General features: G+C 70.1%; 53 protein-coding genes and 1 pseudogene (1 of these 54 running past the window's edge). 14 read left to right on the top strand and 40 right to left on the bottom strand.

The genetic code is table 11. The annotated features are described in order from the left end of the window. Together G3I77_RS23390 and G3I77_RS23385 are read left to right on the top strand one after the other, a co-directional pair. On the top strand, positions 1 to 416 hold the final stretch of the coding sequence (locus G3I77_RS23390) for a M56 family metallopeptidase (RefSeq protein ID WP_248507010.1). The gene continues 523 nt to the left of window position 1, outside the view; only the last 416 of its 939 coding nucleotides appear in the window; its start codon lies off the left edge, out of view; its stop codon occupies positions 414 to 416. A 20-nt stretch (positions 417 to 436) separates the two neighbouring features. Beyond that, positions 437 to 622 (top strand): hypothetical protein, encoded by a 186-nt coding sequence (locus G3I77_RS23385; protein ID WP_248506810.1) that lies wholly within the window; start codon positions 437 to 439, stop codon positions 620 to 622. 44 nt (positions 623 to 666) lie between these two features. On the opposite strand, the gene recQ is transcribed toward G3I77_RS23385, so the two are convergent. From recQ to G3I77_RS23310, 15 genes are all read right to left on the bottom strand, one after another. Next, complete coding sequence (gene recQ, locus G3I77_RS23380; protein ID WP_248506808.1) at positions 667 to 2,739, bottom strand: DNA helicase RecQ; 2,073 nt, start codon at positions 2,737 to 2,739, stop codon at positions 667 to 669. A 269-nt stretch (positions 2,740 to 3,008) separates the two neighbouring features. Next, positions 3,009 to 4,658, bottom strand: coding sequence for an NADH-quinone oxidoreductase subunit NuoN (gene nuoN, locus G3I77_RS23375; RefSeq protein ID WP_248506806.1), 1,650 nt, complete (start codon positions 4,656 to 4,658; stop codon positions 3,009 to 3,011). Next, entirely contained in the window at positions 4,655 to 6,226 is a 1,572-nt protein-coding gene (locus tag G3I77_RS23370) for an NADH-quinone oxidoreductase subunit M (protein ID WP_248506804.1), read from the bottom strand. Before G3I77_RS23370 ends, nuoN begins: the two co-directional genes overlap by 4 nt. A gap of 5 nt (positions 6,227 to 6,231) precedes the next feature. Beyond that, on the bottom strand, positions 6,232 to 8,145 hold the full coding sequence (gene nuoL / locus G3I77_RS23365; RefSeq protein WP_248506802.1) for an NADH-quinone oxidoreductase subunit L: 1,914 nt from the start codon (positions 8,143 to 8,145) through the stop codon (positions 6,232 to 6,234). Positions 8,146 to 8,160: 15 nt separating this feature from the next. Continuing rightward, positions 8,161 to 8,460: an NADH-quinone oxidoreductase subunit NuoK gene (gene nuoK / locus G3I77_RS23360; protein ID WP_003992252.1), complete on the bottom strand. Its 300-nt coding sequence runs from the start codon at positions 8,458 to 8,460 to the stop codon at positions 8,161 to 8,163. Beyond that, the gene (locus G3I77_RS23355) at positions 8,457 to 9,299 is read right to left on the bottom strand and encodes an NADH-quinone oxidoreductase subunit J (RefSeq protein WP_248506800.1); all 843 of its coding nucleotides are present in this window, start codon (positions 9,297 to 9,299) and stop codon (positions 8,457 to 8,459) included. The genes nuoK and G3I77_RS23355 overlap by 4 nt, the downstream gene beginning before the upstream one ends. Further along, a complete protein-coding gene (gene nuoI, locus G3I77_RS23350) occupies positions 9,296 to 9,961 on the bottom strand; it encodes an NADH-quinone oxidoreductase subunit NuoI (RefSeq protein WP_248506798.1) in 666 nt (221 codons plus the stop codon). The genes G3I77_RS23355 and nuoI overlap by 4 nt, the downstream gene beginning before the upstream one ends. After that, positions 9,954 to 11,330 carry an NADH-quinone oxidoreductase subunit NuoH gene (gene nuoH, locus G3I77_RS23345; RefSeq protein ID WP_248506797.1) on the bottom strand — a complete coding sequence of 459 codons (1,377 nt, stop codon included), beginning with the start codon at positions 11,328 to 11,330 and terminating at the stop codon, positions 9,954 to 9,956. Before nuoH ends, nuoI begins: the two co-directional genes overlap by 8 nt. Continuing rightward, positions 11,327 to 13,831 carry an NADH-quinone oxidoreductase subunit G gene (locus G3I77_RS23340; RefSeq protein WP_248506796.1) on the bottom strand — a complete coding sequence of 835 codons (2,505 nt, stop codon included), beginning with the start codon at positions 13,829 to 13,831 and terminating at the stop codon, positions 11,327 to 11,329. Before G3I77_RS23340 ends, nuoH begins: the two co-directional genes overlap by 4 nt. After that, the gene (gene nuoF, locus G3I77_RS23335) at positions 13,828 to 15,174 is read right to left on the bottom strand and encodes an NADH-quinone oxidoreductase subunit NuoF (RefSeq protein ID WP_282573784.1); all 1,347 of its coding nucleotides are present in this window, start codon (positions 15,172 to 15,174) and stop codon (positions 13,828 to 13,830) included. Before nuoF ends, G3I77_RS23340 begins: the two co-directional genes overlap by 4 nt. Beyond that, the gene (gene nuoE / locus G3I77_RS23330) at positions 15,174 to 16,034 is read right to left on the bottom strand and encodes an NADH-quinone oxidoreductase subunit NuoE (RefSeq protein WP_248506794.1); all 861 of its coding nucleotides are present in this window, start codon (positions 16,032 to 16,034) and stop codon (positions 15,174 to 15,176) included. Before nuoE ends, nuoF begins: the two co-directional genes overlap by 1 nt. After that, a complete protein-coding gene (locus G3I77_RS23325) occupies positions 16,031 to 17,353 on the bottom strand; it encodes an NADH-quinone oxidoreductase subunit D (protein WP_248506793.1) in 1,323 nt (440 codons plus the stop codon). Before G3I77_RS23325 ends, nuoE begins: the two co-directional genes overlap by 4 nt. Beyond that, positions 17,350 to 18,093 carry an NADH-quinone oxidoreductase subunit C gene (locus tag G3I77_RS23320; RefSeq protein WP_248506791.1) on the bottom strand — a complete coding sequence of 248 codons (744 nt, stop codon included), beginning with the start codon at positions 18,091 to 18,093 and terminating at the stop codon, positions 17,350 to 17,352. Before G3I77_RS23320 ends, G3I77_RS23325 begins: the two co-directional genes overlap by 4 nt. Beyond that, complete coding sequence (locus tag G3I77_RS23315) at positions 18,090 to 18,644, bottom strand: NADH-quinone oxidoreductase subunit B family protein (RefSeq protein WP_031141109.1); 555 nt, start codon at positions 18,642 to 18,644, stop codon at positions 18,090 to 18,092. The genes G3I77_RS23320 and G3I77_RS23315 overlap by 4 nt, the downstream gene beginning before the upstream one ends. Positions 18,645 to 18,657: 13 nt before the next feature. Then, positions 18,658 to 19,017, bottom strand: coding sequence for an NADH-quinone oxidoreductase subunit A (locus G3I77_RS23310; protein ID WP_003974383.1), 360 nt, complete (start codon positions 19,015 to 19,017; stop codon positions 18,658 to 18,660). A 723-nt stretch (positions 19,018 to 19,740) separates the two neighbouring features. On the opposite strand from G3I77_RS23310, the gene G3I77_RS23305 reads away from it, so the two are divergent. Continuing rightward, entirely contained in the window at positions 19,741 to 20,586 is an 846-nt protein-coding gene (locus G3I77_RS23305) for a C40 family peptidase (RefSeq protein WP_248506789.1), read from the top strand. 345 nt (positions 20,587 to 20,931) lie between these two features. Then, positions 20,932 to 21,039, top strand: a pseudogene (locus G3I77_RS23300) (peptide deformylase); the annotation flags it as partial. A gap of 61 nt (positions 21,040 to 21,100) precedes the next feature. Here G3I77_RS23300 and G3I77_RS23295 read toward each other — a convergent pair. After that, positions 21,101 to 22,393: a geranylgeranyl reductase family protein gene (locus tag G3I77_RS23295; protein WP_142160740.1), complete on the bottom strand. Its 1,293-nt coding sequence runs from the start codon at positions 22,391 to 22,393 to the stop codon at positions 21,101 to 21,103. A 100-nt stretch (positions 22,394 to 22,493) separates the two neighbouring features. On the opposite strand from G3I77_RS23295, the gene G3I77_RS23290 reads away from it, so the two are divergent. Together G3I77_RS23290 and G3I77_RS23285 are read left to right on the top strand one after the other, a co-directional pair. After that, positions 22,494 to 23,018, top strand: a complete 525-nt coding sequence (locus tag G3I77_RS23290; protein WP_248506787.1) for a GNAT family N-acetyltransferase — start codon at positions 22,494 to 22,496, stop codon at positions 23,016 to 23,018. Between the two features lie 110 nt (positions 23,019 to 23,128). Next, a complete protein-coding gene (locus G3I77_RS23285) occupies positions 23,129 to 23,440 on the top strand; it encodes a PASTA domain-containing protein (RefSeq protein WP_248507008.1) in 312 nt (103 codons plus the stop codon). 2 nt (positions 23,441 to 23,442) lie between these two features. Here G3I77_RS23285 and G3I77_RS23280 read toward each other — a convergent pair whose 3' ends face one another. Then, entirely contained in the window at positions 23,443 to 24,138 is a 696-nt protein-coding gene (locus G3I77_RS23280; RefSeq protein WP_248506785.1) for a demethylmenaquinone methyltransferase, read from the bottom strand. Beyond that, on the bottom strand, positions 24,135 to 24,380 hold the full coding sequence (locus G3I77_RS23275) for a hypothetical protein (protein ID WP_374386330.1): 246 nt from the start codon (positions 24,378 to 24,380) through the stop codon (positions 24,135 to 24,137). Before G3I77_RS23275 ends, G3I77_RS23280 begins: the two co-directional genes overlap by 4 nt. Positions 24,381 to 24,450: 70 nt before the next feature. Here G3I77_RS23275 and G3I77_RS23270 point away from each other — a divergent pair, with 70 nt between their 5' ends. Continuing rightward, the gene (locus G3I77_RS23270; protein ID WP_248506782.1) at positions 24,451 to 25,470 is read left to right on the top strand and encodes a chitinase; all 1,020 of its coding nucleotides are present in this window, start codon (positions 24,451 to 24,453) and stop codon (positions 25,468 to 25,470) included. An 8-nt stretch (positions 25,471 to 25,478) separates the two neighbouring features. On the opposite strand, the gene G3I77_RS23265 is transcribed toward G3I77_RS23270, so the two are convergent. From G3I77_RS23265 to G3I77_RS23245, 5 genes are all read right to left on the bottom strand, one after another. Continuing rightward, a complete protein-coding gene (locus G3I77_RS23265; protein WP_248506781.1) occupies positions 25,479 to 26,141 on the bottom strand; it encodes a hypothetical protein in 663 nt (220 codons plus the stop codon). A 7-nt stretch (positions 26,142 to 26,148) separates the two neighbouring features. Continuing rightward, positions 26,149 to 27,348 (bottom strand): cyclic dehypoxanthinyl futalosine synthase, encoded by a 1,200-nt coding sequence (mqnC, locus tag G3I77_RS23260; protein ID WP_248506780.1) that lies wholly within the window; start codon positions 27,346 to 27,348, stop codon positions 26,149 to 26,151. A gap of 70 nt (positions 27,349 to 27,418) precedes the next feature. After that, positions 27,419 to 28,438 (bottom strand): CPBP family intramembrane glutamic endopeptidase, encoded by a 1,020-nt coding sequence (locus G3I77_RS23255; RefSeq protein WP_248506779.1) that lies wholly within the window; start codon positions 28,436 to 28,438, stop codon positions 27,419 to 27,421. Positions 28,439 to 28,504: 66 nt separating this feature from the next. Further along, positions 28,505 to 29,233, bottom strand: a complete 729-nt coding sequence (locus G3I77_RS23250) for an A24 family peptidase (protein WP_248506778.1) — start codon at positions 29,231 to 29,233, stop codon at positions 28,505 to 28,507. Beyond that, positions 29,230 to 32,136 (bottom strand): BTAD domain-containing putative transcriptional regulator, encoded by a 2,907-nt coding sequence (locus G3I77_RS23245; protein WP_374386325.1) that lies wholly within the window; start codon positions 32,134 to 32,136, stop codon positions 29,230 to 29,232. The genes G3I77_RS23250 and G3I77_RS23245 overlap by 4 nt, the downstream gene beginning before the upstream one ends. 431 nt (positions 32,137 to 32,567) lie before the next feature. On the opposite strand from G3I77_RS23245, the gene G3I77_RS23240 reads away from it, so the two are divergent. After that, a complete protein-coding gene (locus G3I77_RS23240; RefSeq protein WP_248506775.1) occupies positions 32,568 to 33,236 on the top strand; it encodes a hypothetical protein in 669 nt (222 codons plus the stop codon). Next, entirely contained in the window at positions 33,224 to 34,306 is a 1,083-nt protein-coding gene (locus G3I77_RS23235; protein ID WP_248506773.1) for a hypothetical protein, read from the top strand. The genes G3I77_RS23240 and G3I77_RS23235 overlap by 13 nt, the downstream gene beginning before the upstream one ends. Positions 34,307 to 34,663: 357 nt before the next feature. Here G3I77_RS23235 and G3I77_RS23230 read toward each other — a convergent pair whose 3' ends face one another. From G3I77_RS23230 to G3I77_RS23185, 10 genes are all read right to left on the bottom strand, one after another. After that, positions 34,664 to 34,894, bottom strand: a complete 231-nt coding sequence (locus G3I77_RS23230) for a hypothetical protein (protein WP_248506771.1) — start codon at positions 34,892 to 34,894, stop codon at positions 34,664 to 34,666. Positions 34,895 to 35,199: 305 nt separating this feature from the next. Further along, entirely contained in the window at positions 35,200 to 35,661 is a 462-nt protein-coding gene (locus tag G3I77_RS23225; protein ID WP_248507005.1) for a pilus assembly protein TadG-related protein, read from the bottom strand. 23 nt (positions 35,662 to 35,684) lie between these two features. After that, positions 35,685 to 36,113: a TadE/TadG family type IV pilus assembly protein gene (locus G3I77_RS23220; RefSeq protein WP_248506769.1), complete on the bottom strand. Its 429-nt coding sequence runs from the start codon at positions 36,111 to 36,113 to the stop codon at positions 35,685 to 35,687. Next, complete coding sequence (locus G3I77_RS23215) at positions 36,114 to 36,575, bottom strand: TadE family protein (RefSeq protein ID WP_248506767.1); 462 nt, start codon at positions 36,573 to 36,575, stop codon at positions 36,114 to 36,116. Between the two features lie 29 nt (positions 36,576 to 36,604). Further along, the gene (locus tag G3I77_RS23210) at positions 36,605 to 36,856 is read right to left on the bottom strand and encodes a hypothetical protein (protein ID WP_031107180.1); all 252 of its coding nucleotides are present in this window, start codon (positions 36,854 to 36,856) and stop codon (positions 36,605 to 36,607) included. Positions 36,857 to 36,930: 74 nt separating this feature from the next. Beyond that, the gene (locus G3I77_RS23205) at positions 36,931 to 37,854 is read right to left on the bottom strand and encodes a type II secretion system F family protein (protein WP_248506765.1); all 924 of its coding nucleotides are present in this window, start codon (positions 37,852 to 37,854) and stop codon (positions 36,931 to 36,933) included. Continuing rightward, a complete protein-coding gene (locus G3I77_RS23200; protein WP_248507003.1) occupies positions 37,854 to 38,804 on the bottom strand; it encodes a type II secretion system F family protein in 951 nt (316 codons plus the stop codon). The genes G3I77_RS23205 and G3I77_RS23200 overlap by 1 nt, the downstream gene beginning before the upstream one ends. A gap of 46 nt (positions 38,805 to 38,850) precedes the next feature. After that, entirely contained in the window at positions 38,851 to 40,158 is a 1,308-nt protein-coding gene (locus G3I77_RS23195; RefSeq protein ID WP_248506762.1) for a CpaF family protein, read from the bottom strand. Then, positions 40,155 to 41,027: a hypothetical protein gene (locus G3I77_RS23190; protein ID WP_248506760.1), complete on the bottom strand. Its 873-nt coding sequence runs from the start codon at positions 41,025 to 41,027 to the stop codon at positions 40,155 to 40,157. The genes G3I77_RS23195 and G3I77_RS23190 overlap by 4 nt, the downstream gene beginning before the upstream one ends. 17 nt (positions 41,028 to 41,044) lie before the next feature. After that, positions 41,045 to 41,782 (bottom strand): hypothetical protein, encoded by a 738-nt coding sequence (locus G3I77_RS23185; RefSeq protein ID WP_248506757.1) that lies wholly within the window; start codon positions 41,780 to 41,782, stop codon positions 41,045 to 41,047. 451 nt (positions 41,783 to 42,233) lie between these two features. Between G3I77_RS23185 and G3I77_RS23180 the strand changes: the two genes are divergently transcribed. From G3I77_RS23180 to G3I77_RS23170, 3 genes are all read left to right on the top strand, one after another. Next, the gene (locus tag G3I77_RS23180) at positions 42,234 to 42,950 is read left to right on the top strand and encodes a hypothetical protein (protein ID WP_248506755.1); all 717 of its coding nucleotides are present in this window, start codon (positions 42,234 to 42,236) and stop codon (positions 42,948 to 42,950) included. Between the two features lie 113 nt (positions 42,951 to 43,063). After that, positions 43,064 to 45,142, top strand: a complete 2,079-nt coding sequence (locus G3I77_RS23175; protein WP_248506753.1) for a hypothetical protein — start codon at positions 43,064 to 43,066, stop codon at positions 45,140 to 45,142. Next, a complete protein-coding gene (locus G3I77_RS23170) occupies positions 45,132 to 46,361 on the top strand; it encodes a hypothetical protein (protein WP_248506751.1) in 1,230 nt (409 codons plus the stop codon). Before G3I77_RS23175 ends, G3I77_RS23170 begins: the two co-directional genes overlap by 11 nt. Here the strand turns inward: G3I77_RS23170 and G3I77_RS23165 are convergent, their stop codons facing one another. Both G3I77_RS23165 and G3I77_RS23160 read right to left on the bottom strand, forming a co-directional pair. Continuing rightward, positions 46,362 to 47,525: an LCP family protein gene (locus G3I77_RS23165; RefSeq protein WP_248506749.1), complete on the bottom strand. Its 1,164-nt coding sequence runs from the start codon at positions 47,523 to 47,525 to the stop codon at positions 46,362 to 46,364. 34 nt (positions 47,526 to 47,559) lie between these two features. Further along, a complete protein-coding gene (locus G3I77_RS23160; RefSeq protein ID WP_248506747.1) occupies positions 47,560 to 49,416 on the bottom strand; it encodes a glycosyltransferase in 1,857 nt (618 codons plus the stop codon). Between the two features lie 882 nt (positions 49,417 to 50,298). Between G3I77_RS23160 and G3I77_RS23155 the strand changes: the two genes are divergently transcribed. Both G3I77_RS23155 and G3I77_RS23150 read left to right on the top strand, forming a co-directional pair. Then, a complete protein-coding gene (locus G3I77_RS23155; protein WP_248506745.1) occupies positions 50,299 to 50,967 on the top strand; it encodes a hypothetical protein in 669 nt (222 codons plus the stop codon). Next, positions 50,964 to 52,049: a hypothetical protein gene (locus G3I77_RS23150; RefSeq protein ID WP_248506744.1), complete on the top strand. Its 1,086-nt coding sequence runs from the start codon at positions 50,964 to 50,966 to the stop codon at positions 52,047 to 52,049. Before G3I77_RS23155 ends, G3I77_RS23150 begins: the two co-directional genes overlap by 4 nt. 119 nt (positions 52,050 to 52,168) lie before the next feature. On the opposite strand, the gene G3I77_RS23145 is transcribed toward G3I77_RS23150, so the two are convergent. Genes G3I77_RS23145 through G3I77_RS23125 form a run of 5 tightly spaced genes read right to left on the bottom strand, consistent with a single transcriptional unit; the run spans position 52,169 to position 56,442 of the window. Continuing rightward, positions 52,169 to 52,759, bottom strand: a complete 591-nt coding sequence (locus G3I77_RS23145; protein ID WP_248506743.1) for a hypothetical protein — start codon at positions 52,757 to 52,759, stop codon at positions 52,169 to 52,171. A gap of 8 nt (positions 52,760 to 52,767) precedes the next feature. Continuing rightward, positions 52,768 to 53,373 carry a hypothetical protein gene (locus tag G3I77_RS23140; protein ID WP_248506742.1) on the bottom strand — a complete coding sequence of 202 codons (606 nt, stop codon included), beginning with the start codon at positions 53,371 to 53,373 and terminating at the stop codon, positions 52,768 to 52,770. Further along, positions 53,370 to 54,704: a hypothetical protein gene (locus G3I77_RS23135; RefSeq protein ID WP_248506741.1), complete on the bottom strand. Its 1,335-nt coding sequence runs from the start codon at positions 54,702 to 54,704 to the stop codon at positions 53,370 to 53,372. Before G3I77_RS23135 ends, G3I77_RS23140 begins: the two co-directional genes overlap by 4 nt. Further along, entirely contained in the window at positions 54,701 to 56,128 is a 1,428-nt protein-coding gene (locus G3I77_RS23130) for a hypothetical protein (protein ID WP_248506740.1), read from the bottom strand. The genes G3I77_RS23135 and G3I77_RS23130 overlap by 4 nt, the downstream gene beginning before the upstream one ends. Beyond that, on the bottom strand, positions 56,125 to 56,442 hold the full coding sequence (locus tag G3I77_RS23125; protein ID WP_248506738.1) for a hypothetical protein: 318 nt from the start codon (positions 56,440 to 56,442) through the stop codon (positions 56,125 to 56,127). The genes G3I77_RS23130 and G3I77_RS23125 overlap by 4 nt, the downstream gene beginning before the upstream one ends. Between the last annotated feature and the right edge of the window lie 350 nt (positions 56,443 to 56,792).

The raw sequence follows: 56,792 nt of genomic DNA, 5'->3' as shown, positions 1-56,792 counted from the left end.
TCACCGGCCACCAGCTCGACGCCGTCCTCACCCACGAGCGGGGCCACGCCCGGGCCCGCCACGACTGGCTGCTGCACCTGTCCACCGCCCTGGCCACCGGCTTCCCCCGCATCCCGCTGTTCGCCCACTTCTGCGACCAGACCCACCGCCTGGTCGAACTGGCCGCCGACGACACCGCCTCCCGCCGCTGCGGCCACCTCACGACGGCCCTGGCCCTGATCGAGCTCAACCAGCACCGCGGCGTCCTGTCCTGCGCCTCCAGCCACCGCCTGCTGGGCGAGCGGGTCGACCGGCTCCTGGAGCCGCCGCCCCGGCTGGGCCGCCGGCACCGGGCCCTGACCACCACGACGGCCGCGCTCGTACCGCTGCTGCCCCTGCTGATCGCGTTCGCCCCGGGCCTGACGGCGCTGTCGTAGCCGAGCCGGGCGGACGGTCGGTGGCTGTCGTGGCCGAGGCGGGCGGACGGCCGGTGGCTGCCGTGGCCGAGGCGGGCGGACGGCCGGTGGCTGCCGTGGCCGAGGCGGGCGGACGGCCGGTGGCTGCCGTGGCCGAGGCGGCCCGGCGGGCGGTAACCGCCGTAGCCGGGGCGGCCCGGCGGGCGTACGCGGGACGGGCGTTGTGATCAGGCCGGCTCCCGGATCCGTTTGACCTCGCCGGAGCCCGGCGCTATATCCAGTCGTCGGGCTCCGGCTCCGCGTCCATCTCCGGCCAGTGGTCCGGCTCACCCGCGTCCTGACCGGGGGCGTGGGCCGGAGCCGGGCCGGACGCCTGGGCCGGGGCCGAGTCGCCCGCAGGAGCCGAGCCTGCCGGTCCGCCCAGCGAGGCGAGCACCTCCAGCACGCCCTCCCCGTACGTGGCGAGCTTCTTCTCGCCGACCCCGCTGATCCCGCCGAGCTCCCCCACCGACGACGGCCACGCCATGGCGATCTCCCGCAGTGTGGCGTCGTGGAAGATCACGTACGCCGGGACGCCCTGCTCACGGGCCTGCTCGGCACGCCAGGCGCGCAGCGCCTCGAAGGCCGGCAGCAGCTGCTCGGGCAGCTCGGCGGCAACGGCCTTGCCCTTGCGCTCGCCCCGTCCGGAGCCCGCGGACGAGGACCCCGACCGGGAGGTCACCGGCTTCTTGGGCTCCTTGCGCAGCGGCACGTCCCGCTCCCGCCGCAGCACCGCCCCGCTGGCCTCGGTCAGCACCAGCGTGCCGTACTCGCCCTCCACGGCGAGCAGCCCCTGGGCGAGCAACTGCCGGATGACGCCCCGCCATTCGCCCTCGGTGAGGTCCTCGCCGATGCCGAACACGGACAGCTGGTCGTGGTCGAACTGGATGACCTTGCCGGTCCGTTTCCCCAGCAGGATGTCGACGATCTGCACCGCGCCGAACTTCTGCCCGCGCTCCCGCTGCAGCCGGACCACCGTCGACAGCGCCTTCTGCGCCGCGATGGTGCCGTCCCAGGTCTCCGGCGGGGTGAGGCAGGTGTCGCAGTTGCCGCAGCCGGACGGGTCCGGGTCCTGGCCGAAGTAGGCGAGGAGCTGGCCCCGGCGGCACTGGGCCGTCTCGCACAGCGCCAGCATCGAGTCCAGGTGGGCCTGGGCCCGGCGCCGGAAGGCCTCGTCGCCCTCCCCGGACTGGATCAGCTTGCGCTGCTGTACGACGTCGTTCAGCCCGTAGGCCATCCAGGCCGTCGAGGGCAGCCCGTCACGGCCGGCCCGGCCCGTCTCCTGGTAGTAGCCCTCGACCGACTTGGGGAGGTCGAGGTGGGCGACGAAACGGACGTCCGGCTTGTCGATGCCCATACCGAAGGCGATGGTCGCCACCACGACCAGGCCGTCCTCCCGCAGGAAGCGGGACTGGTGGGCGGCGCGCGTGCCCGCGTCCAGGCCCGCGTGGTACGGCACGGCCTCGACGCCGTTGCGGCTGAGGAACTCGGCGGTCTTCTCCACCGAGTTGCGTGACAGGCAGTAGACGATGCCCGCGTCGCCCGCGTGCTCCTCGCGCAGGAAGCTCAGCAGCTGCTTCTTGGGGTCGGCCTTGGGCACGATCCGGTACTGGATGTTGGGCCGGTCGAAGCTCGCCACGAAGTGGCGGGCCGTCGGCATGTTCAGCCGCTCGGTGATCTCCTGGTGCGTCGCGTGCGTGGCCGTAGCCGTCAGCGCGATCCGCGGCACGTCCGGCCAGCGCTCGCCGAGCAGGGACAGTGCCAGGTAGTCGGGCCGGAAGTCGTGGCCCCACTGGGAGACGCAGTGCGCCTCGTCGATCGCGAAGACGGAGATCTTCCCGCGGGAGAGCAGATCGAGCGTGCTCTCCAGCCGCAGCCGCTCGGGCGCCAGGTACAGCAGGTCCAGCTCGCCGGCGAGGTACTCGGCCTCGACCATCCGCCGCTCGTCGAAGTCCTGCGTGGAGTTCATGAACCCGGCTCGCACGCCCAGCGCCCGCAGCGCGTCCACCTGGTCCTGCATCAGGGCGATGAGCGGGGAGACGACCACTCCCGTACCCGGCCTGACCAGGGAAGGGATCTGGTAGCACAGCGACTTGCCGCCGCCGGTCGGCATGAGCACGACGGCGTCGCCGCCCGCCACGACATGGTCGATGACCGCTTCCTGCTCGCCGCGGAAGGCCCCGTAGCCGAAGACGCGGTGCAGCGCGGCCAGCGCCTCGCTCGCGTCGGCGCCGAGGGGCCCGGCGGGGCCGCTGCCCGCGTCGATCCCGGCCCCGGTCCCGGTCACCGCGTCCAGTTCCGTCATCACACCCGTCCCGCCCGTAGCGCCCATCATTGCGTCCCCCGTGCGTCGCGCCTCGACCACTGCGTCCACCATAGGCGCCCGTACCGACAGCCCCGGAGTTATCCACAGGCCCGCCCGGTACAGCTCCGCCAAGGACACGAGCGTCGTTCACACGTTCGCGGGAGACCTGTCCGTTTCCGGCCGATGGCCTGAAGAAACCGCGACCCCCATGACAGCGGCCCGGCTCTCCGAGAGGGAAGCCGGGCCGCTGTCTCACAGCAGGAGCGGTGTCAACGGACGAACACGCCCGCCTGCCCCGCCAGATCCAGGAAGTACTGCGGCGCCACACCGAGTACCAGCGTGACCGCCACACCCACCCCGATCGCCGTCATCGTCAACGGCGACGGCACGGCCACCGTCGGGCCCTCCGGCCGCGGCTCGCTGAAGAACATCAGCACGATGACGCGGATGTAGAAGAACGCCGCGATCGCCGACGAGATCACACCGATCACGACGAGCGGAGCGGCCCCGCCCTCCGCCGCCGCCTTGAACACGGCGAACTTCCCGGCGAACCCGGACGTCAGCGGAATGCCCGCGAAGGCCAGCAGGAACACGGCGAACACCGCCGCCACCAGCGGGGACCTGCGCCCGAGCCCCGCCCACTTGGACAGGTGCGTCGCCTCGCCCCCCGCGTCGCGGACGAGTGTGACCACCGCGAAGGCGCCGATCGTCACGAACGAGTACGCCGCCAGGTAGAACAGCACCGACGAGACCCCGTCGGGCGTGGTCGCGATGACACCCGCGAGGATGAACCCGGCGTGGGCGATCGACGAGTACGCCAGCAGCCGCTTGATGTCGGTCTGCGTGATCGCGACGATCGCACCGCCCAGCATGGTGACGATGGCCACCGCCCACATGACCGGCCGCCAGTCCCAGCGCAGGCCCGGCAGGACGACGTACAGCAGCCGCAGCAGCGCGCCGAACGCCGCCACCTTCGTCGCCGCCGCCATGAACCCGGTCACCGGCGTCGGCGCACCCTGGTACACGTCCGGCGTCCACATGTGGAACGGCACCGCGCCCACCTTGAACAGCAGGCCCATCACCAGCAGCGCGGCGCCGATCAGCAGCAGCGCGTCGTTGCCCATGGTGTCGGCGAGCGCCGGGTTGACGTCCTGCACGGTGCCGTCGACGACCTGCGCGATCGTCGCGTACGACATCGAGCCCGCGTAGCCGTAGAGCAGGGCGATCCCGAACAGGGTGAACGCGGAGGCGAAGGCGCCGAGCAGGAAGTACTTGACCGCCGCCTCCTGCGACATGAGCCGCTTGCGGCGGGCCAGGGCGCACAGCAGGTACAGCGGGAGGGAGAGGACCTCCAGCGCCACGAACAGCGTCAGCAGGTCGTTGGCCGCCGGGAAGATCAGCATGCCGGCGACGGCGAACAGCAGCAGCGGGAACACCTCGGTGGTGGTGAACCCGGCCTTGACCGCGGCCTTCTCGCTCTCGCTGCCCGGCACCGACGCGGCCTGCGCGGCGAAGGAGTCGACGCGGTTGCCGTGCACCACCGGGTCGAGGCGCCGCTCGGCGAAGGTGAACAGGCCCACCAGGGCCGCCAGCAGGATCGTGCCCTGCAGGAACAGGGCCGGCCCGTCGACGGCGATCGCGCCCATCGCCGCGATGTGCGCCTTGGTCGTGCCGTACCCGTCGGCCGCGAGCGCCACGACCGCCGCGAAGGCGGCGGTGAGCGCGACGACGGACACGAACATCTGGACGTAGTAACGGGACTTGCGCGGTACGAACGCCTCGATCAGGATCCCGATGATCGCCGCACCGACGATGATCAGGGTGGGGGCGAGCTGCCCGTATTCGATCTTCGGCGCGTCGATCTTCGAGATCGGGTCGGCCGCCGTTGTCCACAGGCTGTGGACAGCTGATGCGCTCACTTGGCCGCCTCCACCTCGGGCTGGGGGTCCTTCTGCTGGACGTCGGACATGGTCTGCTTGACCGCCGGGTCGATGATCTGCGTGACGGGCTTCGGGTAGACGCCCAGGAAGATCAGCAGGACGACCAGCGGGGCGACGACCACGAGCTCTCGCACCCTGAGATCCGGCATCGCGGAGACCTCCGGTTTCACCGGGCCCGTCATCGTCCGCTGGTAGAGGACGAGGGTGTAGAGCGCGGCGAGGACGATGCCGAAGGTGGCGATGATGCCGACCACCGGGTAGCGCGTGAATGTGCCGACCAGGACCAGGAACTCACTGACGAACGGCGCCAGTCCCGGCAGGGAGAGGGTCGCGAGGCTGCCGATCAGGAACGTGCCGGCGAGCACCGGGGCGACCTTCTGCACTCCGCCGTAGTCGGCGATGAGCCGCGAGCCGCGCCGGGAGATCAGGAAGCCCGCCACCAGCATCAGCGCGGCCGTCGAGATGCCGTGGTTGATCATGTAGAGCGTCGCCCCGGACTGGCCCTGGCTGGTCATCGCGAAGATGCCCATGATGATGAAGCCGAAGTGGGAGATGGACGCGTAGGCGATCAGACGCTTGATGTCCCGCTGGCCGACCGCGAGCAGCGCTCCGTAGATGATGCTGATCAGGGCGAGGACGAGGATGGCGGGCGTGGCCCACTTGCTGGCCTCCGGGAACAGCTGGAGGCAGAAGCGGAGCATCGCGAAGGTGCCGACCTTGTCGACGACCGCCGTGATGAGCACGGCGACCGGGGCGGTGGACTCCTGCATGGCGTTGGGCAGCCAGGTGTGCAGCGGCCACAGCGGCGCCTTCACCGCGAACGCGAAGAAGAAGCCGAGGAACAGCCAGCGTTCGGTGCCGGTCGCCATGTCGAGCGTGCCGCCCGCGCGGGCCTCGGCGATCTCCTGGAGCGAGAAGTTCCCGGCGACCACGTACAGGCCGATCACCGCGGCCAGCATGATCAGTCCGCCGACCAGGTTGTAGAGGAGGAACTTCACCGCCGCGTACGACCGTTGCGTCGCCGCCGCCTTCTCGCCGTGCTCGTGGGCACGGTCCCCGAAGCCGCCGATGAGGAAGTACATCGGGATCAGCATGGCTTCGAAGAAGATGTAGAAGAGGAAGACGTCGGTGGCCTCGAAGGAGAGGATCACCATCGCCTCGACGGCGAGGATCAGCGCGAAGAAGCCCTGCGTCGGACGCCAGCGGCTGCTGCCGGTCTCCAGGGGGTCGGCGTCGTGCCAGCCCGCGAGGATGATGAACGGGATCAGTAGCGCGGTCAGCGCGACCAGCGCCACCCCGATGCCGTCCACGCCCAGTTCGTAGCGGACGCCGAAGTCCGCGATCCAGGCATGGGACTCGGTGAGCTGGTAGCGGTCGCCGTCCGGGTCGAAGCGGACCAGGACGGTGATCGCCAGGACGAGCGTGGCGAGCGAGAAGAACAGCGCCAGCCACTTGGCGGCGGTGCGCTTCGCGGCCGGTACGGCGGCCGTGGCGATCGCCCCGACGGCCGGGAGGACCGCTGTCGCTGTCAGCAGAGGAAAGGACATCGGTATCAGACCGCCCTCATCAGCAGGGTCGCGGCGACGATGACCGCCGCGCCCCCGAACATCGAGACCGCGTAGGAGCGGGCGAAGCCGTTCTGCAGCCTGCGCATCCGCCCGGAGAGGCCGCCGACCGAGGCCGCCGTGCCGTTGACGACGCCGTCGACCAGGGTGTGGTCGACGTAGACCAGGGACCGCGTGAGGTGCTCGCCGCCGCGGACCAGGACGACGTGGTTGAAGTCGTCCTGGAGCAGGTCGCGGCGGGCGGCCCGGGTGAGCAGCGAGCCGCGCGGGGCGACGGCCGGGACCGGGCGGCGGCCGTACTGGGCCCAGGCGATGGCGACGCCGATGACCATGCACGCGACGGTCGCGCCGGTGACCACACCCGCGCTGATCGGCGGGTTGCCGTGACTGTGCCCGGTGATGGGCTCCAGCCAGTGCACGAAGCGGTCGCCGATGCTGAAGAACGCACCGCCGGCCACCGACCCGACGGCCAGCACGATCATCGGGATCGTCATGACCTTGGGCGACTCGTGCGGGTGCGGTTCATTGCCCTTCTCGTCGGGCTGCCAGCGCTTCTCACCGAAGAACGTCATCAGCATCACGCGCGTCATGTAGAACGCCGTGATGGCCGCGCCGAGCAGGGCGCAGGCGCCGAGGATCCAGCCCTCGGTGCCGCCCTTGGCGAACGCCGCCTCGATGATCTTGTCCTTGGAGAAGAACCCGGACAGGCCCGGGAAGCCGATGATGGCCAGGTAACCGAGGCCGAAGGTGACGAAGGTGATCGGCATGTACTTCCGGAGACCGCCGTACCTCCTCATGTCCACCTCGTCGTTCATGCCGTGCATGACCGAACCGGCGCCGAGGAACAGCCCGGCCTTGAAGAAGCCGTGCGTCACCAGGTGCATGATCGCGAAGACGTAGCCGATGGGGCCGAGGCCGGCGGCGAGGATCATGTAGCCGATCTGCGACATGGTCGAGCCGGCCAGGGCCTTCTTGATGTCGTCCTTCGCACAACCGACGATCGCACCGAACAGGAGCGTCACCGCACCGACGATGGTGACGACCAGCTGTGCGTCGGGGGCGCCGTTGAAGACGGCCGCGGAGCGGACGATCAGGTAGACGCCCGCCGTCACCATGGTCGCCGCGTGGATGAGGGCCGAAACCGGGGTCGGGCCCTCCATCGCGTCCCCGAGCCAGGACTGCAGCGGCACCTGGGCGGACTTGCCGCAGGCGGCGAGGAGCAGCATCAGCGCGATCGCGGTCAGCTTGTCCTCACCGGCGGCACCGGCGAGTCCGGCCTCCCCGTGGCCGCCGAGCACCGGCCCGAAGGCGAAGGTGCCGAACCACAGGAACATCAGCATGATCGCGATGGACAGGCCCATGTCGCCGACGCGGTTGACCAGGAAGGCCTTCTTCGCGGCCGTGGCGGCGCTGGGCTTGTGCTGCCAGAAGCCGATCAGCAGGTAGGAGGCGAGACCGACGCCCTCCCAGCCGACGTACAGCAGCAGGTAGTTGTCGGCGAGGACGAGGATCAGCATCGCCGCGAGGAACAGGTTCAGATAGCCGAAGAAGCGGCGGCGCCGCTCGTCGTGCTCCATGTACCCGACGGAGTACAGGTGGATCAGGGATCCGACGCCCGTGATCAGCAGCACGAACGTCATCGACAACTGGTCGAGCTGGAAGGCGACGTCCGCCTGGAAGCCCTCGACCGGGATCCAGCTGAACAGGTGCTGGCTCATGACGCGGTTCTCGGCGTCCTGGCCCAGCATGTCGGTGAACAGCACCAGGCCGAGCACGAAGGAGACGGCCGCGAGCAGGGTGCCGATCCAGTGGCCGACGGCATCCAGCCGGCGTCCGCCGCACAGCAGGACCGCCGCTCCGAGCAGGGGCGCCGCCACCAGCAGCGCAATGAGGTTCTCCACGATTCTTCCGACCCCTTACAGCTTCATCAGGCTGGCGTCGTCGACCGAGGCCGAGTGGCGGGCACGGAACAGGGACACGATGATCGCGAGCCCGACCACGACCTCGGCGGCGGCGACGACCATCGTGAAGAAGGCGATGATCTGGCCGTCGAGGTTGCCGTGCATCCGAGAGAAGGCGACGAACGCGAGGTTGCAGGCGTTGAGCATGAGCTCGATGCACATGAACACGACGATCGCGTTGCGCCTGATCAGCACGCCGGTGGCGCCGATCGTGAACAACAGGGCCGCGAGGTAGAGGTAGTTGACGGGGTTCACTTCGACGCCTCCTCGGACCGCTGGACCTTCGCCGGCCCGACCGCCCTGCGCCCCAGCCGCTCCTCGGACCGCTGCTCCAGGGCCTTGAGGTCGTTGAGCGCCTCCTGCGACACGTCACGGATCTGGCCGCGCTCGCGCAGGGTCTTGCTGACGGTGAGGTCGGACGGGGTGCCGTCGGGCAGCAGGCCCGCGATGTCGACCGCGTTGTGCCGGGCGTACACCCCGGGCGCCGGCAGCGGCGGCAGCTGCTTGCCCTCGCGCACCCGCTCCTCGGCGAGCTCCCGCTGCGTCTTGGCCCGCTCGGTGCGCTCGCGGTGGGTGAGCACCATGGCGCCGACGGCGGCCGTGATGAGCAGGGCGCCGGTGATCTCGAACGCGAAGACGTACCTGGTGAAGAGGAGGGCGGCGAGGCCCTCCACGTTGCCCCCGGCGTTCGCCTGGCCGATGCCGTTGAACTCCGTCAGCGACGCGTTGCCGATCCCGGCGACCAGCAGGACGCCGAAGCCGAGTCCGCACAGCAGGGCCAGCCAGCGCTGGCCCTTGATGGTCTCCTTCAGGGAGTCCGCCGCGGTGACGCCGACGAGCATCACCACGAACAGGAAGAGCATCATGATCGCGCCGGTGTAGACGACGATCTGGACGACGCCCAGGAAGTAGGCGCCGTTGGCGAGGTAGAACACCGCCAGGATGATCATGGTCCCGGCGAGGCAGAGCGCGCTGTGCACGGCCCTCCTCATGAGGATGGTGCACAGGGCGCCGATCACCGCCACGGTGCCGAGGATCCAGAACTGGACGGCCTCTGGGGTGGAGGTGGAGTAGGCGGCGAGCTGGGTGGTCATCGGCCGGCCACCTTCCCCGACGCCGGTTCCGTCCCGCCGAAGGTCGAGTCGGCCTCCTGCACGACCTCGCCCTTGGAGTGGGCGGCCTGCTGCTCGGTGCCGGGCGCCGCCTCCGTCACCAGGCCCCGGTAGTAGTCCTGTTCGTCCGTCCCGGGGTAGATGGCGTGGGGCGAGTCGACCATGCCCTCCTCGAGACCGGCGAGCAGCTGCTCCTTGGTGTAGATGAGGTTGGCGCGGCTGGAGTCGGCCAGCTCGAACTCGTTGGTCATCGTGAGCGCCCGGGTGGGGCAGGCCTCGATGCACAGGCCGCACAGGATGCAGCGGGCGTAGTTGATCTGGTAGACGCGGCCGTACCGCTCGCCCGGCGAGTAGCGCTCCTCGTCGGTGTTGTCCGCGCCCTCCACGTAGATCGCGTCGGCGGGGCAGGCCCAGGCGCACAGTTCACAGCCGACGCACTTCTCCAGGCCGTCCGGATGGCGGTTGAGCTGGTGCCGTCCGTGGAAGCGCGGAGCCGTGGTCTTCTGCTGCTCCGGGTACTGCTCGGTCAGCCGCTTCTTGAACATGGCCTTGAAGGTCACGCCGAAGCCGGCCACGGGGTTCTGGAAACCGGGCTTGGTGTCCTTGGGTTCCTCAGCCTTCGAACGCTCGAGTTCCTCAGCCATCGGACGCCTCCTTTCCATCCGTAGTTCCGCCCAGAGATCCGTCACTCTGAGTATCGGTCCCACCACTGACAATCAGCTCCCGCTCACGGCGCGAGGGGCGTCGCGGGACGGGTGGGAGTTCCTGTCCCGGCAGGGGCGGCACGGGGAATCCGCCCGCCATCGGGTCGAAGGCAGCCGGGGCCTCGGCGGGTTCCTCGGCCTTCTTCGCCTTCTCGCGGAACATGTCGACTACGAAGGAGAGCAGCAGCAGGGCGAGTACGCCGCCGCCGACGTAGAGGGCGATGTCACCGAAGGCGTAACCCTCGTTCCGGAAGGCCCGGACGGTCGCGACGAGCATCAGCCACACCAGCGCTACCGGGATGAGGACCTTCCAGCCGAGCTTCATGAGCTGGTCGTAGCGGACCCGCGGGAGAGTGCCACGGAGCCAGATGAAGAAGAAGATCAGCACCTGGAGCTTGACGACGAACCAGAGCAGCGGCCACCAGCCGTGGTTCGCGCCCTCCCAGACGGTGCTGATCGGCCACGGAGCCCGCCAGCCGCCGAGGAACAGCGTCACCGCGATCATCGACACGGTGACCATGTGGATGTACTCGGAGAGCATGAACATCGCGAACTTGATGGAGCTGTACTCGGTGTTGAAACCACCGACCAGGTCCCCCTCGGACTCCGGCATGTCGAACGGGGCCCGGCTGGACTCACCGATCATCGTCACCATGTAGATCAGGAACGAGACCGGGAGCAGCAGGGCGAACCAGCGGTCCTCCTGAGCTCCGACGATCGCCGAGGTCGACATCGAGCCGGAGTAGAGGAAGACCGAGGCGATGGCGGCGCCCATGGCGACCTCGTACGAGATGATCTGCGCGCACGAGCGGATACCGCCGAGCAGGGGGTACGTCGAGCCCGATGACCAGCCGCCCAGGACGAAGCCGTACACCCCGAGGGAGCCGATGGCCAGGATGTAGAGCATCGCGACCGGCAGGTCGGTGAGCTGCATCGTGGTGCGCTGGCCGAAGATCGAGATCTCGTTGCCGGCAGGGCCGAAGGGGATCACCGCGATGGCCATGAAGGCCGGGATGGCCGCGATGACCGGCGCGAGGACGTACACCACCTTGTCCGCGCGCTTGACGACCACATCCTCCTTGAGCATCAGCTTCACGCCGTCGGCGAGCGACTGGAGCATGCCCCAGGGGCCGTGCCGGTTGGGGCCGATGCGTCGCTGCATCCAGGCGACGACCTTGCGCTCCATGACGATGGAGACCAGCACGGTCACCATCAGGAAGGCGAAGCAGAACACCGCCTTGATGACGACCAGCCACCAGGGGTCGGTGCCGAACATCGAGAGGTCTTCAGCGGCGAGGTACGGGCTCATGCCTCCACCTCCTTGGGGGCCTCGCCGGCGAGCGTCGCCGGGCCGATGCGGACGAGGGAGCCGGGCCGCGCCCCCGTGTCGGAGGCGACGCCCCCGCCGGTGGAGTTCAGCGGGAGCCACACCACCCGGTCGGGCATCTCACTGATCTGGAGCGGGAGTTCCACGACTCCCCGGGGGCCGGTCACCGCGAGCAGGTCGCCGTCCTTGACGCCCGCCTCGGCGGCCGTCGCGGCGGACACCCGCGCGCGTGCGGCGTGCCGGGTTCCGGCGAGTGCCTCGTCGCCCTGCTGGAGGACGCCCTGGTCGAGCAGCAGCCGGTGACCCGCGAGTACGGCTTCCCCGATGGCCGGCCGCGGCAGCGCGGCCGCGGTCTCCAGGGGTTCGCCGGCCCGCGGGCCGTCCCAGGCGCCGAGCCGGTCGATCTCGCCGCGTACGGTGCGCAGATCCGGCAGTCCGAGGTGGATGTCCATGGCGTCGGCCAGCATCTGCAGCACGCGCGCGTCGGTGGGCGCCAGGTGCCGGGTCATCTGGTCGGGCTTGAGCGAGGCCTCGAAGAAGCGGATCCGGCCTTCCCAGTTGAGGAAGGTGCCGGCCTTCTCGGCGACCGCGGCCACGGGCAGGACGACATCGGCCTTGCGGCTGACCTCGCTCGGCCGCAGTTCCAGCGAGACCAGGAAGCCCACCTCGTCGAGCGCCGCACGCGCGCGTGCCGGGTCGGGCAGGTCGGCGATCTCCACGCCCGCCACCAGCAGGGCCTGGAGCTCTCCGGTCGCTGCGGCCTCCACGATCTGGCCGGTGTCCCGGCCGTAGCGGTGCGGGAGACCTGCGACGCCCCAGACGCCGGCGACCTCGTCCCGTGCGCGTGGGTCGGTGGCCGGGCGCCCGCCCGGCAGCAGCGACGGCAGCGCGCCCGCCTCGATCGCGCCGCGTTCCCCGGCCCGGCGCGGCATCCACACCAGCCGGGCGCCGGTCGCGGAGGCGGTGCGTGCCGCGGCGGTGAGTCCGCCGGCCACGGCGGCCAGCCGCTCGCCGACGACGATCACCGCGCCCTCGGCGCGCAGCGCCTCGGCGGCGAGCGCACCGTCGTCCTCCAGGCCGGCCCCGCTCGCGAGCGCGTCCAGCCACTCGGTCTCGGTGCCGGGAGCCGCCGGCAGCAGCGTGCCACCGGCCTTCTCCAGACCGCGCGTGGCGTGCGTGGCCAGGGAGTAGACCTTCTGTCCGTGCCCCCGCCAGGCCTTGCGCAGCCGCAGGAAGACGCCGGGCGCCTCCTCCTCCGCCTCGAACCCGACCAGCAGGACGGCGGGGGCCTTCTCCAGCGCGGTGTACGTGACGCCAGTGCCGTCGAGGTCCCGGCCCCGGCCGGCGATCTCAGCTGCGAGGAAATCGGCCTCCTCGCTGCTGTGCACGCGCGCGCGGAAGTCGATGTCGTTGGTGTCGAGGGCCACGCGCGCGAACTTGCTGTACGCGTAGGCGTCCTCGACGGTGAGGCGGCCGCCGGTCAGGACTCCGGTGCGGCCCCGGGAGGCCAGCAGTCCCTGGGCCGCGATCTGCAGCGCCTCGGGCCAGGAGGCCGGTTCCAGGTCGCCCTCGGCGTTGCGCACCAGCGGCGTCTCGAGCCGGTCCCGCTGCTGCGCGTACCGGAACCCGAACCGCCCCTTGTCGCAGATCCACTCCTCGTTGACCTCGGGGTCGTTGGCCGCGAGCCGCCGCATGACCTTGCCGCGCCGGTGGTCGGTGCGCGTGGCGCAGCCGCCGGAGCAGTGCTCGCACACCGACGGGGAGGAGACCAGGTCGAAGGGGCGGGAGCGGAATCGGTACGCCGCCGAGGTCAGCGCGCCGACCGGGCAGATCTGGATGGTGTTGCCGGAGAAGTACGACTCGAACGGGTCGCCCTCGCCGGTGCCGACCTGCTGGAGCGCGCCCCGCTCGATCAGCTCGATCATCGGGTCGCCCGCGACCTGGTTGGAGAACCGGGTGCAGCGGGCGCACAGCACGCACCGCTCGCGGTCGAGCAGCACCTGCGTGGAGATCGCGACGGGCTTCTCGTAGGTCCGCTTGCGGCCGTCGAAGCGGGAGTCGGCGTCGCCGTGCGACATGGCCTGGTTCTGCAGCGGGCACTCGCCGCCCTTGTCGCAGACCGGGCAGTCCAGCGGGTGGTTGATGAGCAGGAGCTCCATCACACCCTTCTGGGCCTTCTCCGCGACCGGGGAGGTGAGGTGGGTCTTGACCACCATCCCGTCGGTGCAGGTGATGGTGCAGGACGCCATGGGCTTGCGCTGGCCCTCGACCTCGACGATGCACTGGCGGCAGGCGCCGGCCGGGTCGAGCAGCGGGTGGTCGCAGAACCGGGGGATCTCGATGCCGAGCTGCTCGGCGGCCCGGATGACCAGGGTGCCCTTGGGCACGCTGATCTCCGCGCCGTCGATCGTCAGCGACACGAGGTCCTCCGGCGGGACCGCCGCTTCTCCCCCGCCGGAGGGAGAGCTGGTGGTCACGGTCATGCGTTCACCTCCGTGCGGTCGGCCCAGGCCGTCGACTTGGCCGGGTCGAAGGGGCAGCCCCGGCCCGTGATGTGCTGCTCGTACTCCTCGCGGAAGTACTTGAGCGAGGAGAAGATCGGCGAGGCGGCGCCGTCGCCGAGGGCGCAGAAGGACTTGCCGTTGATGTTGTCGGCGATGTCGTTCAGCTTGTCGAGGTCGGACATCTGTCCCTTGCCTGCCTCGATGTCGCGCAGCAACTGCACGAGCCAGTAGGTCCCTTCGCGGCAGGGCGTGCACTTGCCGCAGGACTCGTGGGCGTAGAACTCGGTCCAGCGGGTGACGGCGCGGACCACGCAGGTCGTCTCGTCGAAGCACTGGAGAGCTTTGGTGCCGAGCATGGAACCCGCGGCGCCCACTCCTTCGTAGTCAAGAGGGACGTCGAGATGCTCGTCGGTGAACATCGGGGTCGAGGAGCCCCCCGGCGTCCAGAACTTGAGGCGGTGCCCGGGGCGCATCCCGCCGCTCATGTCGAGGAGCTGGCGGAGCGTGATGCCGAGCGGCGCCTCGTACTGGCCGGGGCCGGCGACGTGGCCGCTGAGGGAGTAGAGCGTGAAGCCGGGCGACTTCTCACTCCCCATCGACCGGAACCATTCCTTGCCCCGCTGCATGATCGCGGGAACCGACGCGATCGATTCGACGTTGTTCACCACAGTCGGGCACGCGTAGAGGCCCGCGACGGCAGGGAAGGGGGGACGAAGCCGCGGCTGGCCCCGGCGGCCCTCGAGCGAGTCCAGCAGCGCGGTCTCCTCACCGCAGATGTACGCGCCCGCGCCCGCGTGCACGGTGATGTCGAGGTCGAGTCCGCTGCCCTGGATGTTCTCGCCGAGGAAGCCGGCCTCGTACGCCTCGCGCACGGCCGAGTGCAACCGCCGCAGCACCGGGACGACTTCACCACGCAGATAGATGAAGGCGTGCGACGACCTGATGGCGTAACACGCGATGATCATGCCCTCGATGAGGCTGTGCGGGTTCGCGAAGAGGAGCGGGATGTCCTTGCACGTCCCCGGCTCCGACTCGTCGGCGTTGACAACGAGATAGTGCGGCTTTCCATCCCCCTGCGGAATGAACTGCCACTTCATGCCCGTGGGGAATCCCGCGCCGCCGCGTCCGCGCAGACCGGACTCCTTGACGTAGGCGATGACGTCGTCCGGCGTCATCGCGAGCGCCTTGCGCAGCCCTTCGTAGCCGTCGTGCCTCCGGTACACGTCCAGCGTCCAGGACCTGTCCTCGTCCCAGAAGGCCGACAGCACCGGTGCGAGCAGCTTCTCGGGGCTCATGTCTTTCAGCTCGGGTGCCAAGGTCATCACTCCCCCTCCTCGGCGGCAGGCCCGGCCGGGTGGGCCGGGTCGGAGGCCGACGTGTCCTGCGGCGCGTCGTGCGAGCTCAAGTGCTCCGTCGGTGACGGGTCGTGCGGTGCTCCGGTCCGGGCCGCCTCACCGCGGGGGTGCACCACGCGTGCGGGAGAGGCCTCCCCCTTGGCGAGCTTCAGGCCGATCAGGGAGGCGGGTCCCGCGCTCCCGCCGGACTCCACGGCCCCGTCCCGCTCGTCGGGGAAGCCGGCCAGGACCCGGGCGGTCTCCTTGAAGGTGCACATGCGGGCCCCGCGGGTGGGCGTGACCGGCCGTCCCTCACGCAGGTCGTCGACGAGGCGCTTGGCGCTGGCCGGGGTCTGGTTGTCGAAGAACTCCCAGTTGACCATCACGACCGGCGCGAAGTCGCAGGCCGCGTTGCACTCGATGTGCTCCAGAGTCACCTTGCCGTCGCCGGTGGTCCCGCCGTTGCCGACGCCGAGGTGCTCCTGGAGCTCCTCGAAGATCGCGTCCCCGCCCATGACCGCGCACAGGGTGTTGGTGCACACCCCCACCTGGTAGTCACCGCTCGGCCGACGGCGGTACATGGTGTAGAAGGTGGCGACCGCGGTGACCTCGGCCGTGGTCAAGCCGAGCACGTCCGCGCAGAACCGCATGCCGGTGCGGGTCACATGCCCTTCCTCGGCCTGCACGAGGTGCAGCAGCGGCAGCAGGGCCGACCGGGAGTCCGGGTAGCGGGCGATGATCTCGCGCGCGTCCGTCTCCAGACGGGCCCGGACGTCGTCCGGGTAGGCGGGTGCGGGCAGTTCGGGCATGCCCAGGCTGACGCCCCGCTCGGAAGACGATGTGGTCATCGGTCGACGCCTCCCATCACGGGGTCGATGGACGCGACGGCGACGATGACGTCGGCGACCTGGCCGCCCTCGCACATCGCCGCCATGGCCTGCAGGTTGGTGAAGGACGGGTCGCGGAAGTGGACCCGGTAGGGGCGGGTGCCGCCGTCGGAGACGACGTGCACCCCGAGTTCGCCCTTGGGCGACTCGACCGCCGCGTACGTCTGTCCCGGCGGGACGCGGAAGCCCTCGGTGACCAGCTTGAAGTGGTGGATCAGGGCCTCCATGGAGGTGCCCATGATCTTCTTGATGTGGTCGAGGGAGTTGCCGAGGCCGTCGGGTCCCAGGGCGAGCTGGGCCGGCCAGGCGATCTTCTTGTCGGCGACCATGACCGGGCCGGGCTGGAGCCGGTCCAGGCACTGCTCGACGATCCTGAGGGACTGGCGCATCTCCTCCAACCGGATCAGGAAGCGGCCGTAGGAGTCGCAGGTGTCGGCGGTCGGGATCTCGAAGTCGTACGTCTCGTAGCCGCAGTACGGCTGCGTCTTGCGCAGGTCGTGCGGCAGGCCGGTGGAGCGCAGGATCGGTCCCGTCGCGCCGAGGGCCATGCAGCCGGCCAGGTCGAGGTAGCCGACGTCCTGCATGCGGGCCTTGAAGATGGGGTTCCCGGTGGCGAGCTTGTCGTACTCCGGGAGGTTCTTCTTCATCTTCTTCACGAACTCGCGGATCTGGTCCACCGCGCCGGGCGGCAGGTCCTGGGCGAGTCCGCCGGGGCGGATGTACGCGTGGTTCATCCGCAGGCCGGTGATCAGCTCGTAGATATCGAGAATGAGTTCACGATCACGGAATCCGTAGATCATGATCGTGGTCGCGCCGAGCTCCATGCCGCCGGTGGCGATGCACACCAGGTGCGAGGAGAGCCGGTTCAGCTCCATCAGGAGCACGCGGATGATCGAGGCCCGGTCCGGGATCTGGTCCTCGATGCCGAGGAGCTTCTCGACGCCGAGGCAGTACGCCGTCTCGTTGAAGAACGACGTCAGGTAGTCCATGCGCGTCACGAACGTGGTGCCCTGGGTCCACGTCCGGTACTCGAGGTTCTTCTCGATGCCGGTGTGCAGGTAACCGATTCCGCAGCGGGCCTCGGTGACGGTCTCGCCGTCGATCTCCAGGATCAGGCGGAGCACGCCGTGGGTGGACGGGTGCTGCGGGCCCATGTTGACGACGATGCGCTCGTCGTCGGCGCGGGCCGCGGACTGGACGACCTCGTCCCAGTCGCCGCCGGTGACCGTGTATACGGTGCCCTCTGTGGTCTCCCGAGGGGAGGCGTGCGAAGTGCTCATGAGTACGACCTCCGCTGGTCCGGAGCCGGGATCTGGGCGCCCTTGTACTCGACGGGGATGCCGCCGAGGGGGTAGTCCTTGCGCTGCGGGAAGCCCTGCCAGTCGTCCGGCATCATGATCCGCGTCAGGGCCGGGTGGCCGTCGAAGACGATTCCGAAGAAGTCGTACGTCTCGCGCTCGTGCCAGTCGTTCGTCGGATAGACCTCGAACAGCGACGGGATGTGCGGGTCGCTGTCGGGGGCGCTGACCTCCAGGCGGATCAGCCGGTTGTGGGTGATCGAGCGCAGGTGGTAGACGGCGTGCAGCTCGCGGCCCTTGTCGTTCGGGTAGTGCACGCCGCTGACGCCGGTGCACAGCTCGAAGCGCAGGGCCGGGTCGTCGCGCAGGGTGCGGGCGACGCGGACGAGGTGCTCGCGCTCGATGTGGAAGGTCAGCTCGTCGCGGTCGACGACCGTCTTCTCGATGGCGTTCCCGGGGACCAGGCCCTGCTCCTCCAGCGCGCCCTCGAGCTCGTCGGCGACCTCGTCGAACCAGCCCCCGTAGGGGCGGGTCGCCGGTCCCGGGAGCCGGACCGAGCGGACCAGGCCGCCGTAGCCGGAGGTGTCGCCGCCGTTGTCGGCGCCGAACATGCCGCGCTGGACGCGGATCTCCTCGCCGCCGTCACCGCGCTGGCCCGGGAGGTTCGACGCGCTGAGGTCCTTCTCGGGATTCGCGTCGTGGGTGCCGTTCGCGTCGCTCACCGCAGCAGCCCCTTCATCTCGATCGTGGGCAGGGCCTTGAGCGCCGCCTCCTCCGCCTCGCGGGCCGCCTCCTCGGCGTTCACGCCGAGCTTGGAGGACTGGATCTTCTGGTGGAGCTTGAGGATGGCGTCCAGCAGCATCTCCGGCCGGGGCGGACAGCCGGGGAGGTAGATGTCGACCGGCACGATGTGGTCGACGCCCTGGACGATGGCGTAGTTGTTGAACATGCCGCCCGAGGAGGCGCAGACCCCCATGGAGATCACCCACTTGGGGTTCGGCATCTGGTCGTAGACCTGCCGGAGCACCGGCGCCATCTTCTGGCTGACCCGGCCCGCGACGATCATCAGGTCCGCCTGCCGCGGCGAGCCGCGGAAGACCTCCATGCCGAAGCGCGCCAGGTCGTAGCGGCCGGCGCCGGTGGTCATCATCTCGATGGCACAGCAGGCGAGGCCGAACGTGGCCGGGAAGACGGACGACTTGCGCACCCAGCCCGCGGCCTGCTCGACGGTGGTCAGCAGGAAGCCGCTCGGCAGCTTTTCTTCGAGTCCCATGACGTGTGGCCCCTCAGTCCCATTCCAGGCCGCCGCGCCGCCATACGTACGCGTACGCGACGAAGACGGTGAGCACGAAGAGCAGCATCTCCACGAGCCCGAAGATCCCCAGGGCGTCGAAGGTGACGGCCCAGGGGTAGAGGAAGACGATCTCGATATCGAAAATGATGAAGAGCATCGCCGTCAGGTAGTACTTGATGGGGAAGCGCCCGCCGCCGGCCGGCGTGGGGGTCGGCTCGATACCGCACTCGTAGGCCTCGAGCTTGGCCCGGTTGTACCGCTTGGGCCCGATCAACGTGGCCATGACCACGGAGAAGATCGCAAAGCCTGCCCCGAGGGCTCCCAGTACGAGGATGGGCGCATAAGCGTTCACCGCTCCTCGCTCCTCTCAGTCGGCACTGACTGCTGGCGGTTTGCATCGGGCTCACATCCGCCCCACCTGTCCCTCGAACCCCGCCCGCCCCGGCGAAGATCGGGAACATGTGAAGCAGGTCACAAGCCCAACCGCGTGCATCTTATGCCCGACGCTCTGTGATCTGCGACACGGGGTATTGCACAAGCTTTGTGATCTCCACCACCTGACGATCGATCATGAAGTCGGATGAGCGGTGATCTTCACACGCGAAGCGTCCGAGTGATCACGAGAGGTGACATTTTGGCTCGTCAGCGCAGGCCAGGAGGGTCGTCTCAATATCAAGATGGTTCCCTTGCATGCAAATTGGCGAGGGATTTGATCTCTTGATAGACGCGCGTTCACACATCAGAGGGCATGCGGGGCGAGGTGTGGACGCGTGCATCCGTTCACGATCTTCGCGAGGCCGTGACCCGGCCGTGATCTACGCACCGGGACGCGAGCGGCAGGGCGGCCGTTCCGTGACCTCCGTCACGTTGATGAGAGGTTCATGAGAACGGGGCTGGCCAATCAACCCAACCGGTGGTAGGCGCGGGGCAATTCGGGCGTATTGATCAAACGCCGTGATCACAGGCTGATCACGGTGCGCCCGCAATGTCCGTTACGGCGTCAATAAAGGGCCTCGTTCGGGGGTTTTGGGGGCCCGATTGAGTAACTGTGGCGCAGCACACGTTTCTTGAAGATATGAAGGAGCCCCTGGTACCGGTTATTCCCATGTCCCACACCGCTCACATACGCAGCCACCGGAAACCCCGCCGCAGCGCGACCTCTTCGATCGCCGTGCGTGCCGGAGTTGCCGGTGGCGTTCTCAGCTTGGCAGCGGCGGGTGCGTCGGCCTCGGCGAGCGCCGCCGAGCCGGTGACGCAGACCATCGAACTGCCCACCCTGACGGCCGATATGTCCGCTCAGGTCGCGCAGTCCGCTGCCGCCACCCAGCAGGCCGCCGCGAACTACGAACTGCGCGCCGAGCGTGACGCCGCCGCCGCCAAGGCCGCCACGGAGGCCAAGAAGGACCTCGCCGAGGCGAAGAAGAAGGCGGAGGCCAAGAAGAAGGCCGCCGAGGCCGCCCGCAAGGCCGCCGCCGAGCGCGCCAACCGCAGCACCGAGCGCGCCACCCTCTCCGCATCCGCTTCCGCATCCGCATCCACCTCGACGTCCGTGTCGGCGCCCGCCAGCGGCAGCGTCGCGACGGTCATCGCGTTCCTCAAGGCCCAGGTGGGCGACGCCTACGTCATGGGCGCCACCGGTCCCAACGCCTGGGACTGCTCCTCCCTCGTGCAGGCCGCGTACAAGCAGGTTGGTGTGGACCTGCCGCGCGTCTCGCAGGACCAGTCGATGGCCGGCACGGACGTCTCGCTGTCGAACCTCCAGGTCGGCGACATCCTCTACTGGGGCGGCAAGGGCTCCGCGTACCACGTGGGTGTCTACATCGGGGACGGCCAGTACCTGGACGCGGCCAACCCGTCCAAGGGCGTCGTCATCCAGGACCTGTCGGGCTACCCGGCAGATGGCGCGGTGCGCGTCCTCTGACGTCACGCCCCGTCTGACACATCCGCACATACGGGCTCGAGGGTCGCTGCCGCACCGAGGCAACGGCCCTCCCGGCCTTTCCGGGCCCATCGGGCCCCCGCACCCCTCGGCCCGCCCCCGGGCCACTCCAGGGGCCCTCAGGGCCCTTCTCGGGCCCACACGACACCGCCGCCCGCCCACGCGCTCCCGTCACTCCGGCATTCTGCGCCCGAATTGTCCTGACCTGGCAGGGTATTGACGGCCGGGCCGTGCGCGCCGATGAGCGCGGCGAGGTCCGGATCGAACGCGGTGACGTCCCGGCACGGCTTGTGGTGATCTGCGGGTCTTCGTGCGGTGCGAGGGTGCGACCGGCTCTCCTGGCGGGAGCACAAGGACGCGCCGCGGCAGGGGGCGGACCGGCGGGACGCGGTGTACGCGCGCCGGGCCGCCGACATCACGGCGACGAGCGTCTGATGACGAGCGCCTGGTGACGAGCGCCTGATCACGCCGCCGGCATCACCGGCCGGCCACCCGCTCAGGCCTTCGGTGCCACCCTGCTCAGCCCGTTGATGATGCGGTCCATCGCGTCGCCGCCCGTCGGGTCGGTGAGGTTCGCGAGGAGCTTCAGCGTGAACTTCATCAGCATCGGGTGCGTGAGACCGCGCTGGGCCGCGATCTGCATGACCTTCGGATTGCCGATGAGCTTCACGAAGGCGCGGCCGAGCGTGTAGTAGCCGCCGTAGGTGTCCTTCAGGACGCGCGGGTAGCGCTGGAGGGCCAGTTCGCGGCTCGCGGGGGTCGGCCGGGCGTGCGCCTGGACGATGACGTCGGCGGCGATCTGGCCGGACTCCATGGCGTAGGCGATGCCCTCCCCGTTGAAGGGGTTCACCAGGCCGCCGGCGTCACCGACGAGCAGCAGGCCCTTGGTGTAGTGCGGCTGGCGGTTGAAGGCCATGGGGAGCGCGGCGCCGCGGATCGGTCCGGTCATGTTGTCGGGCGTGTAGCCCCAGTCCTCCGGCATCGACGCGCACCAGGCCTTCAGGACCTCGCGCCAGTCCAGCTCCTTGAAGGAGTCGGAGGTGTTGAGCACGCCCAGGCCGACGTTCGAGGTGCCGTCGCCCATGCCGAAGATCCAGCCGTAGCCGGGCAGGAGGCGGTCCTCGGCGCCGCGGCGGTCCCACAGCTCCAGCCAGGACTCGAGGTAGTCGTCCTCGTGGCGCGGGCTGGTGAAGTACGTGCGCACCGCCACGCCCATCGGGCGGTCCTCACGGCGGTGCAGGCCCATCGCCAGGGACAGCCGGGTGGAGTTGCCGTCGGCGGCCACGACGAGCGGCGCCCGGAAGGTGACCTCGCGCTTCTCCTCGCCGAGCTTGGCGTGCACACCGGTGATGCGGCCCGTGCGCTCGTCCAGGATCGGCGCGCCCACGTTGCACCGCTCGAAGAGCCGGGCACCGGCCTTCTGCGCCTGCCGGGCGAGCTGCTCGTCGAAGTCGTCGCGCTTGCGGACGAGGCCGTAGTCGGGGAAGGAGGCGAGATCCGGCCAGTCGAGCTGGAGCCGCACCCCGCCGCCGATGATGCGCAGGCCCTTGTTGCGCAGCCAGCCGGCCTCCTCCGAGATGTCGATGCCCATCGCCACCAGCTGCTTGACGGCACGCGGGGTGAGGCCGTCGCCGCAGACCTTCTCGCGGGGGAACTCGGTCTTCTCCAGCAGGAGGACGTCGAGTCCCGCCTTGGCGAGGTGGTAGGCGGTGGTGGAGCCGGCCGGCCCCGCGCCCACGACGATCACATCGGCGGTGTTCTCGGAGAGGGGCTCGGTCACGACGGTCACGGCGGGATCTCCCCAAGTTCGTCAATCTTGCGTGCCGACCGGCACTGGACATGGGCAGTCTATGCAGCAGCATTCATCACCCGGCTGAAGGGCTGCCTCCGTGAACCGAGTTCTCCCCGCTGTGCGGCTTCGCGTCCCCACCCACGAGGACGCGATCATCTGGCACCGGATCTTCGACGACCCGGACGTCATGGAGTTCCAGGGCGGCAGGGCCGCGGAACTCTCGGTCTACGAGGAGCTCACCGCCCGCCAGCGCCGGCACGACGCCGAGCTCGGCTTCTGCCTGTGGACGGTGCTCGACGAGTCGGGACAGGTCATCGGCTTCACCGGGGCCCAGCCGTGGGAGCGGCCCTGGGGCCCGGCCGGCGAGATCGAGATCGGCTGGCGGCTGGGCCGGGAGCACTGGGGCAAGGGCTACGTCACCGCGGCCGCGCAGCAGACGCTGGAGCGGATGCGGGCGACCGGCGTACCGGGCGTCGTCGCGATGGTCGACGCCCGCAACAGCCGGTCCATCGCGGTGACCCGGCGCCTGGGGATGCGCCTCGCCGAGACGTTCACGACACCGGCCTCGCAGCGGGCGGGGCACTGCTACCGGCTCGATCTCCAGGCCACTGACGCAGAGTAGTCGACTGTCACAGAAAGACACCTGTCGCTTCCGGTCGGTACGGGGCGGGAGTTACCCTTCCTGTACCGCTGGGGGTGACATCTGTGCACATATCCCACAAGACACCCGACGTGCGCGTGCCGCGTCTGGTCGGCCTGATGGCCGTGGACGCGCGGGAGACGGCCCGGGCGCGGGGCCTCCTCCTCACCGCGCCGGACCGGCCCGAGTTCTCCCTCGCCGTCGTCGACTACGTCGTACGCCAGTACCCGCCGCCCGGTGCCGAGGTGCCGCGGGACTCGATGGTCTACGTGTGGTTCGACTTCGGGCCCGGTGAGGGCGGCGGGGGCGTGCACGAACCGCGGATCCCGCGTCCGCCCAGGGGCGGTTTCCAGCGCGAGCTGGACGAGCCGGGCGACCCCCACAAGGTCCTCAGCTCGCCGTAGGGTCAGCTCGCCTTGAAGCCCCGGTGCAGGGCGACGATCCCGCCGCTCAGATTGCGCCAGGCCACCCGCGACCAACCGGCCTTGCCCAGCCGCTCGGCCAGGGCGGGCTGGTCGGGCCAGGCGCGGATGGACTCGGCGAGGTAGACGTAGGCGTCCGGGTTGGAGGAGACGGCCCGGGCGACCGGCGGCAGGGCGCGCATCAGGTACTCGGTGTAGACCGTGCGGAACGGCGCCCAGGTCGGGTGCGAGAACTCGCAGATCACGATCCGTCCGCCGGGCCGGGTCACCCGGTGCATCTCGCGCAGGGCGGCGTCCGTGTCCCGCACGTTGCGCAGCCCGAAGGAGATGGTGACGGCGTCGAAGGAGTCGTCCCTGAAGGGGAGCCTCGTCGCGTCGCCGGCGGTGTACGGCAGCCAGGGCCGGCGCTGCTTGCCGACCTGGAGCATGCCCTGGGAGAAGTCGCACGGGACGACGTAGGCACCGGTCTGCGCGAAGGGCAGCGAGGAGGTGCCCGTGCCCGCCGCCAGGTCCAGGATCCTCTGCGCGGGGCGCGCGTCGACCGCCTTGGCGACCTCCTTGCGCCATCGCCGGTCCTGGCCGAGGGACAGCACGTCGTTGGTCAGGTCGTACCGTTCCGCCACGTCGTCGAACATCGAGGCGACTTCGTGCGGCTGCTTGTCCAGGGATGCGCGGGTCACGGGCCCATTCTTGCAGTACCCCCTCCGGGCAGGAGCCGCGGCTTCCCCCGTGCCGCCACGTCCTCCACCCGGCCGCACAGCAGCACGAACACCGCGATCAGCAACTGCGACGGCGTCAGGGACGTCCTCCAACCCATGAAGGCCGCGCCGAGGACGGCCGCGTACCCGAGGCAGACGGCCCCCAGGAGGAGGCCGATCCGGCGCAGCAGCCGGGCGCGGCGTCCGGAGTTGTCAACGAACACGAGACGTTTGCTGCCGGGAAACGTACTTGTTGTCCTACCCCCAGACATCACGAGAACGGGAGCGCACGTCATGAGGAGTTACCGGAAACCGGCGGCGGCCGGGCTGGGCTGCCTGTTCGCCCTCGCCACCGCCGCATGCTCCGGGCAGGACGACGCGGCCCCCTCGGCCCCCGCGGTGACGGCCGGCCCCAGCACCTCGTCCCCCGCCGGAGCCGGCACGGCGTACGCCCCGTACGTCAGCGCCACCGAGGCCGCCGGCACCGACTCCGCGGGCTCCCCCACGACGTACAACCTGGCGTTCGTCATAGCCGACGGCGACGACTGCACCCCGCGCTGGAACGGCACGCACGCCATCGGCGACTCGACGGTCGCCTCCCGTATCGCGCGGCTCAAGAAGGACGGCGGCAAGGTCCGGGTCTCCTTCGGCGGCGCCTCCGGCAAGGAACTCGCGGCGAACTGCGACAGCGCCTCGGAGCTGGCGGCGGCGTACGGCAAGGCCCTGGACGCGGCCGGTGCCACCCTCGCCGACTTCGACATCGAGGGCGACGAACTCTCCGACTCCGCCTCCGTCGCCCTGCGTTCGAAGGCGATCGCCCGGTTGCAGCAGGAACGCGGCGGCCTGGAGGTCTCGTTCACGCTCCCGGTGATGCCCTCGGGCCTGGACAAGGACGGACTCGCACTGCTCGGCTCCGCCAACGACAACGGCGTACAGGTCTCCACCGTCAATCTCATGACGATGAACTACGGCTCGTCGTACGACGGTGACATGGGCGGCTACGCCCTCACGGCCGCCAAGGCCGCGCACACCCAGCTGAAGAGGGTCTTCGGCACGTCGGACGCGACCGCCTGGCAGGGCATGGCGCTCACCTCGATGATCGGCGTCAACGACGTCGACAACGAGACGTTCACGCTCGCGGACGCCGCCGAGGTCCGCGCCTTCGCCGAGGAGAAGGGCATCGCCTGGGTGTCGATGTGGTCGACGGCCCGGGACCGGCAGTGCGCGGACGGCTCCGCGTCGGACAAGGCGGCGACCGACTGCAGCGGGGTGACGCAGGGTTCGGGGGCGTTCGGGAAGGCGTTCGCGGGCTGAAGCCGGGGTCAGCGGGCCCGGTACACCAGCCGGCCGGCCAGCACGGTCGCCACACAGGTCGCCGCGCCGCGCTCCCGCAGGGCCGTCTCGTCGGGCACGTCGAACACGGCCAGGTCGGCCCGCCCGCCGACGGTCAGCGGGCCGTGGACGGTGCCCCGGAGGTCGTACCCTTCCGCGAACGGGTCGAGGTCGGGCCGCTCACCGAGCAGCGTGCCGGGGGCGTTTGTGGTCCCCACGACGGTCAGCCCGGACCGGGCGACGGCCGTGGCCACCAGCGGATCGCGAAAGCGCGCGCCGGGCGAGGCGACCGCCGTCGTGCCGTACCGCAGCATCCGCTGCACTCCGCGGCGTACGCTGCCCGACCAGCGGGTCTCGCCGAGGTCGCCCAGGGCGGCCAGCCGCTCGCCCCACAGGGGCTGTTCGCCCAGCTCGTCGGCTTCGCGCGGGTCGGGGTGGTAGCAGTGGCGCAGCAGCCACAGCGGGTGCCACTGGCGCAGACCCGGGGTGAGCACGCCCGGCCAGCGCCGCACCCGCGCGCCCGGCGCGCTGTCGACGGCGTCCTCGTACGGCTCGACGGCGGTGATCCGGTCGCCGTCCACCACGACGGCTCCGTCCACGACGGGTGCCGCGTCCGCCGGCAGGACCAGCGGGGCGGCGTGAATCGTCAGCACGGTCGGGTCAGTTGGGCGCCAGCAGCTTCAGCTCGGGGTGAGCCGTGCCGCCTTCGATGGCCGTGGAGGAGATGTGCGAGACGACGCGGTCGTCGACCGGGTCGTTCGCCGGGTCGTCGTGGACGACGAGGTGCTCGTACGTGGTCGCCCGCTGGGCGGGCACCCGGCCGGCCTTCCGGATCAGATCGATGATCTCCATCCGGTTGGACCGGTGCTTGGCACCGGCCGACGACACCACGTTCTCCTCCAGCATGATCGAGCCGAGGTCGTCGGCGCCGTAGTGCAGGGAGAGCTGCCCGACCTCCTTGCCCGTGGTCAGCCACGAGCCCTGGATGTGGGCGATGTTGTCCATGAACAGCCGCGCGATGGCGATCATCCGCAGGTACTCGAAGAGCGTCGCCTGCGTGCGGCCCTTCAGGTGGTTGTTCTCGGGCTGGTAGGTGTACGGGATGAAGGCGCGGAAGCCGCCCGTACGGTCCTGGACCTCCCGGATCATCCGCAGGTGCTCGATGCGCTCGGCGTTGGTCTCGCCGGTGCCCATGAGCATGGTGGAGGTGGATTCCACGCCCAGGTTGTGCGCGATCTCCATGATCTCCAGCCAGCGCTCGCCGGACTCCTTCAGCGGGGCGATGGCCTTGCGGGGCCGCTCGGGCAGCAGCTCGGCCCCGGCACCGGCGAAGGAGTCGAGCCCCGCGGCGTGGATGCGCTGGATGGCCTCCTCCACGCTCACCTTGGAGATCCGGGCCATGTGCTCGACCTCGGACGCCCCCAGGCTGTGGATGACCAGCTGCGGGAATTCCTTCTTGATCGCGGCGAAGTGCTTCTCGTAGTACTCGACGCCGTAGTCCGGGTGGTGCCCGCCCTGGAACATGATCTGGGTGCCGCCCAGCTCGACGGTCTCCGCGCACCGGCGCAGGATGTCGTCCAGGTCACGCGTCCAGCCCTTGGCGGTGTCCTTGGGCGCGGCGTAGAACGCGCAGAACCGGCACGCCGTGACGCAGACGTTCGTGTAGTTGATGTTGCGCTCGATGATGTACGTCGCGATGTGCTCGGTCCCCGCGTACCGGCGGCGGCGTACGGCGTCGGCGGCGATGCCCAGCGCGTGCAGCGGGGCGTCCCGGTACAGCACGAGCGCCTCGTCCGGGGTGATCCGCCCACCGGCGGCTGCACGGTCGAGGATGGGCTGAAGGTCGGCCTTCTCGGTCACCGGGCGTCCCTTTCGTAAGGGTTGTGGACGGACCAGCCCAGCGTACGCCAGGGGTTCGGTGGGCTGGACGTCAGGCCGTGCGGGCGGGGCCGGGGTACTCGGGGTACGGGGTGGGCGGCATCGCCGGGGCCGAGAGGCGCTGCGGCTTGTGGCGCCGGGCGAGCCACAGCACGATCGCGGCGTAGAGCAGGTCGGTGGCGATGGCGGCGAGGGCCAGCGGCCAGGGCGCGTCGGCGGCGGTCTCGTCCGACGACAGTCCGTCGACGACCGCGGCGGAGGCGCCGAAGGCCAGCAGGTTGTTCAGGACGTGCAGGGCGATGGCCGCTTCCAGCCCGCCCGTGCGGATCGTCAGCAGCCCCGCCACCAGGCCGTTCACCAGCAGCCCTAGGAAGCCCCACCGGGTGCCCCAGCCGTGGGCCGCGGCGAACAGCACGGCCTGTGGGAGCACGGCGAACCACGGAGAACGCACGAACGCCCCGACCGCCTGGGTCAGCCAGCCCCGGAAGACGTACTCCTCGGCCGCGGCCTGCAGCGGGACGAGGACGGCCAGCACGGCCAGGGCCGCGAGGAAGGAGCGCCACCCCACCCAGGTGTCGGACTCGCCCGAGTCGCCCGGCAGGAGGAAGGCCGTCACCGTGAGCAGGAGGAGGGGCAGCAGCCCGGCCAGCAGACACCGCCCGAGCCAGCCGGTCCTCAGCCGTCCGGTCACCGACGTGACGGTTCCGGCGCGCCGTCTCGCCGGCCACAGCGTGGCCAGCAGCACCAAGGGCAGGGCTATCGCGAGGGACACGAGTTCCATCGCCGTATTTCCGAGCGGCCCTAAGTCGACACCACCGTCGGGCAGTTCCGGGGCGCCGAGCGCCGTTCCGAGACCGTGGGTGACGCCGAACAGCACGAGGATCAACACGAAGTAGGTGACGGCCAACAGCAGCGTCCCGACCCAGGCCCGCCACCAGCGGTGACGGCCCGTGGCGCGGTCCAGGCGGTGGTAGGGGTGGCCGGTGGGGTCGGGCGGAGGGACGGTGCGGTACGGCGTCGGTGCGGTGGGGTACGGCGTCGGGCCGGTGGGGTACGAGGATGGGTTTGTCATGATCAGCATCATGACAGCGCCGGTTGCGCGGATCACAGGAGTTCGGCGCGTTTCCACGCTCCCGCGTCAGGCCGTGAACGCGCCCACCAGGAGCCCCAGGAACGCCCCCGTGATCAGGAACGGGCCGAACGGGATGGCTGTTTTGCGGGTGGCTCGGCGGGTGATGACGAGGGCCCCGCCGTACAGCGCGCCCAGGAGGAAGCCGGCGAAGGTGCCGAGCATGAGCGTCGGCCAGCCGTACCAGGCGAGGGCTGCGCCGGTGCCGAGGGCGAGTTTGACATCGCCGAAGCCCATGCCCGCGGGGTTGATGAGGAACAGGACGAAGTAGCCGCCGCCCAGGGCGAGGGAGCCGAGCAGGGCGGTCGTCCAGTGGCCCGTGTGTTCGGGGACGAGGGCGGTGAGGCCGAGCAGGGCGAGTGCGGCACCGGCGAAGGGAAGGGTGAGCGGGTCGGGCAGGCGCCGTACGCGGAAGTCGACGACCGTGAGCAGAACGCCGGCCGGGGCGAGCAGCAGCCAGACCCCGAGCTCGGGGCGGGTGCCGGTCGCGGCGGCGAGGACGGCGCAGACCAGGGCGGTGGCGATCGCCAAGGGGGTCGTGCGCGGCCCGTACCCGGGCTCCGCACACTCCGGGCACACCGCCCGTCCCAGCCAGCCCCTGAGGGCGTGCCCGCCGGGGCACTCCCCCCGCCACGCCTCCCCCGAGGGCGCCGAGAACCGGTAGGCCGCCCGCGGCAGCAACGCTCCCGCCGCCGCACCCCACAGCGCGGCGGCGACGACCAGCAGCCCGGTGCTCATCCCACCGCGGCGATCGCGTCACGCCACGCCGGCAGCAGCTCGTCGAGCAGCGCCTCGGTGCGCGGCGGCAGCCCGCGGGCCCCGCTGCGGCCGATGAGGTCGGTGGCGAGGGCGGTCAGCCGGTCGGAGTCGCCGGTGGCGTGCGTGGCGCGCAGCAGCTCGTGCCACAGGCGCTCGTCGGCCGGAGCGGTGCGCAGGGCCGCGTTGAGCGCCTCGATGGCCTTCTCCGCGCGGTTCTTCTCCATGTGGAACTCGCACAGCGCGAGCCCCGTGTCCGCGACGAGCAGCGGCAGCTGGGCGTCGACGATCTCGTGGGTGAGCCACCGGTAGCGGCCCTCGGGCCGGTCGGCGAGCAGCGGCCCGCGCACCAGCACGAGCGCGTCGGTGAGCAGCCGCCCGCGCACGGCCCGGCTGCCGACGCCCTTGCCCTGCGTGGCCTCGTGATAGAGGGACCGCAGCACGTCCAGGTCGGAGACGACCGTCTTGGCGAGCGTGAGCCGGCCGGAGCCGTCGGTGGCGAGGCGGGGCGTGCCGTCGGGGTCGGTGCCGAGCCAGGCCCGCAGCCGCTCCAGCATCGACTCCCGTACGTCGCCGGTGACGCCGCGCGGCCACAGCGCGGAGGACAGCACGCGCGGGTGCACGCCCTCGCGGTGCAGGAGCAGCAGGGCGAGCGCCTCGTGCAGCAGCGCGCTGCGCTCCCCGTCCGGGTTGTCCAGGCCGATGATCTCGTACGGCCCGACGAGCCGGGCGTACACGGCCGGCCGGCCCTGCTCGCTGATGTCGACGAGGAACGGGGGGGTGTTCGCGGGCCTGTTGGTTTCGCGCTCCGGGTCGGCCTCGACGAACAGCTCGACCACGGCCCGCTGCTGGGCGACGGGCAGCAGCTGGGCGTCGAGTTCGAGCCCGAGGAGGGGCGCGAGCAGCTTGCCCTGGCCGGTGATCTCCATCTCCCAGGCGGCGCCGGGCAGATCGCCGGTCTCGGTGCCGACGAGGTAGCCGATGCCGAGACGGCTCGCGTCGGCGGCGAGTTCGGCGAGCGTGACGGCGTCCTCGGCGGACGGCTGGGCGGCGAGCAGGACGAGGTGCGGGGCCCAGCGGGTGTGCTGGGCGGGCCCGGTGCGCCCGGTGAGGACCGAGTCGTGCCCGGCGGCGCCCAGCGCTCCGCGCCGCTGCCGCGTCTCGGCCTCCATGGTCTCGACGAGGGCCTCGACGTCCTCGAGGTGCCGGATCCGGTTCGGGGCGAGCGGGGTGAGGTCCTCGCCGAATCCGACGAGCGTGATGGTCATGCGGTCGGACCACCCGTTGGTCGCCAACTCGGCGGCGACGGAAGCGAAGACGGCGGCCCGGTCGGCCTCCCGGCCGCTCAGCGACACGATGCCGGGCACGGCCTCCAGGTTGAGCAGCAGCCGCGAGTCGTCCATGGTGCCGAGGCTGACCAGACCCGGGTAGGGCGCGGCCGTGTCGACGTCCTCGTAGCGCTCGGCGTCCGTCCGGGACAGCATCCAGAAGGTCTGGTCCTGGCCCTGCTGCCAGGGCGCGGGCGGCTTCCCGGCGGGCTGGGCGAGCTGGAGGTGCAGGTCGCCGTTGCTGAGCCAGGCCGCGTACACGACCGGCAGCGCGCGCGACTCCTCGGCGAGGGAGGCGGCGAGACCGCGCAGGCTCCGGTCGAGCAGCCGTACGCCCTCGGGGTCGGCGCCGACGAGCAGCGCGTCCTGGACGTCCTGCGCGTCACCGCTCGGCGTGGGCGGCTCCATGCCGCGCCGTCCGCCGACGGAACCGAACGCCGACTGCCACAGCGCCTGCCGGCGCCGCCGCCCCAGGGCGCCGAGCAGACCGGCGGCGAGGAGCGGGGCGGTGAGGAGGGCTCCGGGGAGGCCGAAGGAGCTGTCGGACTCGGCGCCGACGTTCGTGGCCTGCTGGTGCCCGGAGCCCGCCTCGGAGCCGGAGCCGGCGGGCCGCTGCTGGTCGGGCAGGGACACCTGGGCGGTGCCGCCGCCCTGCGCCCGGTCGCTTCCGCCCTGGGCGCCGCCTCCGCCCTGGGCGTGGTCGCCGGTCCGGGCGTAGTCGCTGATCTGCTGCTGCACATCGGGCGACACGTTGGGGGCCTCGTCGGGCATCTCGACGAGCTCGCCGCCGCGGGCGTCGCCCGGCATCTCCATGATCCAGCCGGGCCGGATGAGACTGGCCTCGGAGAGCTTGGACCCGTCCGGCTGCACGCGGTCCTTGTTGAGCTCGAAGATCTCCTTGTAGCGGCGCCCGTCACCGAGGTGCCGTTGGGCTATCTCCCAGAGGGAGTCGTGGTGACGCCCCTCGGGCGGCTGGATCCGGTAGTACTTCGTGTCGCCCTGCTTGGCGGTGCTGCCACCGGCGTCGGCGTGGGCGGCGGCATGCGAGGCCTGGTCGGCGAGGGCCGCCGCGGTGTCGGCGGCCTGCTCCTGCTGCTGGGCGAAGAGGCCGCCCGGGGTCTGCTGGGCCGCGGCCACGGTGGGCTTCTGGTTGGCGTCGTAGTTCTGGCCGAGCTGCGACAGCCCGGGCGCGAAGCTGGCCGCCGTGGCGCCGACGAGCAGCAGCGCGGCGACGAGTTGCCGCGCGAGCAACTGACTGGGCCCGGCCCCCGGCACCCGCCCGGGCACGCCGACACCGGACAGCGCGGCCTTCATCTCCACGAGCACGCACGCCGTGAACTGCGCCCACGCCAGCCACACGATCACGGTGAGGATGTTCAGGAACGTGTGGACGGTGATCTCTTGCTGCAGCCAGTCGAGGCTCGGCACGCCGTTCGGCAGCGGCCACCCGATCTGCGTGGCCAGCGCGCCCGGCACGCCGACGAGCAGCACGGCCAGGGCGACGAAGGCGAAGAACGCCTTGACGAAGTCCCCGAACGACCGCCGCCGAATCCTCACGGGCTGCGGAGTCCGGTTCCTGGGGGCGGCCGTGGTGCCCGTCGCTCCCGTCGTACTTCCCGTCGAGCTTGACGAGCTTGAGGTGCGGCGTCGCGGCATGGCGGGTGTCCTGGGGTCGTGTGTGGAGTGAGGTGAGGCCGAGCTGTGAGGTAAGGGGTGTGCTGAGCCTACAGAGATCTTATGGACTCGCATGGAGGGCGTCGAAGGGCGGATCGAAGGATCCCTCCTCGCGTCCGATTTGCCCCTGAAGTCATGGGTGTTCACTCCCGGGTCGGACTGCCGGGAGCATCACCTTCGCAGTTGCCACGCATGCCTCTCACGACCCCCACGCAATCCACTTCCGCCCATCAGGTCCTCCACACCCACCCCTGATAGCTTCGTTCTCTACCGCACACGCAGTACGACGATCGAACAACGGGGGAGATGCGCCAGTGGCTCGCCGCGCTCCGAAGACAACAGCCGCCGCACTCACCGCGGCAGCGGCCCTGCTGCTCACCGCCTGCGGCGGGGGTGGCAACGACTCGTCGGACGACATCGAGGGAGCGGGCAAGGGGGCCGGCAGTCCTTCCGCTTCGGCCTCCGGCTCGACGTCGACCGATGTCGAGCGGCCTGACGTGAGTGTCCCGAAGGACCTGGATCTGGTCTTCGACTTCGAGAAGCCGTCGGACCAGGACAGCGCGGCAGCCCTCGAGGACGCCACGAACTACATTCGCGCGCTGAACCACGGCATCACGAAGCAGGACCCGAATGATCCCGCCTTCCAGTTCTACTCGTCGGGCCAGGCATCCCAGTACGCGCACTCGCAGATCAAGGAGTACGTGGACGGCGGCTGGACGCTGACGGGCAGGGACCGGTACTACGACGCCGAGATCAGCCCTGGCGACGAGTCCGAGAAGGTGAAGACGGTCAGCGTCACCTTCTGTGAGGACCAGTCCAAGGTCTTCGGCAAGGAAGTCAAAAGCGAGAAGGTCCACCGCACGAAGGAAAGCCTGGCCAGTTACCAGAAGTTCACTCTCCTCATGACGTCCGTGAAGGACAACCCGGTGTGGCGTGCTCAGCAGGTCACCGTCGAGGGGAAGGCAGAGGCATGCCGAGGGTGACCGCGCCCCCGCGAACGAAGCTGATCGTGGGGCTTGCGGCCGGCTGCGTCCTCTGGACCGCTGGTACGGCTCACGCCGACAAACCGGTCGGCGGCGAAGCGGCACCGCCTCCGCAAGGCGGAAGCGACGGCAAGGGCGGACTGTCGGCCTCGGTCTCCAACATCAAGGTCACGTACCCAAGTGGTGCGGGTGGCGGCGGCGAGGAAGGCAACCTCGGTACGGTCGATCCCAACTGGAAGCCCCCAGCCTGCTGGTACGAGCCCGCCTTCAGCCCGGAGCAGTTGAAGGAGTTCGTGGACTCGGACGGTGGCGGTGACGTCGGAATCCACGAGTCCTGGTTCGGCAAGGGCCTGTGGACCGACCACTACCGGGACGGCAAACCGGCGGACAACTTCGACCTGAAGGCCCCGACGAACAGCTCCGCCGAGGGCTACAAGGACTACAACCTCGGCAAGGACGGCTACTTCTGGCGGGGTGTCGCCCCTGACCCCAACGCCTCGGAGTCGTGGGACTGCGGCCGCATCATGTTCTGGGTCGACGCCGGCGAGGTCCCGGACGATCCGAACGCCCCCACCCCGCAGACACTCGCCGAGTACGCCTACAACAAGGTCAAGGTCCCCGAGACCGAGGTCGAGCTGAAGCCGGAGGCCAAGTCCACGGTCAACCTGCCCACGTGGATCTGGCTGGACAAGGGCACCTTCAAGGACGTCAAGGTCCGAGCCGCCCTGCCGAACACAGGCCTGTGGGCGGAGACGACCGCCAAGCCGGTCGCCCTGCACCTGGACCCGGGCACCAAGGACGCCGAGGTCTTCCCGGCCTCGGGCGACTGCGAGATCAACGACGACGGCTCCATCGGCACCCCCTACACCAAGGGCAACGCCGACCAGACCCCGCCGTGCGGCATCCGCTACCTTCGCGCCACCGACGGCACCCCCTACCAGCTCTCCGCCAGCGTCACCTGGCGAATTACCTGGGAGGGCTCCGACGGCTCCGGCGGCGACCTGCCCGACGGCACCTTCGAGACGACGCGGGACATGAACGTCCAGGAAATCCAGTCGATCAACCGCTGACGACGATTCCGCCACTGGGTACCCCCGTACCCCCGTAGAGGTCATGCACGAAAAACCAGAGCGCTACCGGGTCGAGTCGCGAGCGGCACCGCTGCCTCGGTGGCGAAGCGGCGCTCCTACCGGGACCTGGAACGCAACGACATCGAGCGCGACTTGCCCGGCTGGCCGCCCCAACGGGCCTTTGCCGTCAGGGGGCTCTTCGGCAAGCTCGGCCGACAAGGTGAACGACGCCATGGAGACCGAGGACAAGCGGGGCGGAAAAGGAAGCAAGGGTGGCAGCGGGAGCAAGTGAGCCCGTCTGTCGAACGAACGAAAGGCCCCGGATCCGGAGATCCGGGGCCTTTCTTGTGCGCTGCTTCAGGAAGCGACGGCAGCGTTGAGGTGCAGGTCCGCCGCGATGCCCTGGGGCGAGACGGCGAGGCCCACGCCGCCGCCGACGCCGGTGGTGATGCCGGCGGCCGTGGTCTCGACGTAGAGACCGGCTGCGGCGCCGGCGCCCGCGGCGACACCGCCCGCCTGTCCGCCGGCGATGGTGTCCAGGTCGGCGTCGGACATCTGGGCGGTCGCGATCTGCGGGGTGAAGGCCATGGAGGGCGGTTCCCTTCGTTCAATAATTCGAAATGCTCGAGCGTGACCGATCAAAGCACGCCGGGAGAAGGGGCGGCCAGTCCGTGGCCAGTCCGTGGATAGGGGCGACGGTGGAATTCGGAGGGTGAATTCATGGGTGTGACCATTCGGTCACCGGAGCCCCTGATCTCTTCACATCTCCCACCCCTGCGCGGTACGGGAATGTAGCGCGCGGGGCGGGAAATGCGTCGCAGCCTGTTCCTGGTCGGGCCCTCTACGACATCCCCGTGAACGGTGTGCAGATCCGTCGAAGGTTCCGGACCGGCTCAGCCGACCTCGTTCTGCGCCACCGCCTGCCCGTGGACCACCACGTCGCCGCCGTAGAACATGCCCGTGAAGACCGGGGAGTACGTGAGCTGCACCTCGACCTCGACCTGCTCGGCGTTCGCCGCCACGCAGTGGGTCGCGCCGATGTCCGCGCCCGTCATGTCCATCTCGCGGGCGAAGGCCTTCACGCGGGCGTTGAAGTTCTCGAAGTTGATGGGGGCGGGGCCGCCCTCGTTCTCGTAGAGGGCGTCGCGGTCGATGTCCTGGGCGGCGTAGCGGGCGGCCTGTTCGGCGATGTCGGCGGCGCGTTCGCGCTTGGAGATGGACAGGCCGCCGTCGATGACGAACGCGGAGAGGGAGAGGAAGACGAGCGTGAAGATGATGACCGCGCCGGCTCCCGAGCCACGGTCGTCCAGCCGAGCCACGCGCGTGGTCCACCAGGAACGCCGGTACGGCGCCACGGCACCGGCCCGCAGGAGTCGTCTCACACCGACCTCCGGAACGGGTCGAGCGGGGAGCTGAAGCTCGCCGACAGGGTCGTCGGGATGTCGAGGCCCAGCATGGCGAGGCCCCGCACCTGGCAGCTCACCTCGACCGTGAAGATGGTGTCCGGCTCGAAGCCCTGGCTGGTCTGTGCGACGGACACCGGGCCCGAGCAGACGTCCGCCAGGTTCGCCTCCGCGGCCTTCCTCGCCTCGGCCATGGCCGTGGCGTGGTCTTTCTGGATCGAACCGGCGCGGGCCGCGTCCCGGGCCGCGCCGTCGAGCGCTCCACGACCGTCCACGAGTTGGCCGAAGGCCACCAGGACCAGGATGAACAGGATCATCACCGGCGCGAGGATCACGACCTCGACGGTGGACAGGCCGCTGTCGTCCGCAGAGCAACGGCCCCTTTGGAGAGAAGGGACGGACATTCAGTTCCCCTCTTCCTGCACGAACCGCTCCACCGGCCCCACCGACTGCGCGTGCACCGTCAGATCAAGCCCGGGAAACACCGTCGGTACCCTCGCCGCGATCTCCACGCCCACCGTGTTCTGCTCCGGCTGCACCATCGTCACGTCCGGAGACAGCACCAGCTGCGGGCCCAACTGCCGGATGTAGCTGTCCACCACGTCCCGCGCCTCGCCGCGCCACGCGCCGGGCTGTTCGTCGGCCGTGGCGCGGGCCTTGCGGGCTCCGGCCTGGGCCGCCGCCTGGGCCACGTGGTCCGCGAAGAAGTACAGGGCGAACTGCACGGTCGCGAAGATCATGAAGAAGAGCACCGGGGTGAGCAGCACGAACTCGATCGCGGTCATGCCTGAGTCGCCGCGGGTGGCCGCCCGTTTCCGTACGGCCCGCACCCTGCGACGCACTCGTCTGCCCAGCTCTGCCGGCATCCCCGTGAACCCCGTTACCCCTGAGACGATCAGCAGGTCTTGCCCGCGTCCGCACCCTTGATGCAGTCGCCGACCTTGTTGGCGCCCTCGCTCAGCGCGGCGTTGATGATGGCGGCCACGACACCGACGATCGCCACGACGACCGCGGAGATGATGACCCACTCGACCGCGGAGGCACCGCGGTCCAGTTCGCCGGAGCGGGCACGCTCGGTGCGGGCCTGGAGGAAGGTGACGAGGAAGTCCACGGCAGGGATGCCGGTGTGGAAGGTGCGTCCGTTCATGACGTCTTGTCCTTTCGAAATCGGTTCACGGAAGTTCTGGAGTTGTGAAGGTCGCTGCAAGGCTCATGCACGGCTCACTGCACCTGGAACACCCGCATCGCCGCCGGAAAGATCAGGAACACCAGGAACCCGGCGCACAGCAGCAGCTGCGCCACGAGCATCGACTGGGACTTCTCGCCCGCGCTGCCCTCGATCTCGGCGAGCTCGCGGTGCCGCATGGTCTCGGCGCGGGAGGCGAGGGACTCACGGACCTTGGCACCGTCGTCCGCGACCAGGGCCAGGGAGGCGGAGAGGTCCTTGAGCTCCTCGACGCCGATCTCCTCACCGAGCGCGCCGAGCGCCTGCCACTGGCTGACGCCGGTGATACGGGCGTCGGACAGGGCGTTGCGGATGCGCTGGTTGGCCCAGCCGTCGGAGATCTCGGCCGCCGCCATCAGGGCCTCGGGCAGACCGCGTCCGCCGGCGAGGCTCATCGACACCAGGTCGAGGTACGCGCCGATCACGCGCCGCAGGTCGCGCCGCTTCTCGGCCGCGTCCCGCCGCACCTCCAGGTCGGGCAGGAAGAAGAAGACGACCGCGAAGAGCAGGGCCAGCCAGACCGGGATGATCGGGCTTCTGCCGAAGCCCAGCGTGTAGACGATGGCGAACAGGAACGGGCCGAAGAACAGACCGGCCACGCCCAGCAGCACCTTCGTCGCCAGGAACTTCTCCCAACTGCGGTCCAGCACCGCCAGGTCCGCGCGCAGCGAGCGCTGCTCCCAGCCCTGCTGGAGGTAGAACTCCGAGACGCGCAGGCCGACTTCGGCCCGCACCGCGCCCAGGCGTCCCTTCTCGCGCTCGGCGCGCGCGGACTCGTAGGCCGAGCCGCGGGCCCGCATCGCGTCGATCCGCGCGACCTGTGAGATCGCGCTGCGCTTGCTGGGCATGAGGGCGCGGACGAGGGCGTAGATGCCCAGGCCGATGACGGCGCCGACGACGAGCGGCATCGTGAGGTCCATCAGCGTGCCCCCTCTTCCTGCGGCAGGCGCTGCTGGGACTGCGCCTGCGACGGCGTCCTGGGACGGACGAACTGGACGGAGGCCTCGTCGCGGACCAGGAAGCGTTCGGGCGTCTCGATGGTGGACAGCTTGCGCAGCCACCAGAAGCCGAGCGCGAACAGGCCGCAGACACAGGCCAGGACGAGCTGGCCGACGGCCGTGCCGTACGGCTCCACGAAGTCGCGGTTGAAGATCGACAGGCCGAGGACGAAGGCGACGGAGACCGCGACGACGATCTGCACGGACCTGCGGGTCGACGCGCGCTGCGCCATGACGCGCTGGCGCATGTCGACCTCCTCGCGGGCCGACTTGGCCAGGGCGCCGAGGACCTGGCGCAGACCCGGGCCGCGCAGGCGGGCGTTGAGGATGAGGGCCGCGACGATGATGTCTGCGGAGGCGTCGTCGATCTCGTCGGCGAGCTGCTGGAGCGCCTCGGGCAGCGGGGTGCGGGCGCGCAGCCGGTCGACGAGGGCGTCGAGGTGGGGCCGCAGGACGGGGGCCGCGGCGCGGGCGGAGGCCGGGATGGCCTGCTCCAGGCCCACGGCGCCGGCGATGGTGTCGCGCAGGGACTCCGTCCAGGAGGCCAGGGCCTCCACGCGGCGCATGGCGGCCCGTTCCTCACTGGCACCGCCGAACAGGCGGTCCCAGAAGAAGACGAGGACACCGGCCGCGATGCCCGCGACGGCCCAGCGGGTGAGGACGAGGACGACCAGGCCGACGATGGCGGCGAGCGAGCCGCGCTGGCCGGCGAAGCGGATCAGTTCGCTCGCCCGCTCGGCGGCCTTCTGCTTCTCGTGGTCGGGCTTGGCGGGCAGTCCGCGTACGGCGATGAGGAGGAGGGCGAGTCCGCCGCCGACGGCGATGCCGCTGCCTATCGAGTACAGGACGGTGGTGGAGAACAGGCCGCCCATGGAGCCGAGCGAGCCGATTGCCGCGAGAGTCGTGTTCATCCCCGGCTCACCCCCAGGTCCCGGTCGGCCGGTAGCCGTGTGCCATCAGTTCCTCCAGGCAGGCGATGGGGGCGTGCGGCACGATCCGGCCGTCGGGAGCCTCCGCGAACACCTCGCTGGACAGCACCCGTCCGTCGACGCCGTTGACCTCGCGGACGGAGGTGACCATGCGCTGGAGGCGGCCGCCGTTGCCGTAGTTGTTGCGCCGCTGGATGAAGACGACGAAGTTGACCGCGCCCGCGATCAGCATCTGGCTGGCCTCGATGGGCAGCCGTTCCGTGGCTTGCAGCGCGTAGGTGGAAATACGGTTGAAGACCTCGTGCGAGCTGTTGGCGTGGATCGTGGACAGGGAGCCGTCGTTGCCCTGCGACATCGCGTTGAGCATGGTGACGATCTCGTCGCCGAGGACCTCACCCACGATGACGCGGGAGGGGTTCATACGCAGCGAGCGTCGCACCAGCTCCGCCATCGAGATGGTGCCCTGGCCCTCGGAGTTGGGCAGGCGCTCCTCGAAGGCGACCACGTTGGGGTGCAGGTCGGGGAAGGTGTCGAGGCCGAGCTCCAGGGCCCGTTCGACGGTGATGAGGCGCTCGTGCGGCGGGATCTCGTTGGCGAGGGCGCGCAGCAGCGTCGTCTTACCGGCGTTGGTGGCGCCGGCGATCATGATGTTCTTGCGGGCGCGGACCGCGCAGGCCATGAAGTGGGCGACCTCGGGCGACAGCGTGCCGTTGCCGACGAGGTCGGAGATGAACACCTTGCCCATGCGCGCCCGGCGGATGGACAGCGCGGGGCGCCGGGTGACGTCCATGACGGCCGACAGTCGCGAACCGTCGGGGAGCCGCAGGTCGAGCTGCGGGTTGGCGGAGTCGAAGGGACGTGAGGACAGGCCCGAGTAGGCGCCCAGCACCTGGATGAGCTCGATGAGCTCCTCGTCGGTCTCGGCGACCGGGTCGCCCTGCACCTCGCGGCCGTCGGCGTACCCGACGAACACCTGGTCGCAGCCGTTGATGTCGATGTTCTCGACCTCGGGGTTGTCCAGCAGCGGCTGGAGCCGGCCGACGCCGAACAGCGCGGCGTGCACGGCGGCCGCGTACTGCTCCTCGGTCTCGGCGTCCAGCGGCGTACGGCCCGCGTTGATCTCGGCGCGGGCGTACTCCTCCAGGATCTGGGCTATGACGGCACGGGCGTACTGCCGTTCGTCCTCCGTGGACATCGGAGTGACGTTGTTGACCTGGTCCTGTCGGCGCTGCTCGGCGATGCGGTCGCCGGCGTCCTGGCGGAACCGCTTGACCAACTGGTGGTCGACAGCGGTCATGCGCCGGCCCCCGCGTGGCCCTGCATCTGGCCCGGGGCGTGGTGGGCCTGGTTGGCCTGGGCGGAGGCGGCCCAGGCGGCGCCGTACTGCTGGTAGAGGTCGCCGGCGACCTTGCGGGCCGAGCGGATCAGCAGCGACTTGTCGAGGCGGCCGCGCTTGCGGCCGGCCAGCTGGTCGGCGCCGGCCGGGTCGTCGGCGATGGTGCCGACCACGCGGGCGCCGGTCTGGGCGTGCACGAGCATGTCGTTGACCTGCGAGGCGAGCTTGCCGGCCGTGCCGGTGTCGGCGATCAGGACGACGCCGATCATCGGGGTGCCGAGGCTGGCGGCGCCGCGCGGTCCGCCGTGCAGCTTGCCGGCGAGGGCGGCGGCGCGGTCGCGGACGCGGGCGATGGCCTCCGGCTCGGTGCGCGAGACGAGCAGCACGAGCGCGGCGTGCGGGAACAGCTCCACGGCGGGGGTGTCCCCGCTGATGCGTCCGCAGTCGGCGATGACGTCGGCGGCGGCGTTCGGGGAGTCGGCGAGGGAGTTGAAGGCGTGCCCGAGGGTGGGCCACAGCCCCGCGAGTCCGGCGGCCTGTTCGGCGATCCCGAGCCCGACGAGGACCTCGAGCCCGCCGCTCAGCGGCTGGACGTGGTCCCAGAGCTGGTCGGGCACGAGGCCGCGGCGCGCGGTCGCGGCGATGGACAGCATGCCGGTGTTGGGGTTGAGCGGTCCGCCGTGCGCGGCGGCACTGCGGTAGACGAGGTCACCGCCCGCCGGGTCCGCCTCGGCGAGCAGGACACGCCGCGGCCAGACCGCCGCGAGTGCGACGGCCGCGGTGGTGACGCCGGGGGAACCCTTGTCGGCGGCGAGAGCGATGAGCGCCATGGGTCGAGTGCCGCCTTCTAGTTGCCGGAGTTACCGGGGACCTGGACGAGAGCGACCTCGCCGTTGGAGGCGGCCTGGGCCAGGTCGGCGGCCTTGTCGCTGTCGACGGTCAGGGTGACCGCCAGGTTGGTGCTGCCGACGATTTCGTCGCCGCTGTCCTTCGGGCCCGGGACGTAGGTGACGCGGGCGCTGTCGACGATGACGGAGTTGCTGGACGCCGACGACGAGGAGGAGTTGCTGTTGCTGTTGGACGAGCCGGAGGCGGAGCCGACGCGGTAGGCCGCGACGGTGTCGCCCTGCTTGATGCCGGTCGGGTACTGGCCGGCCTTGAGGGACAGGCCCACGGTGGCCTTGCCGGCGGCGACACCCGCTTCGCTGCCGAACATCTCGCCGACCGCGACGACTCCGGCGGGGATGGCGCTGACGGCCTTCAGCTTCTTCAGATCGTTCAGCTGGGCCCACTCGACGTAGTGGATGCTGTCGTCCTTGGCAACCATCACGGAGGTCGTGTTCGACGTAGTGACGGAGCCGCCCGCGGGGATCGCCTGCGTCACCTTGACGACCTCGATCCGGTCGCCGGCCTGGAGCACGAGCATGGTCGCGCCCAGCGCACCCACCAGGATCAGCAGCACCGCGAGCGCGGCCAGTGCCGGTTTGCGCTCGCGAGGCGGGGTGGGAAGCCGGTCACCGACCGACGGCTGAGCCGGAACTGCGGATCGACCGGCGCCCGCCCCCGTACGCTCTTGGATCTTCACGCAACCGCTCCCCGTACACCCAAGAAGATGTCTGTCAATTTGCCTTCAAAATTGGACACTTCACCCGCGCCGGTCCGCACGCACACGTGCGGGGCGGGCCGGACTTACCCGCCCGACCTGGGCGAATGGTCAGCACTGGGGGTGAGCGTCAAGCCATCGCACCGTATCAGCCGCACATAAGCCCCTCAAGGCGCGTCCGGCGTCACGCATCCCACCGCACGCGCCGTTATCCATCTGCAACTTCACTGCTGGACAAACCCGTTGATGGCGGCACGTGGGCAGGCCGTTTGCTGTGCGGGAGCGAATCCGGCACGGGTGGACGACGGGTGGACAGACGTCCGGCGACCGAGGCCTTCGTCACTTACAGGCCACGAGGCCCACACCATTCACTCACGTGATACCGGAATCCCCGTGCCATGATCTTCGCTTTGCCCCCTGCGAGGAGTGCCCCATGAAGCGAGCCGTGCTCGCCGTCTCCACCCTGTCCCTGCTGACCCTCACCGCGTGCGGCGGCAGCGCCGACTCGGACGCGGCGCCCGGGGAACCCCGGCCCACCGCGACCCGGGCGAAGCAGGTGACGGCGAACGAGCGGCTCGCGAAGCTCATGATCACGAAGGCGGACGTGCCGGGGCTGGACGTGAAGGCCACCTCCAGGGACAAGGGGGACGACAAGTACGTCTTCGCCAAGTCCCCGGACGACGTGACCGTCGACAAGCCGGCCTGCGCCCCGTTGGCCTACGCGATGAACCAGTTGCCCCTCGGCGGGCCGCAGGGCGACCTGACCCACTATGTCCCTCAGGGCAACAAGTTCACGTACATCACGCTCACGGCGTACGCGCCCGGCAAGGCCGAGTCCGCGTTCGCCGGGCTGGCCAAGAGCGTCGACTCGTGCGGAAGCGGCTTCACGGCGAAGGCGAACGGCACGACGACGTACGACTCCGTCACCGCCGAGGAGTTGGTGGCGAAGGCCGGTGACGAGTCACTCGCCTTCCGCTCCACGATGCCCTTCCAGGGCATCACCCACACCATGCACGCCCAGGCCGTCCGCAAGGACGATGTCATCGCCGTCTACGTCTCCGTGGACGGCATGGCCATGGTCCAGGACAGGCCGGGCGACGCGAAGCTCCCGGCGACGGTGGTGAAGGCCCAGAACGCGAAGCTGGGCTGAACCGCCGGTGCCGGGCGTCGAGTTCGACGTGTCCGGGCGATCTGTAGCAGTCGCGAAGCCCCGAGTAGAGTGCGGCGCGGACGGCGATCGGACCATCCGGGGGGGGCACACCGGTGAGAGCAGTCACCGTGAACGGGGCGCACGCGGTCAGTGCAGTACAGGGCGGTGAACGCGCGGTACGGGTACGGGCATCGAGCGGCCACCGGACCCGCGTCCTCCGGCTGCTCCTCGCCCTCTGCTCACTGACGGCTCTCTTCGCAACCGCCACCCCGGCCGACGCCGCCGACTCCCCCACCCAGGCCGCCTACCTCGCCGACCGCCTCCGCGAGAACCCGGTCTACGTCACCGACCAACTCCCCCGCGAGGTCCCGCGGTCCACCGCCCCCGACTTCGCCAGGCTCGCGAAGAGGACCGGCGTCCCGACCTACGTCCTGGTCCTGCCCATGCAGAGCGGCACGGACGGCGAGCAGTTGCTCGGCGCGGTGCACGACCGGCTCGGGCGCGATGGGCTGTTCGTCCTGATCGAGGGGACGGATATCGCGGAGGCCACGGCCTACGGTGTCCGCGTCCCCGCTGACGCCGCCGCCACCGTCGCGCTGTACGAACTCGCCTACGACGCCGGTCCCTTGCTCAGCTTCGAGCGCTTCGTCGACGTCATCGCGCAGGGCGGGGAACGGGCCACCGCCCGCGCCGAGGCCGCTCGTGAGACGTACCGGGACGACGAGCCCGCCGAGATGTACATCGGCCCGTCCGACCGCCGGAACCAGTCGTTCCTCACGGGGAGCCTGCTGACCGGCGTACCGCTGCTGATCGTGCTGACGGCCGGGTACGTGCGCCGCAGCCGTCGGCGTACCGGGGCCGAGCGGCGCGTCCCCCGGTGGGTCGTGCCCGGCGCGGCCGTCCTCACCGCCGCGGCGATCGCCCTCACCGCTCCCGTCGTCTTCGACCAGACCAAGTCGAGCGCGGCGAAGCCGCCCACCCCCGCCGACCTGTCCGCCCGGGTGGAACGGGTCGCGGCGGGTCTGAAGCAGGACCCGGTGTACGCCGACCCGGAGAGCCCCCGCGTCCTCGGCTCCCGCCAACTGGACCGGCTGCACGAGCGGATCCAGGACTTCCGGCGTTCCGACGGCGGCGGCCCGGTGTACGTCTCCCTCGTGCCGCAGACGCCGGAGAGCGAGTCGGCCGGCGACGCGGGGCTGTTCGCCGCGGCGGTGCACGCCAAGGTGGGCGAGGACGGGGTGTACGTCGTCGCCGACCCGGACGACGGCACGATCGACGTCTCCAACCACGGGCTGCGCCTGGACTCCAACCGCCTGTCCTTCGACCTGCCGGACTCCGTCACGCTCGGTGACAGCAGGGCGGACGAGGCCGACGACCACCTCCTCGGCGAACGCCTCGACACGCTGATGACCTTCCTCGACAAGACCCCGCGCACCGGCCGGCCGCACTCCGAGTCCACCCCGGCCGCCGCCCCGAGGGCCGCGGACGAGAACGCCCTCCCGCCCCTGTTCGCCACCGACTTCTGGCCCGGCCTCTTCGTGGGCGCCTTCGCGGCCCTCCTGCTGTCGGGGGTCGTCGCCGGGGTGACGTGGATCGTCCGGGGCCTGCTGCGGTGGCGCTCCCCCGCGCCGGAGCCGTCCGGCCGCCTGTCGCCCACCTCCCCGACCGAGCCGCCGACGTCCTACCTCCGACGCACCGCGTACGCCGAACTCACCGCACTCCAGGGTCGGTTCAACGACCCGGACGACCGCGCCCGCGCCTGGGACCACCTCGACGCGGCGCTGCTCCTGGTCGACGGCGACCCCGGCCGCGCCCGGCAACCGGGGACGGATCCCGCGACCCTGGTCGCCGTCATCGTGCTCGCCCGAGCCGGCAGGGCCGCCCTCACCGGCGAGGCGGCCGACCTGTGCTGCGGGGTCAACCCGCTGCACGGCCGCGCCACCCGCCGCCACCACGTCCGCGTCTCGGCCGAGGGCAACAGCCGCCGCCTGCTCCCCGTCTGCGAGCCCTGCCGTGACACGGCCGTCGCCGAACCGGGCGGCATCCCGGGCCGGTTGCTGAAGCTGCCCGACCCCTCCCTGGGCAACACCCGCCTCCCCTACTACGACGTGACGGACGGCCCCCTGACCGCCGTACCCCACGGAATCGCCCGGCTCATCGACGAGGTGAGGGAGACCGCAGGTGTCCATTGATGTGAAGCGCGTGATCACCGCCCTCGCGGCACTGCTGCTGACGGCGCTCACCACCACCGGCACCGCCACCGCGGCGGACGGCGACGCCCCGAGCCCCGGCCGGCGCATCGCGAACGCCCTGCGCGCCTCGCCCGTCTACGTCGACGAGGCCTACACCGATGCCGTCCCGCCGGCCCGGCAGCGGCAACTGGCGGACCGGATCCGCCGCACGGGCCTGCCCATCAAGGTCGTGCTCACGCCCTTCACCAAGGGCGACGCCTTCGACGGCGACTCCGACGTCCTCGCAGGGATCGTCCGCGACCGGCTCCCGGACCAGCGCGAGCTCGTCCTCATCACGGCGGACAGCGACTTCCCCGACTCCCTGCGGGGCTACGAGTGGCCCGCCGACACCCACCAGGCCGGCAGGGCCGTGGCAGCCACCGGCTTCCTGGACGAGATGCGGGACGCGGGACTGGCGGACCTGACCGCGAAGGCCGTGGACCTGGTGGCGGAGGGCAAGGGCGTGCAGCGCTACGAGGAGGCGACGAGGGACCTGGGCCGTTCGGCCCCGCCCACGAAGGCCGGGTCCGAGTCCGGGTCCGAGTCCGGCTCCGGCTCCGGCTGGTGGCCGCTCGTCGGCGTACCGGTCCTCGCCCTGACCGCGCTCGCGGCCCGCGCCGTCCTGGTCCGTTCCCGCAAGCGCTCCCCGGCCGTCCCCCAGCTGGTGTTCGCGACGGCCCGTGCGGCCGACGAGGCGGGGTTGCGGCGCCGGGCGGAAGCCGAGGTACTGGCGCTGGGCGAGGCGACCCGGGAAGCCGACGTGGCCACGACACCCGGTCTCCAGCAGGCCCTCGACGCCTACGCCGCGGCCGGCAAGGTCCTCGACGAGGCCCGGGGCCTGCCGGACCTGGCGGGCGCCCTGGCCCTGGCGCAGGAGGGCCGCGATGCGCTGACCGGCTCCCCCGGCCTTCCCCTCTGCTTCTTCAACCCCCTGCACGGACGGGCCGCCCGCCGCTCCGGGTGGCGTCCGCTCGGCCGCCGGGACCGGCTCGACGTGGCCGTGTGCGGGGCGTGCGCGGACGCGCTGCGGGACCGCCGCGCCCCGGAGGTGCTCACCGACACGGACGAGAACGGCCGTACGGTGCCCTACTTCGAGGTCCCGGCGAGGCGGAGCGCGTGGGCGGCGACCGGGTACGGCTCGCTGATGCCCCCGTCGGCCGGTCTCGGCAGGGCGCGCTGATCAGCCCAGGGGCCGGTCCTCGCGCAGGGCGCCGAACAGGGCGCGGGCCCGTCGGTCGTCCCACTTCACCGCGCTGCCCTGGGAGGTGCGCAGGTCCGGGTCGGCCACGGGCACGTTCAGCTGCCGGCCTCCACGGCCCGTGGCTTTCCGCAGGGCCTCGAACAGCGCCATGAGGTCGGGCAGTTCCGTGCCCTCGTCGACGATGAGCGTGTCGAGGCCCGCGCTCAGGGTCGGCAACGACCTCGACGGGTCGGCGAGGGTGGACGGGGTGGCCGTCTTGCGGGCGAGGGCGGCGAGGAATCTCTGCTGGTTGCGGGTGCGGCCGAGGTCGCCCTGGGCCTCCTGTTTGCGCTGCCGTACGAAGGCCAGCGCCTCGGCTCCGTCCAGGGTCTGGCAGCCGGCGGGCAGGTCGGCGCCGGAGTCCTCGTCCCGTACGGCCTTGTCCAGGCACAGGTTCACGCCGCCGACGGCGTCCACCACGCCCACGAAGCCGGCGAAGCCGATCTCCGCGTAGTGGTCGATGTGCACACCGGTGTTGCGTTCCACGGTCCGTACCAGCAGGTCGGGGCCGCCCAGCGAGAACGCGGCGTTCAGCTTGTCCGGCGCGGCCCGGTAGCTGCGGCCGGTGCCGGGGTCGACGTAGGGCGGGAGGGTCACCCAGGAGTCGCGCGGCAGGCTGAGCATCGTGGTGCCGTTCGCGCCGGTGTGCAGCAGGATCACCGAGTCGGTGCGGCGGCCCTCGGCCGAGCCGGTGTTGAGGTTCCTGCGGTCCTGCTCCGACAGTCCCTCGCGGCTGTCGGAGCCGACGACCAGGTAGTTGGTGCCCTCTCCGGCCGGCACCCGGGCGCCGAGTGCGCCGAGGTCGACCTGCTGGTTGAGCCGGGTGTCGGCCCAGACGTACGTACCGGCGGCGCCGAGCAGCAGCACGGACGACAAGGCGGCCGACGTACGCAGGTACCGTCGGCCCCTGCCCGCTCGCCGCCGCGGGTTCCTGCTGCCGCGACCGCCGCGGGTGTCGAGGCCGCTGTCGTAGCGGCCGGGGGCGGCGGGCGAGGGCATGCCGGGCAGCGGGGCGGTGCGGGTCGACGGGGGCGGGGCGAAGGGGTCCCGCCGTGGGGTCCACTCCGGCGGGGGTTCTCCCGGACGGTCGGTCCAGTCGCTCATCGACGCCTCGAAGGTGCTGTGGGGGGCTCTCGGGTCAGCGCATCGGGACACTCCTATACGGCGCGGGCCCACCGATCTGTTCAGCGGCCGTCCCGGACCGCTTCATCCGCTGCCACCGCAGCCGGCTGCCGAGCAGCAGCGCGACCAGCGACTGGATGACGACGAGATACATCAACTGCCGGTAGACGACGATCTGGAACGGCATCGACCACAGGGCCCGCACCGGCTCGCCGTCGAGTCTGAGCGCGTAGCCGGAGCAGACGATCTGCACGCCGAGGAACGTGAACCAGACCGCCGCCGACTCCCATGGATCGCGGAACAGCACGCCGTAGAGGGCGTAGACGTCGATGACCGGCGCGAGCAGCGGCAAGGCGACCTGGAACAGCGCGAGATACGTCAGCCCGCGCCGCCCGAACCGCCCGGCGGGCCCGGTGGCCACGAGAGCGCCCCGGTGCTTCCACATCGCCTGGAGCGTGCCGTAGCACCACCGGTACCGCTGCCGCCACAACTGCCGCACGCTGGTGGGCACTTCGGTCCAGGCGACGGCGGACTCCTCGTACAGCACCCGCCAGCCGGACCGCCACAGGGCCATCGTGAGGTCGGTGTCCTCGGCAAGGGTGTCCTCGCTGACCCCGCCGACGCCGATCACCGCGTCCCGGCGGAACGCCCCGATGGCACCCGGCACGGTCGGCATGCACTCCAGCACCTCGAACATGCGCCGGTCGAGGTTGAAGCCGAAGACGTACTCGAGATGCTGCCAACGGGCCAGCAGACCGCGCCGGTTGCCGACCTTGGTGTTCCCGCTCACGGCACCGACAGCCGGGTGCGCGAGCGGCTGCACGATCCGCTCGACGGCGTCGGGCTCGAAGACGGTGTCGGCGTCGACCATCACGACGATGCCGTACCGCGCGTGAGCGAGCCCGGTGTTGAGGGCGGCGGCCTTGCCGGCGTTGGCCTGCCGTACGACCTCCACCCGCGCGTCCCCCATGTTCTCGGCGATGTCGGCGGTCCGGTCGGTGGACCCGTCATCGATGACGACGACCTGCAACTCCCGATGACTGGACTCGAGCAGCGACCGCAGGGTCGACCCGATCCCGGCCTCCTCGTTGTACGCCGGGACGAGCACGGTGACCGGCCCGGACGTCTCCCGCATCCAGGGCGCACCGGTCCGGAACCGCTCCAGCCGCCGCACATGGGCCCGGGCGAAGAGCGCGAGCAGCAACAGCCGCAGCACACCGAGGCCACCGGCGACGCCGAGGATCCAGATCATGGCGGTGGAGAAGACCTGCCCGAGGCCGGTGATACGGATGAGCCCCTGCCCGGCCCATTGCTGGACGAGGGAGGGAGATGTGTACGGCACGAGCCCCAGCCCGTCCGAGACGGTGGTGAACCGGTCGACGGTCCGGTTCCTCAACAGCCTGCGCGCCTCCTGATAGGCGCTCTCCGTCTGGCTGAGCTGCCGGACGATGCCCTGCGCGGGCCTGCGCGATCCCTTGTCGGCGGCGACGAGCACGTACCCGTACCCGGTGGCGCGCCGTGCGGCCTGCCACTCGCGGCCGCACAGGGTGTCCGGGGTGGTGGTGCGCGGCATCCGCAGCAGATTCGCCCGCCGGCCGGTGGCCCCGGCGAGGGCGCTCTGGGTCATCTCGAGCTCGGCCCGGAAACGGGGCGCGGAGGACTCCCCCAGAACGGCCCCGGTGTACGTGTTGGACCCGATCTCATGCCCCTCGGCCCCAATCCGCCGGACCAACTCCGGGTGCCGGGCGGCCTGGGCGCCGTGCACGAAGAACGTCGCCCGCGCGTTGTTCCTGCGCAGCAGGTCGAGAAGCCGGGGTGTCCACACGGGGTCGGGCCCCCCGTCGAAGGTGAGCGCGACGGTGCGGGCGGGCATCGACCCGGTCCGTATCCCGTCCCGGTTGATCCCGATCACGGGCCCGCCGCGGGCGACGGCGTCGGGTACGGGCGCCGTACAGGGCGACCGCGCCTTCGCGGCATCGACCTCGTGCTGGGTCCAGCCCTCGAAGATCAGCAGGGCGAAGACGAGGGGGAGGGTGAGGGCGAGCAGGAGCCAGTGGGCTCGGGGGTCACGGGACTGTTTGTGACGGGCCCGGGCTTTGGACGCGGCGGGGCTCAGGGGACGTCACCGCCCCCGGGCGACGGCCATGGTCCGACTCCCGCGCCCTCCGCGGGCCGTCTCCTCCACGCGCTCCCGCAGAACGCGCTGGATGCTGTGGGCGTCGTATTCGCGCTGCTGCGGCGGGAGTTACGCATGGGGGGCGAGTGTAGTTTCGAAGGCCGGGGCGTATGGGGGGAACGGCGAGCTTCACCGGAGAGAACCAGGGATGAACCCGGCGACGGGCACACGGGCTACTCGGCGAGCCAGGTCGCGCGGATCGCGGCGGGCACGACTGCGGGAGTGGCCTCCCTGGTTCTCGCACCGCCGTCCCCGACTGGGCTGGTTCCTGCCGACGTGGGCGGTGGTACGGGTCGGGATCCTGGCACCGTTCGTGCTGTTCGCGGTGGCGGGGCGCGATGGAAGGCGACTGGGACGGTGGGTGCAGCTGAGGCAGATCGAGCTGCCGAAGGGAGCGCTGTGACGCAGGGCACTGCACTAGCGAATCGGGGCCCGGCAACACCACGCCCTCCGGATCCGAGAGCCCTATACATCCGGCATTGCCCGTCTTCTCGCGGAAGTTCGCGCTGGTGAAACCGGAAACCTCACCGGTACCGTCTGTGCTCATACCGAACTTCTGTCTCTTACGGGGGAGTCACTGTGAAGCGCCGCTCATTGCCCGTTGCCGCCGCTCTGGCGACGGCAGCACTGCTGTTGACGGCCTGCGGTAGCGGGAATGACAAGTCCGGCGACAACGACAAGATCGCCGGCGCCGGCCAGGGAGCGGAGACGCCGAAGGAGTCGGCATCGCCCTCGGAAGCACCGGCAGGGGACAAGCCGGACGGCGTGGACGTGTCCCTGCCCAGCGACATGGACCTGGTCTTCGACTGGGACAAGCCGAAGGACAAGAACGAGGCGGCTGCGATGGATGATGCCGCGAACTACGTCCGAGCGATCTACCGGGGCGTCGACAAGCGCACGACCAAGGACGCCGCCTTGGTCGCCTACTCGACAGGCGATGGGACGAGGTACGCCAAAACGCAGATCGACGCGAGGCTGGAAGGCGACTGGACGGCAACCGGCACGCGGCGCCACTACCAAGCCACCACACGGTCCGCGCCGAACGGCAGCTCGGTAGAGGTTGCGTTCTGCGTGGATTCGAGCAAGTTCTACTCTAAAGAGATCAAGACCGGAAAGGTCCTGAAGGGCGCCCCCAGCATCACGGACTTCGACTACTTCAAGATCATCATGGTCAAGCTCCCCACCGGAGATGGTCTGTGGCAGGCGTCCAAGGTGTTCGTCGAGGCGAAGGCGGCGAAGTGCCAGTGAACAGGTCACGGCATTCAGCGCTCACCACCGGCGCGACCGCCCTGGCACTGACCTTGGGCGTCCTCGCCCTCGCAGTACCGGCCTACGCGGGAGAAGAGCCAGCCAACACCGAGGGTTCCAACACAGAACAGGCGGGCGGCGGCGACGGCAACGGCATCTACGCCGCCGCCCGCATCCAGTACTCCGGTTCCGTCGCCAAGGGCGGCGGCACTGGCAACGTGACGTCCTCCGACGTCAACTGGACGCCGCCGCCCTGCTGGTACGCCCCCTACCTCGGCGCCAAGGACTTCAAGGAGAAGGTGTCCAAGGACATCGAGCGGGAGCTGAACACACCCGGCATGGGCGGGACCGCGGGTTCAGCGATCGGCGAGAAGAAGCGCCACTACGAGGACGGCTACGGCTGGACGGGAACTCCCGGCTACAAGGACTACAACGTCGAGAACGACGGCGAGGGAATGTTCTGGGCCGGCGTCGAGAACCCCGACGAGCCGGACTATCTCAAGCGGACCTCGTGCACCGACCTCCCCTTCTGGGTCGAGAACGGCGAGGCCCCGCCGCCTCAGTACGAAGAGGCCATCGACCCGGAGATACTCGCCGCTCTCGCCTACCAGCACATGCAGCTTCCCGACACGAAGGTGACCCTCGCACCCGAGGCCGACACCAAGGTGAATCTGCCCACCTGGGCCTGGCTGGACAAGGCTGTCTTCGACGAGGTCCAGGCAACGGCGGCCCTCAACGTCCCGGGCTTCAACATCCAGGCCACGACCACCGCCAGGCCGGTGGCCCTCAAGCTGGAGCCGGGCACCGAGGACGCCGTGACGTACCCGGCCTCGGGCGAGTGCGTCATCAACGCCGACAAGTCCATCGGCGAGCCCTACGCCAGGGGCAAGGCCGACGAGACACCGCCGTGCGGCATCAAGTACCTCCGCTCCTCCGGCGACGGCACGTACAAGCTCCAGGCGACCATCACGTGGGAAATCAACTGGACCGGTACGGGCGGCGCCGGCGGCGACCTCCCGAACGGCACCTTCGGCAACGAACAGGACATCACCGTCCAGGAAATCCAATCCGTCAACAGGTGAGCGAGCCGAAAAGAAGGCCGCAACGTAAGCGTCGGTCAGTTGGTCACCTGCGCACGAGCTATCTGCGCAAGCCTCGCACGTATGTCCGCTGCGTGGCGGATCGACGAAGGGCGAGCCCGTCACGCAGACAACGTCTGCGCGATATTGTCGACGATCTGTTCCAGAGGCTCGCCCAGGACAGGCTCTGTCCAGGAGACCAGCAGGGTGATCGCTGCCGCCATGTTCTCCGGGCGAACTCCGTAGAAGAGGCTGTGGATCACAGGGCGGGCGCCAAAGAGCCGCTTCTTCTCACCGACGAAGTTCTGGCGGATTCGTACGGCATCGCCCAGCGGTAGGCGTACGTCGCGGACATCCGGTTCGCCGAAGTCCGTGGACTTCATGTGGTCGGCCAGAAGGGAGAGAGTCACCTCGGGGTACGTGGCATCCGGGTGGATGGCGTCGAGTTCGAGAATGGCCGCCACAGAGTTGTGACCGCTCAGGTACCAGCCGAACGCCCCGAGAGGTTCGCGCGTATGACTGTCGGCCGCAGCCCGCTTCAGGTCCCGTGCCAGGAGGCGGGCATCACCCGCCTCTCCGTCGCGCGCGAATCGTTCGACGAGTTCGTTCGCCTGATGCTTGGCCCAGTAGTCCAGGTCCACAGAGCCCGCCAAGGGGAAAGGCACCCAGTCCTCAGAACACTCCAGGCCAAGGTTCGAGAGGTCGTCGGTCACGGGCTTGGTCACTCCGTCCAGGTCAGGGAGTCGGCGATCGCGTCGAAGAGTTCGGCCATCGCGTCGGCGATGGGCTCCAGCGGAGTGGAGAAGGTGAGCAGCAGGAACGCCATCGCGCCGGGGACAGGGAGGTGATAGTCCACGGAGAGGGAATTGTGCGAGCTCTCCGAGGTTTCGTCATCACCCTGTGGCGTCAGCTTACGGACGCGAACGGCAGTACCCGAGTGCAGTTCTTCGATACTCACGGCTCCCTCTCCGTCCCTGGCCAGTGCCTGCGCCAGGACTTGGAGCGGCAACGCCTCCGGATGGCGAAGTGGTGCCAAGGTGACCAGCAACGAAGCGGGGATGGTGAAGGGGCCGACTTCCTGGAGGCTGAGGTACAGCTCAATGCCACCGCTGCGGTATGCCCTGGTGGCACGGCGCCGCAGGTCCTTCCGGAGCCCATCCTTGAGGTGCGGCGCATCATCGATCCCGCGAAACTGACGCTCTACGAGAGCGTCGATCGACTTGTCGCGCTGTTCGGGGTCCAGAGGTATCTGGAACCAGCCGTCAGGAAGCAGGAGGCGGTAGTCGCCTGGAGGTGTGGTCTCTGTGGTCTCCCGAGGCCTGGTCATACAGCGCTCCCCGCAGGTGTCTGTTCCGTGGCCGGCCGGTCGAGCCGGAGCCGACTGCGCAGTTGGTGAATGAGATACGGAGCCGCTTGCAGAAAGCCTCCGAGTACGCCCATGAGAACTGCGGCCGTCGCCGCAGATGGATACGTGTCCTCGATCCGCAGGCCCTGGGTAACGGAGAAGAAGGAACCGAAGGCCATGACAACGGTGGAGGAAACACCGGCAATGGTGCTGGGAAAGCGTGACATGCCGCGCGCATCACGGCGGGACACGGGCAGCAGTTGCGCACCGAGCGTCGGCCCCTTGGGCCAGCTGACCTTCCCGCTGAGACGGCGTTCTGTGGAGCGCAGTCCGGTGGCTTGCCGCAGCCGGGACCAGCCATCGTCACCGTTCTTGCCCCCGAACCACAGGCGCCACGGGAGGACGGCACGCAGCTGCTCGTCAGCGCCTCGAAGTTCGGCTCCCAGCGCCGTGCCCTCCCTGTCGCGCGCAAGGACCAGAGAGGTCACGGCATGCGGGCCCGTCAACGGCAACCAGAACTCCTGCCCGCTGATGTCTCGCAGGACGAGGTCACGATCCTGCACCCGCAGCTCGGTGTCCCTGTAGAACCTGACCGTTACTCCCAGCCCACTGGCCGGCGCAGGTTTGATGCGCTCCCGCACAGAAGGGCTGTATCCCCTGAGACGCAGCCGAGTCCACCCACGGAGGGCCAGACGCGTCAGCGGCGCGACGAAGGCAGCTGCCGACAGCGGGAGGATGGCCCAGGGGTTCGCCGTATCGGAGAAAACGATCACGCTGAACAGGGCGAACCAGACGAGGCCCGCAGCCGCACGCGTCGCCCAGTACCACAGAGGGAAGGCACTTCCGGGGCTGAGAGACCTGCCCCGTCCACGTCCGCGCCGTGCCTTCTTGGACACCAGAGGATCGTTCCGGTCTCGTACCACATGGAGAGGGATGCCCGCGGCCTTCAGCAGTGCCGCCACGCCCGTGCGACTGAGCAACTGCTCGCCCTGTACGGACCGCTGCGGCAACGAAGGGGACTCCGGCAACCAGTCCTCCATGTCGAACCAGCCGACCAGTGCTCCCTCGTGGTCCTGTAGCTGGAGCTCGCCCCAGGAACCAGGTATCGCCGGCCCCATGCGTTCCTTGTCGGCACCGGGCACATCGATGAAGACGGCACGGGCGATCCCACCGTCGCCGACCGGGAAGTGGAACCTGCGCCGGCGCGTCTGCAGTACGAGGTCGCCGTCGTCCAGGAACAGCCGGGACCGGTGGCAGAGTTCCAGACCGGGGCCACGCGAAGCGGCCGGTCTGAGGGCGGGCTCGGGGATCATCGGGCAACCATGCCGTACAGAGAGGTCACCCCGCCATAAGCGCCCTCAGCACCAGCGACTACTCCTGCAGCAGTGGCTCCCGCCCAGACGTTTGTCTGTCCTCCGAAGTTGCCCAGGGCACTACTGACAGCCGGCATCTTCAGCGCATCCGGCGCGATTCCGTTGAGGTCTTTGGCCACCCTGGCCAGATCAGGGTCGAGGGTCCCCGCTGAACGAGGAACGGCCATTCCCGTGATCCCGTCCCGCCATCCCTGCTTAGAGAATGCCTGGCTGATCGATTTCACACCACCAACGGTATCCCGGTACATGGAGACGGGGTTGAAGCCCTCCTTGATATTGCTCCAGGAGGGGAGCTTCCCTTTCGGCATGGCGGCTAGCGCGCGGGCCGATTCCCTCCCTCGAATCGCTCCCTGAGCACCCCTGTTGGCGATCGTCCATGCCTTGTTTGTCTTCACGCCCGAGGCGACTGCCTGTTTGAACAGGTTGCTGCGCGCCAGCGCCTTGCTCCCGGCTGCTACACCCTTGGCTCCCGCCATGGCCGCACGCCCGAGGCCGAAGGTCGCAAGGCCCACGGCGTCCAGGAACACCGACTTCCAGCTCCCCTCGCCTCCCAGGGCGAGCACCAGGTCCGTGGCGAGCGCGACCACGCTGGCCACGAGGGCTATCGTCGTGGCGATGGCGGCGATGGCCTGTCCGATGACGGGTATCCATCCCAATGCCAGTGCCGCCACACCCGCCCACAGTGCGATGCGCCCGGCCCACTTGGAGATTTCGCCAAGCCAACCCGAGTTCTCGTGAACCCAGTTCTTGAACTTGTCCTTCCAGCCATCCTTCAGCCCATCGCCCTCGATGACGTCGTAAATGGCGTCAGCCGCCAGTTTCGCGGCACGGTCGCGGATTCCCTTGGCGGCTTCGAGCGCGTTCTTCGCAGCCGACAAAGACGAGGACGCCTGCTCCCTCTGCCGGTTGTATTTCCTGGTGTCCGCATCGTCTTTCGGCGTGTCGTCAGGCTGGCCGTCAAGTGATCGCTGAGCAGACGTCAGATCGTCATGGGCCGCTTCGGCGTCATGAAGGGCCTTGTCGGCCATCTGTTGAGCACGATGCAACTCCGAAGCGTACTCGTTGCTGCACACGCCTTCCCGCACCTGCGTCCCGAGGGCCGTCGCAGCCTCGTCGTAGCGCTTGAACGCCCTGCGCAGTTTGTCGCCTGCTCCTTCGGCCGTGGCCCGGAACTCGGTGGCTGCCTTGCTCTTCCAGTTCTCGACGGAGGCCAGCGCCTTGATCTCACGGGCTTCCTTCTCGATGGCCTCGGCGGTCTTGCGCAGTTGCCGGCCGAGCCGCGCAACCTCGTACGGGTCGCCGGGTACCGGATCACGCGTCTCGTCGAGTACCGCCCAGCGGTGGGCAGCAGGGCGACTCGTCATTTCTTCGCCCCTTCCGTCGTGTTCCTGTCCTCCGCCCGCAGAACCTCGGCAAGTTCATGGTCGATCTTCTCGTACGACTCTGCTGCCGCCTTGGTGACCCCGTGCAGCTTCTCCAGTTCTTCGGTGAGCCGCTTGCGGTGGATCTTCCAGTTGCTGCCGAATTCATCAAAGGCGTCCAGGATGTTCTGGGAGCCGATCTCATCGACACCGAAGCTCTCGGCCGGGTTGCCTCGATCTGCGAAAGTGTCGCGAATGCGCTTCAATGCCCTGGAACATTCCTTGATTCGATCAATGTCCGCTTGCTGATCGCTCATGCCCCCTCCCCCACCACCTTTACGCCGACACATCGACTATAGGTTTGCAGATTATCAACGTGTCGCTGTGATCTTGCGGTTGGGGTCGGCGCTCAGGGCGATGCTCCCGCTTGGAACAAGCCGGGTTCCATGCCGGCGTCGGAGCGCGCGAAACTCGGGTCGCCAGGTTGTACGGCGCCGACTGGGGATCGAGGGCACAGTTTTCAAACAGTCGGTCCGCGCAGCCGTGGCGCGCCGTCTTGTCGAGGCACCCGGGCGGGACGGTGAGACGAGTGTCGTCGAGGTCGACATGGTGTCGCGGCGTCCGGACGGAGCGGACGGTGGCCGCCGATGCCCCCGGGCGGCGGAGA

Origin of the sequence: Streptomyces sp. D2-8 (assembly GCF_023184515.1) — a bacterium.
Taxonomy (GTDB): domain Bacteria; phylum Actinomycetota; class Actinomycetes; order Streptomycetales; family Streptomycetaceae; genus Streptomyces.
The sequence above is the reverse complement of the archived record's forward strand: the minus strand, read 5'-3'. Positions and strand labels throughout refer to the sequence as shown.

Bases quoted from the DNA above. Each gene is read 5' to 3' on its own strand.
- recQ (WP_248506808.1), bottom strand. From the start codon at position 2,739: ATGACGGAACTGGACGCGGTGACCGGGACCGGGGCCGGGATCGACGCG.
- G3I77_RS23370 (WP_248506804.1), bottom strand. From the start codon at position 6,226: ATGTCCTTTCCTCTGCTGACAGCGACAGCGGTCCTCCCGGCCGTCGGG.
- G3I77_RS23355 (WP_248506800.1), bottom strand. From the start codon at position 9,299: ATGACCACCCAGCTCGCCGCCTACTCCACCTCCACCCCAGAGGCCGTC.
- nuoI (WP_248506798.1), bottom strand. From the start codon at position 9,961: ATGGCTGAGGAACTCGAGCGTTCGAAGGCTGAGGAACCCAAGGACACC.
- nuoH (WP_248506797.1), bottom strand. From the start codon at position 11,330: ATGAGCCCGTACCTCGCCGCTGAAGACCTCTCGATGTTCGGCACCGAC.
- G3I77_RS23340 (WP_248506796.1), bottom strand. From the start codon at position 13,831: ATGACCGTGACCACCAGCTCTCCCTCCGGCGGGGGAGAAGCGGCGGTC.
- nuoF (WP_282573784.1), bottom strand. From the start codon at position 15,174: ATGACCTTGGCACCCGAGCTGAAAGACATGAGCCCCGAGAAGCTGCTC.
- nuoE (WP_248506794.1), bottom strand. From the start codon at position 16,034: ATGACCACATCGTCTTCCGAGCGGGGCGTCAGCCTGGGCATGCCCGAA.
- G3I77_RS23325 (WP_248506793.1), bottom strand. From the start codon at position 17,353: ATGAGCACTTCGCACGCCTCCCCTCGGGAGACCACAGAGGGCACCGTA.
- G3I77_RS23315 (WP_031141109.1), bottom strand. From the start codon at position 18,644: ATGGGACTCGAAGAAAAGCTGCCGAGCGGCTTCCTGCTGACCACCGTC.
- G3I77_RS23305 (WP_248506789.1), top strand. From the start codon at position 19,741: ATGAAGGAGCCCCTGGTACCGGTTATTCCCATGTCCCACACCGCTCAC.
- G3I77_RS23270 (WP_248506782.1), top strand. From the start codon at position 24,451: ATGAGGAGTTACCGGAAACCGGCGGCGGCCGGGCTGGGCTGCCTGTTC.
- G3I77_RS23255 (WP_248506779.1), bottom strand. From the start codon at position 28,438: ATGACAAACCCATCCTCGTACCCCACCGGCCCGACGCCGTACCCCACC.
- G3I77_RS23250 (WP_248506778.1), bottom strand. From the start codon at position 29,233: ATGAGCACCGGGCTGCTGGTCGTCGCCGCCGCGCTGTGGGGTGCGGCG.
- G3I77_RS23235 (WP_248506773.1), top strand. From the start codon at position 33,224: ATGCCGAGGGTGACCGCGCCCCCGCGAACGAAGCTGATCGTGGGGCTT.
- G3I77_RS23230 (WP_248506771.1), bottom strand. From the start codon at position 34,894: ATGGCCTTCACCCCGCAGATCGCGACCGCCCAGATGTCCGACGCCGAC.
- G3I77_RS23220 (WP_248506769.1), bottom strand. From the start codon at position 36,113: ATGTCCGTCCCTTCTCTCCAAAGGGGCCGTTGCTCTGCGGACGACAGC.
- G3I77_RS23215 (WP_248506767.1), bottom strand. From the start codon at position 36,575: ATGCCGGCAGAGCTGGGCAGACGAGTGCGTCGCAGGGTGCGGGCCGTA.
- G3I77_RS23210 (WP_031107180.1), bottom strand. From the start codon at position 36,856: ATGAACGGACGCACCTTCCACACCGGCATCCCTGCCGTGGACTTCCTC.
- G3I77_RS23205 (WP_248506765.1), bottom strand. From the start codon at position 37,854: ATGGACCTCACGATGCCGCTCGTCGTCGGCGCCGTCATCGGCCTGGGC.
- G3I77_RS23200 (WP_248507003.1), bottom strand. From the start codon at position 38,804: ATGGGCGGCCTGTTCTCCACCACCGTCCTGTACTCGATAGGCAGCGGC.
- G3I77_RS23195 (WP_248506762.1), bottom strand. From the start codon at position 40,158: ATGACCGCTGTCGACCACCAGTTGGTCAAGCGGTTCCGCCAGGACGCC.
- G3I77_RS23190 (WP_248506760.1), bottom strand. From the start codon at position 41,027: ATGGCGCTCATCGCTCTCGCCGCCGACAAGGGTTCCCCCGGCGTCACC.
- G3I77_RS23180 (WP_248506755.1), top strand. From the start codon at position 42,234: ATGAAGCGAGCCGTGCTCGCCGTCTCCACCCTGTCCCTGCTGACCCTC.
- G3I77_RS23165 (WP_248506749.1), bottom strand. From the start codon at position 47,525: ATGAGCGACTGGACCGACCGTCCGGGAGAACCCCCGCCGGAGTGGACC.
- G3I77_RS23160 (WP_248506747.1), bottom strand. From the start codon at position 49,416: ATGCCCGCCCGCACCGTCGCGCTCACCTTCGACGGGGGGCCCGACCCC.
- G3I77_RS23140 (WP_248506742.1), bottom strand. From the start codon at position 53,373: ATGACCAGGCCTCGGGAGACCACAGAGACCACACCTCCAGGCGACTAC.
- G3I77_RS23135 (WP_248506741.1), bottom strand. From the start codon at position 54,704: ATGATCCCCGAGCCCGCCCTCAGACCGGCCGCTTCGCGTGGCCCCGGT.
- G3I77_RS23130 (WP_248506740.1), bottom strand. From the start codon at position 56,128: ATGACGAGTCGCCCTGCTGCCCACCGCTGGGCGGTACTCGACGAGACG.
- G3I77_RS23125 (WP_248506738.1), bottom strand. From the start codon at position 56,442: ATGAGCGATCAGCAAGCGGACATTGATCGAATCAAGGAATGTTCCAGG.